Below are 57671 nucleotides of genomic sequence, written 5' to 3'. Positions count from 1 at the left end.
ACCGTCACCGAACAGGACCTGTCCGTGGCGGTACGCGGCGACAAGGGCGCCGTCTCCTATCACGACTCCGTGGGCGTGGGCATGTACCGCATCGACCTGCACCCGTCGACCGGCGGCGACAACTACATCGACGTCGCCTGCTCCCCGTTCGAGATCCCCCTCGGGGCGCTGATCCCGCAGCGGATGACCAACCTGCTGCCCGCCTGCAAGAACATCGGCACCACCCACATCACCAACGGCGCCTATCGCCTGCATCCGGTGGAGTGGAACGTCGGCGAGGCGGCCGGCGCGCTCGCCGCCTTCTGCCTGGACCGCGCCACCACGCCGCACGCCGTGGGCACGGACGCCGGGCTCCTGGCCGACTACCAGCAGCGGCTCGCCCGTGACGGCGTGGAGCTGCGCTGGCCCGACGTCACCGGTTACTGACGCCGTCATCGACGCCCGAAGGAGAAACCCCCCATGAAAGCACCCGGGAAGCTGGCGGCCCTCTCGCTGACCGCCCTGCTCACCATCACCGCCTGCGGCGACGGCGGCACCGCGCCGCCGGCCGCGCAGGGCCCGCAGCCGCTGCGCATGTCGATCTGGACCTCCAACGAGGCCCACCTGAAGCTGTTCAACGAGATCGCCGCCGAATACCGCAAGTCCCACCCGCAGGTCGGCGCGATCACCTTCGACCCCATCCCGTTCGAGAACTACACGACCACGCTGACCACGCAGATCGCCGGCGGTAACGCCCCCGACCTGGCGTGGATCATGGAGAACTCCGCCCCGGACTTCGTCGGCTCCGGCGCCCTCGTCCCGCTCAAGAGCAAGATCGAGAACGCGGCCGAGCTGGTCCCGGCCGCCACCCGGCTGTGGGAGCGCGACGGAGAGCTGTACGCCTACCCGTTCTCCACCTCGCCCTTCGGCGTCTTCGTCAACACCGACCTGGTCAAGGCCGCGGGCCAGAAGGCGCCGCGCGAGCTGATGAAGGCCGGCCAGTGGGACTGGGAGCACGCCAACGAGATCAACAAGGCCGTCGCGGCGAAGGGCAAGAACGGCCTGACCATCCTCAACTTCGACTACAAGGCCTGGGACAACCTCGCCACCGTCTGGCAGGGCTGGGGCGCCAAGGCGTGGAGCGACGACGGCGGCACCTGCCAGTTCAACGCGCCCGAGATGGTCGAGGCCATGACGTTCATGCACAAGGCGATCTTCACCGACAAGTCCATGCCGGGGCCGGGCAGCGCCGTCGACTTCTTCTCCGGCGACACCACGATGGCCGTCGCCCAGATCTCCCGCGCCGCCATGCTGGAGGACGCGACGTTCAAGTGGGACCTGGTGCCGCTGCCCGCCGGGCCGAAGGGCGAGTACGCGGTCATCGGCCAGGCCGGGATCGGCGTGCTGAAGAAGTCGCCTAGGGCCGAGCAGGCCACCGACTTCCTCGCCTACTTCGCCAACGCCGCCAACGCCGCCAAGCTCGCCGCGTACTTCCCGCCCGCGCGCGGCTCGCTGCTGACCGCCGACACCATGGCCAAGACCAGCCCCCTGCTGAACGGCGACCAGCTCCAGGAGGTGGTGATCAACGGCATCGAGAAGGGCGTGGTCAAGCCCAGCCACACCGGTCAGGCCGAGCTCGCGCAGACCGCCAGGGCCGCCCTCGACCCGCTGTGGAAGCCGGACGCCGACGTCAAGGCGGTGCTGGACGGCGTGTGCGCCAAGATCCAGCCACTGCTGGGCGGATGACGTGGCGGCGACGGACCTCGGCGAACGGGTGGCGGTACGCGCCGCCGCCCGGCCCCGCCCCTTCTGGACCATCCCCCGGCGTGACGCCCTCGTCGGCTATCTGCTGATCTCACCGCAGCTCGTGGGCAGCGTGCTGTTCGTCCTGCTGCCGCTCGGCCTGGTCGTCTACTACAGCCTCCAGGAGTGGAACGTGTTGGCGGGCACGTTCGAGTACGTCGGCGGCGAGAACTACGCCAAACTGCTCGCCGACCCGAACATGGGGCCGGTGCTCACCAGCACCGCGTTCTTCTCGGTCGGGCTGGTCGTGCTCAACCTCACCCTCGCCCTCACCCTGGCCATCCTGCTCGACCAGCGGCTGCGCGGCACCACGTTCTTCCGCACCCTGTTCTTCTCGCCGGTGCTGGTGTCACTGGTCGCCTGGACGATCGTCTGGCAGTTCCTGCTCCAGCAGGACGGCGGCGTCAACGGCCTGCTCGGCGTGGCGGGCGTCGAGGGCCCCAACTGGCTGCGCGGCGAGACCACCGCCCTGCTGTCGGTCGTCGTCGTCCAGGTCGTCAAGAACGTGGGCCTCAACATGGTCCTGTTCCTGGCGGCGCTCCAGGGCGTGCCCCGCCAGTTGTACGAGGCCGCGCAGCTCGACGGCGCCGGCGCCTGGACCCGCTTCCTGCGCATCACGGTGCCGCAGATCAGCCCGACGATCCTGCTCACCTCGATCATCACCGTGGTCGGGTCGCTGCAGGTGTTCGCCCAGATCGCCGTGCTCACCCAGGGCGGGCCCGGCATGTCCACCACGGTCCTCGTCTACTACCTGTACCAGCAGGCCTTCCAGTTCCGGCACCTCGGCTACGGCGCCACCCTGTCGGTCCTGCTGTTCCTGATCGTCGCGGTGCTGACGCTGCTGCAGTGGCGGCTGCGCCGGAAGTGGGTCTTCCATGAGTCGTAGCATGAGTCGCCGGGTCAAGCTCGCGCTGTACGCGCTGCTGTGCGTGTTGTGCGTGCCGTTCGTGTTCCCGACCTGGTGGATGGTCACCTCGTCGGTGAAGCCGATCAGCGACATCTTCGCCTTCCCGCCCGCGCTGGTGCCCTCCAGGTTCGACTTCTCCACCTACGGCCGGGTCTTCGAGCTGCAGCCGTTCGGGCAGCAGTATGTCAACAGCCTCTACATCGCGGTGGTGGTGACCGCCGGCACGATGGCGGTGGCCGCGATGGCCGGCTACGCCTTCGCCCGCATCCGCTTCCCCGGCCAGAACGCGCTCTTCCTGGTCGTGCTCGTCGGCCTGCTGATCCCCAGCGAGGTGACGATCGTCCCGCTGTTCCAGATGTTCCACACGGTGGGGCTGACCGACACGCACTGGCCGCTGATCCTGGTGCCGATCCTGGGCGCGCCCAGCGTGCTGGCGACGTTCATCATGCGGCAGTTCTTCATCACGCTGCCCGGGGAGCTGGAGGAGGCCGCCAGGGTCGACGGGCTCGGCCGCTTCGGCACCTTCTACCGGGTGGCGTTGCCGCTGGCCAAGCCCGCGCTCGGCGCCGTCGCCATCTTCACCTTCCTGCACTCGTGGAACCTCTACCTCGAACCCATCGTGTTCCTGTCCACCCCGTCGAAGTTCACCCTGCCCCAGGCGCTCACCCAGTTCGTCGACGCCTACGGCTCGCCCCTGTGGAACGTGCAGCTCTCGGCCGCCACGATGACCGCCCTGCCCATCCTGGTCGTCTTCGTCCTGGCCCAGCGGCAGTTCATCGAGGGGCTCGCGCACACCGGTCTGAAAGGCTGACCATGTTCTCCCGCCGCACCCTCCTTCGCGCCGCCGCCCTGCTCCCGGTGGCCACCCCAGTGATCGTGCCCGGCACCGCCGGCGCCGCCTCCTCCTTGCCCGATCTGGCGCCGTTGCCCGCCCTGGACCGCAGGTCGTTCGCCCCCCACGAGCAGCGCTTCGCGCCGTACCTGGCCACCCTCGCGCCCATGGTCAACGACATGGACGACAGCGGCTTCTTCGCCGGCGGCTGGTGGCGTTCGCCGGCGGCGCCGTACAACGCCCGCGTGCAGGAGCACGTGTTCACGCTGGCCTGGTTCTACGCCAACGCCCGCCCGTGGAACCCGTACGCCGGGAACGCCGGTCTGCTGGCCGCGCTCGACGCGGCGCTCGGCCACTACCTGTCGCTCCAGCACGCCGACGGCTCCTTCCCCGAGTACAACCGCAACGAGCACGGCCTGGCCCCCACCGGATTCGGCATCGGCTACCTCGCCAAGACCCTGCGGATCCTGCGCGCGACCGGGGCGCTGCCCGGCCGCCAGTCCCAGCTCGCCGCCGCCTTACGGACGGCGATGACGTGGTTCCTCAACCCCGCCAACCGCACCGCCTGGCAGGAGCCCCTCAGCTACGCCAACCAGACCGCCTCCGGGCTGGCCGGGGCCGCGCTCGCGCTCAGGCTCGACCCCGATCCCGCGCTCGCGAGGAGCCTGACCGAGGCGTTCGCCAGGATCGCCGCGACCGGCGTGAGCCCCGCCGGCTTCTTCTACGAAGAGCGCGGCCACGACATGAACTACAACTTCGAGGTCATGCTGCCGGAGCTGGCCGACGCCTACTACAGCAACCCGGACCCGCACCTGGTGGACATGGCCCGCAGGTTCACCGGCTTCCTGTCCTACAACCTGCTGCGCGAGCCGGACGGCTCCGGATACCTGGTCAACGTCGCGCCGTCCACCCGCACCAGCACGCGCTGGTACGACGAGGTCCGGCCCGATCCCGACAGGACCGCGCTCAACTGGACGTTCGTCCGCATGGTGCCGCTGCTGTCGGCGTTCCTGACCGCCCGCGAGGACCTGGCCGACGCCCGCGCCGCCTGGTCCGCCTCCGCCGACCCGGTGACGCCGCTCGCCAAGCAGGACACCTCGCCGCGCATCCTCACCCACGGCCTGCACGGCGAGCGCTTCCCCGACCGGCAGCAGCGGATCGCCGCCATCTCGGACCTGCCCTACCTGCGCTCGCAGGACTTCGTCGAACTGCGCAGGGACGCCGGCCAGGACTTCCTGTACGTCCGCAAGCCCGGCCTGTACCTGGGCGGCTACTTCGGCGACCGCGCCTCCCGGAGCCGTACCGGCCTGACCTTCCTGTGGCATCCCGAGGCCGGCACGATCATCTGCGTGCTCAACGACAACAACCACGCCTGCTGGTCCACCGTCTTCCCCGGCCAGGTGCCCGACTCCAACGGCCCCCTCCCGGCCACCTACTTCCACGGCGCCCCCGGCGGCAGCGTGTGGACCGGCGGCCAGGCCCCCGCCGCCTTCGGCATCCGCTACGGCAACGCGAACGTCAGCACGGACGTCCTGGTCACCCAGCGGACGATCCGGCGTACGGTCACGGCGAACGCGGCGGCCACCGAGCAGATCCCCCTCATCCTCCAGCCCGAGGACGTCGTCACCTTCACCGACGGCACGAGGGTCGTGTTCGGCGGCACGACCACCGCCACCGCCGACGGGTTCGACGTGCGCCGCGGCCGCATCACGATCCGCTTCCGCTGGGGCACCCCCTCGCAGGCGACGGTCGCGGCCGGCTCGGTGCGCTACTTCCGCGACGGCGCGCGCCGCTTCCACGCCCTCCGCATCCCTCACCAGGGCACCTTCGACCTCACGGTCACCCTGGGCTCAGCTTGATGCGATGAGCTCGGCCCAGCGGTAGCGGCGAGAGGTGAGGTGCCAGTGAACGAACCCCTGCAGATAGTGCAGCAGGTGCGGCCGCTGCGCTGAGGTGCCCAGCTCACGGATGCGATCGAAGCCGGCCACCGCCCGCTGGAAGACCTCCTCGTAGGAGTCCGTCAACGACATGCCGTGCTGGATGGCGTTGCGGTAGATGCGGCTGGTCGTGAACTCACCGCCCAGTATCTCCTTGTAGAAGGACATGAGGTCGTTGACGTCATTGACATAGTTTCCCCAGTGGCCCAGGGTCGCGCCCCAGTGCGGCATGTTGTCGTCGAAGCTCAGGCAGCGGTACGCCACGCTCATCGCCGTCGCGTAGTACTCGCCGAAGCCGGACCGGACGCGTACATATTCGGTGTCGACGTCGTCGCGGGCATCGGGGGTGAACGCGGACTCCAAGATGACCCCGAAGAGCGACTGATAATAGAACGTCTTGTAGAGGCCGAGGAAATTCGCCGAGCAGAACGGAGAGAACTCGTTGAACATGTGCTCGGTGTAGACCGACTGCGGATGCAGGGCGGAGCCGAGGATGACCCGAGCCTGCCGGGACCGGCCGACGCCCTTCAGCATGGCGGCCCGCACCGCCCGGAACGCGGCCTCCGGGCCCTGGTCGCAGGAGTCGTCGACGATCGTCGGCAGCAGAATGCTGCGGCTGAGCGCCATCCCCAGGTCGGCCTCATCGACCGGGATCATGAGCTGGCGATAGGTGCACATGCACTCGATGTAGGCCAGATCGCGCTGAATCCCGAACGTCGCGAGTTCGGCTCGCAGAGAGCAGGCCTCGGCACGCACCCGGGCGGGGTCGGAGCTCGGGCGATAGCCGTCGGTCAGCGCGGCGATCCGCCGCGGGTATCCGGCGCGGACGACCTCCTGCCGGAACCGCAGGAAGTCGTCCGGCTGCGACGTGGCGGCATCCGGGGACGGACCGGCGCCGGGGGACGGGCCCGCGCGCCGGGACGGACTGGTGCCCGGCGAGAAGCCGAGCCGGGCCGCGGAGGTGCCGAGACCGGTTGGCCCTGTCGGCACAACGGGGGTTCCCACACAGCAGCCTCTACCCGCCACCCGAAACGGCAACCCTCGGTAATCAGCAGGCCAAGTTTCGCTACGAAGAGTGCGCATTCCGGACCGAGGCGGCCTGGATGCGCTGTTTCATCTCCGCCTCGTACACGTGCCGGCGCCCGCCCATGAGCTGGTCGCGCACTTCGCGTTCGAGCTCGCGGAACGTCGCGTAGTAGCCGTCGTCGTACTCCTCGACGATCTGGAACGTCCAACGGCCGGGCAGGACGTCGCGGCCGGCCAGCTCGGCGGCCAGACGCCGGGCCAGGTCGTCGTGGCCGGCCTTGGCCAGCAGGTCCACGACCCTGTCGATGGTGGCGTGGGCGGAGCCGGTGAGCTGGTGGAAGGAGTAGAGGTGCCCGCGTGCGCGCTCGACGGTCTCCAGCGCCTCCGACAGCATGCCGGCCGCCTCCACCGCCTGGTCGTCGGCGCCGTCCGGGCGGCGGTGGTCCTGATCGGGTGTGTATGCCATGCCTCCGCGTTACCCTCTGGCACGGCCGGGATGCGCGTTCGATCATCGAGCGCTTGGCTGTTGGGAGAGGCGGGGTCCCCTCCTCTTCAGCGGGAGGAGCGGGACCGGTAGGTCGCGATCTTGGCCAGGTTGCCGCATCGTTCCATCGAGCACCAGCGGCGGCGCCGTGCCTGGGAGTCGTCCAGGAACAGCAGCGAGCAGCCGGGATTGGCGCACTCCTTGACGCGGTCGATGAGCGGCCCGGTGACCAGCGTCGCGGCGTCCCTGGCGACGGTGGCCAGCGCGGCGGGCGCGACGTGGGCGGCCTGCCGGCGCAGGGCGGGCCCGGAACTCGTGAGGACGACCAGGGGGGCGAGGTCGGGGAGCCTGCTCGCCGCGTTCACCTCCTCGACGTCGGACGGATCGGGTGCCGCACCGTCCATGACGGCCCGCACCATCCGGTTGAGCGCCTCGCGGAGGAGACGGGCGTGCGCCAGGTCGTGTGGCGTGACCTCGCCCGGCTCGGGATGCAGCCCGGCCTCGGCGATCCAGCGGCTGAGCGCGGCGGGGTCGGGCAGCCGCTCGAAGGCGGCGGCGTGGCGCCTGCCGAGTGTGGCGGCGAAGTCGAGGCACACGCGCCCGCCGATGAACGGGAACGCCATCGAGGGATCAGCGGAGCGGCTCATATCCGAAAACCTACCATTGACACCTGTTCATGCGGTGGTTCAAGATGACACCTGTTCAAGAGGTGTCAACGAAGGTGGTGCGGCATGCGCGCAGTGCGTATCGACGAGTTCGGCGGCCCCGAGGTCCTGGTGCAGGTCCAGGCCCCGGATCCGGAAGCGGGCTCCGGCGAGGTGCTCGTACGGGTCGAGGCGGCGGGGGTCAACCGGGCGGACGCCCTGCTCCGCGCGGGCTCCTACCACCGCGCGGGACGCCCGCCGCTGATCCCCGGCCTGGAGGCGGCCGGGACCGTGGCCGCGGTGGGCGAGGGCGTGACGGGCCTGCGGCCCGGCCAGCGGGTCATGGCGCTGGGTGCGGGCCTGTACGCCGAGCTCGCGGCGGTGCCCGCCGGGCGGGTCGCGGTCCTGCCCGACGGCATCGGCATGCTCGAGGCCGCCGCCCTGCCCGTCGCATGGCTGAGCGCCCGGTACTGCCTGCGCGACCTGGCCGGGCTGGCCAAGGAGGAGACGGTGGTGGTGCACGCCGCCGCGAGCGGGGTCGGCAGCGCCGCCGTGCAGATCGCCGCCGACCTCGGCGCCCGCGTGATCGCGGTGGTGAGCTCGGCGGACAAGGCCGCCTGGGTCGCGGGCCTGGGCGCGCACGACATAGTGGACACCTCGGTGGACGACGAAGAACAGCAGGTCGCCCGGCTGACCGGCGGACGCGGCGCCGACGTGGTGCTGGACACCGTCGGCGGGCCGGCGTTCGCACGTGGCCTGCGGCAGGTCGCCTACGCGGGCCGCGTGATCGCCCTCGCCAACGTCGCCCTGGAACCGAGCATCATCGACACCCGCGACTTCTATCCCAAGAACGCCACCATCCGCGGCTTCCAGCTCACCAACCTGATGGAACACGGCTACGATCCCCGCGACGACCTCCGCGAACTCGCCGAACGAACCGCCGCGGGCGCCTACCGGGTGCCGGTCGAGGCCGTGTTCCCCCTCCAGCGGGCGCGCGAGGCACACGAACTCCTCGAACGACGCGGCAACCGCGGCAAGATCGTCCTGTCCGTGACCAGCCCCGTGCCGTCCGACGGCCGTCAGACCGCCCGGGCGATGCAGATGCGGGCGTTCAGTCGCGGTCCCGCCTCGTAGAACATGTACTCCACACCGTCCTGGGTGCCGAACGACGGCGCCGCCACCCTGCCGTTGTCGGAGGCGATCGGGGAGTGGAAGACGCCCAGGTGCGTCTCCCTGTCGAACCCGTTGCCGACCTCGGTGATCCGCATCCTGCCGTCGCCGCCGTGATAGGCCACGTACGTGGTGCCGTTGCGCTTGACGAGGGTGGCGCCGGAGATGTCGGTCACGCCGTCGGGCTCGGGGTTCACCAGCGGGGTCGCGCTGAACTGCCAGCCGTCCCAGCCGTTGGGCGACCAGCCGTGGAAGATGCGGCGGCCGTTGCGCACCCCCATGAAGATCATCACGTACTTGTTGTTCCGGCCGGGCAGCCGGTGCTCGAAGACCCGGGCGTAGGAGGTCTCGGAGGTGCCGGGCACCAGCCGGGTGCTCAGGATCGGGGTCTCGTCGGTGAAGGTGATGCCGTCGGTGGAGCGGGCCACGCGCGTGGTGAAGTTCTCGCCGTGGAAGTAGCAGAAGAACTGCCGGGTGGCGGCGTCCCAGGTCACGTGGGGTGAGGACACGTGCGAGACCGTGGTGGTCGGCAGGCGGTTGTCGATGAGCGGGTTGCCCGGGTAGTCGTCGAAGGGGCCCGCCAGGGAGTTGGCGAAGGCCACGCAGATGCCGCCTGGGTCCTCGTGAGGGGCGTAGTAGAGGTAGTAGCGCGACCGGGGGTTGCTGAGCTTGTCGTACACCCCTCGGATGCAGGGGAAGATGAACTCGCCCGTCGGGTTGTGGCTGAGCGGCAGGGCCAGCGCGTCGCGCAGATACCGGTAGGCCGGCATCCCGCCCGGGCCCGCCGCCGCGTTCGCGGCCGGTCCGGGACCCAGGCCTGCGGCCACGCCCGCCGCCGCGCCCAGTAAAACGGTCCGCCGTCGGATCGGGGGGTGGGGAGTGTCCACGTCGGCTCCTTCACGCTGCGTCGTGGTGCGGATTCACACGCTCTCCTCCCGCGGACTGCCCCGTCAAGATGATAATACGAATTACCTAGGAGAGGCCCACGCCTGACAGCACGAAAGACGAGACCTCCGGCAAGCCGCTCAGCCGCCAGAGCCGGGTCATCCGGCGCGAAGGCCGGGGTGCCGGTCACGTTCGCGCCGGTGAATGCCAGGGCCGTCGCCAGGCCGACGACGGGCGCCCGAGCGGAGATGCGCATGGATGTCCTCCCAGGGGCGTGTCCGCTCGCGGACGGATTCCAGGTGATCGGGCGGCCTCAGCCGGCCCGCAGGAGGGTGTGCAAATCGGCGGTCTCGAGGACGTGGGCCCGTGCGGGAAAGACCTGACGGAGCAGGACGTCATGCGCTTCGGGGTCGGGATCGGCGACGCCGTCGGCCAGGACGTAGAGCCGGTAGTCGCGGTCGGCCGCGTCGAGGACGGTGGACAGGACGACGCCGCTGGTGCTGACACCCGCGATGACCAGAGAGGTGACGCCGCGTTCGCGCAGCCGTTGATCGAGGTCGGTGGTGGACAGTCCGCCGTGACGGACCTTGCGCACGATGATGTCCCCGTCCTGGGGAGTGAGACGTTCGTGGACGGCGGTGGCGACGTCCGCGTGGTGCAGGAGACGGTGCTGGGCGACCGGTGCGAACGACCGGTTGGCGGGCGGGATCGCGGCCCAGTCGGCCTCGGTGAAGCCGACCCGGACATAGGCCACGGTGCCGCCCGCGGCGCGGACGCCGGCGATGACCTTCTCCAGCCGTCCCAGCAGGGCCGCACCGTCGCCTTCCGGGAGCAGCGCGAGGATCGCCGGCTGACAGTCCATGACGAGCAGGGCGGTGCGGGCGGGGTCGAGCGCGGAAGCGGTGGTCATGCGAGTGTTTCCCTTTCCGGTGGCGCCTGGTCGGCGTTCTTGAGCTGGGGTGTGCGGTCGTGCCGGGGGAGGAGGAGCGAGGTCGCCAGGAGGAGGAGCCCGGCGATCGCGATGGCGGTGCGGGGGCTGGTGAGGCCGGCCAGCAGGCCCCACGCGCCGGTCATGGCCGCGATGGTGGCCTTACCGGTGATCGACCAGGCGGACAGCGTGCGGACGACCCGGTCGGACGGGAGCAGTTCGAGCCGATAGGTGGCGAACACCGGGTTGAACACGCCCATGCAGGTGATCAGCCCGAGTTCGATGGCGATGACGAGGAGGAGCCCGGTGGGGCCGGGGCCGACGAAGGCCAACCCGAGTGACCAGCACGCGCGCAGCGTCCCGGCGGTGAGCATGACCTTGTGCCGGCCGAACCGTGCGAGGAGCGGGCGGGCCAGCCGCGAGCCGATGAGGCCGCCGACGCAGGGAAGGCCGAAGGCGAGGCCGTACTGCCAGGGTGCGAACCCGAGTTCGCCGAGCATGAGGACGGCGAGCAATGGCGAGGCCGCCATGATCAGGCCGCCGACCAGGACGGTGTTGAAGAACAGCGGGCGCAGCGCCGGGCTGGCGAGGATGTACCGCCATCCCTCCAGCAGGTCGCCGGGTCCCGGCCGGGACGGGGCGGCGGTTCGCGCGGGACGTGGCTCCCGCCCGCCGATGGCGCGGATCCCCGCGGCCGAGAGGAGGAAGCTGACCGCGTTGGCCGCCACGCTCACCACCGGGCCCACCAGCCCGATCGCGGCGGTGCCCAGCGGCGGCCCGAGCGCGGTGGCGGTCCAGGTCGTGGCCTCGAACCGCCCGTTCGCGACGAGCAGGTCCCCGGACCGGACGAGCGCCTTCAGACACGCTCCGCTCGCGGCGGTGAACGCGATGTCGGCCGCGCCGACGACCACGGCCACGACCAGGAGCTGAGCGAAGCTCAGCCGGCCGAGCAGGTAGGCGGCGGGAACGCTCATCAGCGCCGCGAACCGGATCAGGTCCATCGCGATCATCACCGGCCGTTTGCGCCGGAACTCCACCCACGGCCCGAGCGGCACCGCGACCACCGCCCCGACCGCGAGCCCGGCGGCGGCCAGCACCGACACCTCGGCGGGCCCGGCGTCGAGAGCGAGAATCGCGATCAGGGCGAACGCGTCGAACGCGAGCCACGTGCCGAACGCGCTGACCGCGTACGCGGCCCAGAACCACCTGAACCGCCGCCCCAGCGACCTTCCCAACGCGCACCCCGCCATCTCCAGGAAACAACCATCCGTTGATTCATGGATCCAAACGCGCGCCTGGTGGGCGGGTCAAACAACCGATCGACCGAAAACGCACAACCAAGGGTTGTGAGCTAAGGTCGGCTGGTGTGGATCTCGATGCCGTACGCACGTTCGTCGCCGTCGTGGACGCCGGCCAGTTCCAGGACGCCGCCGCGGACCTGTCGATCACCCAGCAGGCCGTCTCCAAGCGCATCGCCGGGCTGGAGAAGGCCCTCGCCGTGCGGCTGTTCACCCGCACGGCGCGCGGGGCCCGGCTCACCATCGACGGGCAGGCGTTCCTGCCCCACGCGCGCGAGCTGCTGCGCGTCGCCGAGCGCGCGGTCGCGTCCGTGCTCCCCGGCAGCCGCCCGCTGCGCGTCGACGTGATCGCCTCCCGCAGCGCGGCGTCGGGCCTGATGCGCGGCTTCCACCGCGCGCACCCCGAGGTCGAGCTCGACGTGGTGATGCTGTTCGACGTCGAGACGGCCGTCGCCGCCCTTCGGTCCGGTGCGATCGACGCGTCCTTCCGCGCCGTCGCCGTGCCCGGCCGGCCCCTTCCCGAGGACATCGAGTCCGTCTGGGTGCTCGACGAGGCGCTCCAGCTCCTCACCGGCCCCGCCCATGCGCTGGCCGGCGCCCGGTCGGTGACCGTCGCCCAGCTCACCGGGCACCGGATCTGGATGCCCGGCATCGTCCCCGGCACCGAGTGGGCCGCCTACTATGACGACCTCGTCGCCGAGTTCGGCCTCACCATCGAGGCGACCGGCCCCAACTTCGGCTCCGACGCGCTCCTCGACACCATCGCCGACACCCCGGCCCTGGCCACGTTCATGGGTGGGCAGACCCGCCTGGTCTGGCCCGCCGGCCACGGTCTGCGCCGCATCCCGGTGACCGGCCCGACGCCCGTCTACCCGCACTCGCTCCTGTGGCGCCGCGACAACCCCCACCCGGGGCTGGCCACCCTCCGCGCCCACCTCGCCGCCGTGGCGGACGGCCACGACGCCGCCGGGACCTGGGCGCCGGGCTGGGCGATCCGGCGCTGAACGCCGCCGCGCCCGCGCACATCGTGCCCGGATCGCCCCGCTCGACCGGCGACGCGCCGCCGCGCGTCACAGCGGCCGAACCGCCTCGCCGGCAGGTACGTTCGTCATGCTCGACATCCTCACCATCGGCAAGGACCTGTCATGCAAGCCATCACCGTCCAAGACCGCGCCGCCGGTGTGGCCGGACTCTCCCTGACGGAACAGCCGTACCCGCACGCCGCCGAGAACGACGTCATCGTCCGGGTGCACGCCGCGGGGTTCACCCGGGGAGAGCTCGACTGGCCGGGAACGTGGTCCGATCGCGCGGGCCGCGACCGGACGCCGAGCGTGCCCGGGCACGAGATGTCGGGTGTCGTCGCCGAGCTGGGGTTCGGGACCACCGGCCTGACCGTCGGCCAGCGGGTGTTCGGCTACACCGACCCCGCACGCAACGGCACCCTGGCCGAGTACGTGGCGGTGGAGGCGCGCAATCTCGCGCCCCTGCCGGCGGACGTCGACCACACGGTGGCCGCCGCGCTGCCGATCGCGGGGCTCAGCGCGTGGCAGGCCCTGTTCGACCACGGCCGCCTCGCGGCCGGCCAGACCGTGCTGATCCACGGCGCCGCGGGCTCCGTCGGCTCCATCGCCGTGCAGCTCGCGCGTGAGGCCGGAGCCCGGGTGATCGGCACCGGCCGGGCCGCCGCCAGGGACACGGCACTCGAGCTCGGCGCGGACGCCTTCCTGGACCTGCAGGCAGATTCCCTGGACGATGCCGGCCAGGTCGACCTGGTGCTCGACGTGATCGGCGGTGACATCCTGGACCGCTCGGCCGCGCTGGTGCGCCCCGGTGGCACCCTCGTCACCATCGCCTCCCCGCCCACGGTCCGGCCCCGCGACGGGCGGGCGATCTTCTTCATCATCGAACCCGACCGCGCCCAGCTCGTGGACCTGGCGCAACGGGTCCGCGACGGACGGCTCCGCCCGATCATCGGGGCCGTACGCACACTCGCCGAGGCGCCCTCCGCATTCGCCCGGCCGGCCTCCGGCAAGACGATCATCCGGGTCACCGAAGGCGGATAGCCGGCGACACCACTGGGCTCGCCACCTCAACGGACCATCACCAAGGCTTGAACGCGCGCTTGGTTAACCTCCCGCGGGCCCGGACAGCGTACCCAGGCGACTCCGATCGGCCTGGCCGATCGAAGGGGCGCGCCCTTGGACGAAGGGTCCGAGTAGGACAGGAGACAGCTCATGATCCGAGTGCGACTGGCCGGCGGCTTCCTGGCCGCCGTCGCGGGGGTTTCGGCCACCGCATGTGCTCCCATGGCCGAGCAGGGAACCGGTACGGCAGCGGTCGCCGGCAGGGCCCCGGTCGCCGTGGCCGTCACGCGGCCACCGTCGGAGACGGTGTCGCCGCTGTTCGAACAGGCACTTCCCAACGTCAAGGGCAAGACGTTCACCTCGGTGCTCGTGGACTTCCCACCGAGCGCACGCGCGGTGCCGCATCGGCACGGCGACGCCTTCGTCTACGCCTACGTGCTCGAGGGCACGATGCGCAGCCGGCTCAGCGGCGAGCCGGTGCGCGTCTACCGCCAAGGCCAATTCTGGGTCGAGCCGCCGGGAGCCCACCACGTGCTCACGGAGAACACCAGCCCGACGAAATCGGCGAAGCTGCTGGTCGTCTTCATCTCCGACACAGGAGAGAAGATCAAGGTCGATGATCCGTCAAGCCAGGGCAACTGAACGTCACAAGCCGCCGCCGTCGCGATGGCGTTCTCCGGCATCGCCCGGTGCGCACCAGTCACCTTATGACGGACTTATGACGGCAAAAGTTCAGACTGAGCCTGTTTTGACTTCTCACCCCCCGGAGTCATCATGCTCAGCAGAATCCTCATCGTCCTCACCCTGTTATGCGGCGGCCTGACCGTCACCGCGGTCGAGGCCATCGAGGCCATCGAGGCCATGGCCACCCGGGCAGCGCCGGAGCTGGACTGGCGGACGGCGCTCGAGAGATCGGACACCCCGCCAGGCTCGCCACCGGTCACAACGGTCCGGTCGGCACCCGAGGTGGGCAGCACCTCGGCACCCAGGCCGACACGCACCCGGCTACCCGCCGCGACGTCGGCCGAGGTGACACTGGAGGCGAGACCGCAGCGCGTCGGACCGCTGGAGGTGAGCGGGGCCGCCGGCACGACCGCGCGGGTGGAGGTGCTGGGAGAGCAGGCGAGCCGGTCGGGGCTGGTGTTCCGGATCTCCGCGGCCACCAAGGTCTCCGTCGACTTCGCGGGCTTCGCCGAGCGCTTTGGCGCGGGGTACGCCGACCGGCTCAAGCTCGTCCGGCTCCCGGAATGCGCCCTGACCGCCGACTGCGAACGCCGGCGCGCCCCCTCGCTCAAGGACGGCGGCGACCGCCCGGTGGTGCCGTCGGTGAAGAGCGGAACCAGGCTGAGCGCGGAGGTCCCCGCCGGACTGTTCGCCGTCACGGCCGGCCCCGAAGGCGAGGAGGGCTCGTTCAAGGCGACGCCGCTGACGCTCTCGGGCGACTGGCAGGTCGTCACCGGATCGGGGAACTTCACCTACAACTACGACGTGCCGCTGCAGAAGGCGCCCGCGGGGCCGACCCCGGCGCTGCGCCTCGGCTACTCCTCCGGCGCGGTCGACGGCATGGTGTCGGGCAAGAACACCCAGAGCGGCCCGATCGGGCTGGGCTGGGGAGACTTCGCCGACTCCTTCATCGAGCGCCGGTACAACTCCTGCCGCGCCGACGGCCAGGGCTCCGATGACCTGTGCTGGAAGTCCGACAACGCCACCATCTCGCTCAACGGCCGGTCCGGAGAGCTGGTGCCGCTGCCCGGGACGCCGACGAAGCAGTGGCGGCTCAAGGACGATCCGCGATGGCGGATCGAGCAGCTCACCGGCGCGAAGAACGGCGACGACGACGGCGAGCACTGGAAGGTGACGACCCCCGACGGGGTGCAGTATTTCTTCGGCCGCGGCGTCAACCCCGACGTCGGGGTGGAGACCCACTCGGTGTGGACGGTGCCGGTGTTCGGCGACGACGCGGGCGAGCCGTGCAACACCGAGACCCCGCTGCCGTGGTGCGTACAGGCGTGGCGGTGGAACCTGGACCTGGTCATCGACCCGCATGACAACGTGCAGCAGTACGAGTACCGCAAGGAGATCAACCACTACGCCGCGCTGAACGGCTGGCCCGGCTTCGAGCACACGGAGTACGTGCGCGGCGGCGCCCTGGAGATGCTCAAGTACGGCAAGCGGCGCGCTCAGAACGAGACCGAGCCGTCGGCGCGGGTCACCTTCGACATCGACTACCGGTGCGTCGACCTGGCGGCGGGCTGCCGGCAGCCGACCCCGGCCACGGCCGCGAACTATCCCGACACCCCGGTCGACCTGATGTGCTTCACCGACGTGTGCGCCGAGCACGCCCCGACGTTCTTCACCGCGCTGCGGTACGTGTCGCTGACCACCCAGGTCGAGGTGGGCGGCGACGAGTTCGCCGACGTGGACCGGATCATGCTCTCGCACGCCTTCCCGGACCCGGACCCGAACCGGACCGGCGACCAGAAGCTGTACCTGACCGCGATCCAGCGCAAGGGCATGTCCGCGGAAGAGCGGATCACGATGCCGCCGGTGACCTTCTGGCCGACGCTGCTGAACAACCGGGTCGACACCGCGGGCGGATTGTCGGCGATGCCGCACCACCGGGTCGGCGTGGTCACCAACGAGACCGGCGGCCAGGTGATCGTCACCTACGGCCGGCCGCACCCGTGCCCGGACCCGATCCCCAATCCGCCGAACTGGCATCTGAACACCCGCAACTGCTTCCCGCACTGGCATGCCCCGGACGGCGGGGCCGCGGGGTTCGCGGTGTTCCACAAGTACGTGGTGACCCAGGTGGAGCAGCGTGACACCGTCGGCGGCGGCCCTCCGATGATCACCTCCTACAGGTACGGTGACCAGGTCCGCGCGGGCTTCCCCAACGGGGCCTGGCATCATGACCGGGACGAGTTCGTCTCCAACGCCAACCAGACCTGGTCGGAGTGGCGCGGCTACGCCGACATGCAGGTCACCCAGGGCGCCGGACGTACCCAATATCGGCTCTTCCGTGGCATGAACGGCGACAGGCTGGCCGGGGACCCGTTCCCGGGCCCGGGCTCGCGCGTGGCCAGGACCTCCAGCCTGGACGGCACCGTCACCAACGTCAACGACGAGAACTGGCTGGCCGGGGGCGTGCTCGACCAGCAGGAGCTGCGCGGCGACGGCAGCGTCGAGCACGGCACCGTGACCGGCTACCACGCGCAGCGCACCGTCGACGCCGCCGGGCCCGATCCGCTGGACGACGCCTGGTTCGTCATGCCGAGCGACCGGGTGGAGCGGCGGCGCGACCCCGCCGGCGGCAGCCTGGTGCGCAGCCGTTCCCAGACCGTCTACAACGCGCTGCTGGGCACGCCGGACAAGGTGATCGAGCACGGCTGGCTGGCCTCGGCCGGTGACGAGAGGTGCACGGTGACCGTGCCCACGGTGAACACCGGCCCGTGGCTGCTGGACCTGCCCGCGTCGGTCACCCGGTACGGCAACGCCACGTGCGACGGGGCCGAGCTGGCCAGGGAGGAGTACGCCTACGACGGCGGAGCGTTCGGCGCGGCCCCGGCGCGCGGCGATCGGACCGGTTCCCGAGTCAAGATCACCGCGACGCCGACCTGGGCGACGACCACCACCACGTACGACAGGCTGGGACGGCCGCTGAAGGTCACCGATCCCAACGGGCACACCACCACGACCGCCCACACCCCGGCGATCCGCTACCCGGCGACCACGACGGTCACCAACCACCTGGGGCACCAGACGAGCACGACCTGGTTCCGCCCCCGGCAGGCGCCCGAGGCGACCATCGACGCGCGGGGCAAGCGGACCGGCTTCGCCTACGACGCGCTGGGCCGTACGCGCACCGTGCACCGGCCGACGGAGCAGGGCGGGCCCGCGTCGTACGAATTCAGCTACGAACTCGACCCCGACAAGGCCGGGCCAGGCGTGGTCCGGACCCGCAGGCTCCAGGACACCACCAGGTACGTGGACTCCTGGGTGCTGCACGACGCCTGGCTGCGACCGCGCCAGGCCCACATGCTGTCCCCCGAATCGGGCAAGGTGATCGTCACCGACACCAGATACGAAGGACGCGGCCTGGTCGCCGCCACCTCCCAGCCGCAGGCCATGACCGGCACGGCCGGAACCGGGCTGTTCCCCGTCCCGGCGGCCGGTTGGGCGAACGACGAGACGACCGCCTATGACGAGGTCCGCCGCCCCATCTGGCAGATCTCCTGGACCGCGGGCACAGCCCGGCGATCGGTCGTCACCGACTACACCCACGACTCGGTGACGACGACCCCGCACCCCCTGGCGGGGGGAGTCGTCCGTACGGTCAGCGACGCCCACGGGCGGGTGATCAGAATGGAGGAGGGCGACGGCGGCGCCTGGCGCCCCACCCGCTACGGCTACGACATGGCCGACCGGCTGACTACCGTCACCGATGCGGCGGGCAACACCATCACCAACACCTACGACCTCGCCGGGCGCAAGATCGCCATGAACGATCCCGACATGGGCGCCTGGACCTACGGATTCGACGCGGTCGGCAACCAGACCCGGGCGACCACCGCCGCCGGCGTGCAGGTGCACACCCTCTACGACGCGCTGAGCCGCCCGAAGGAGCGCCGCAAGGACTCCCCGGCGGGCACCCTGCTGGCCAGGTGGGAGTATGACGCGACCGGGGAGACGGGCCTGCTGAACAGGACCACCCGCGTGGAGGGCGGCGGCTCGTACGTGGTCGACGTCACCGGCTACGACGGCCGGGCCCGGCCCACCGGCCAGACCTGGACCTTCCCCGACGCGAGCTACACCGTCGGCTACGGCTACGACGCCGCCGACCACCCCACCCGGATCACCTACCCGGCCGTCGGCGGGCTGCCCGCCGAGACCGTGAACACAACCTACAACGACGTCGGCCTCGCCACTTCCATGGTCGGCGCCGCCGAGTACGTCTGGGCCGCCCTGTACGACGACCGGGCCCGCTCGGTGTGGAACCTGTCGGGATCCCGGACCGTGCCCTTCAGCCAGGTGACGGAGTACGACGCCGACCAGCGCGTCAAGGCGATCAAGGCGGGCGGCGGCGGCACCGCGCTGCAGGACCTGCGGTTCACCTACGACGACACCTTCGGCGACGTCGTCGACCGGCACACGACCCTGAACGGGCAGTCCTGGCGCGAGTGCTTCGACCACGACGACCGCCGGCGCCTCACCCGCGCCTTCACCACGACGGGCACCTGCGCGGCCGGCACACCCGGCACGGGCGCCAACGCCTACGACCACACCTACACCCTCAGCGTCGACGGCAACCTCACCCGGCGGGTCGAGAACGGCACGCGGGTCGTCGACTACACCTATCCGGCGGCGGGCGGGACGCGTCCGCACGCGCCCACCGCAGTCGGCGGCGACACCTACACATGGAACGCCAACGGCGACCTGACCGGCCGTACCGTCTCAGGCCAGACCGAGACGCTCACCTGGAGCCCCGAACGGCTTCTCCTCGCCGCCGGAACCTCCAGCTTCGTCTACGACGCCGACGGCAAGCGCCTGCAGCGCAAGACCGCCGCGGGCACGACCCGCTACATCGACGGCCACGAGATCACCGGATCGACGGCGGTCCGCACCTACAGCTTCAACGACACCCCCGTCGCGATCCGCACGACCACCGGCGTGGAGTTCCTGGCGACCGACAATCAGGGGTCGGTCCAGCTCACCGTGCCCACCGGCTCCGTGACGCCCAGCCACGTCAGGTCCTACCAGCCGTACGGCAAGCCGCGCGGCACCGACAGGACCGGCACCGACCGCGGCTGGATCGGCCAGTTCGAGGACGGCTCCACCGGCCTCAACTACCTCAACGCCCGCTACTACGACCCCGGGATGGGACGGTTCGTCTCCCCTGACCCGCTCTTCGACGTCGCCCGGCCACAGACCATCAACCCCTACGCCTACGGGCTCAACAACCCCACGGCCTTCTCCGACCCCAGCGGCCTGATTCCCGACGCGTGCACGCTGGGGGAGATCAAGTGCACGTTCAACGGCAAGGGCTGGATCAACGTCGAGCCCGTGCAATCCACCCCCGACCCGCCCCCGGCGTCCCAGGACATGTGCGCTCCGGGCAGCTCCGGGAACACCCATCCCGCATGCGGGCCCAGGCCGGAGGGCGGCACCATCGCCGGCGGCGAGGACCTCACGGTCGAGGACCTCGCCGAGCGGGTGAACGACGGCACCGACACCGCGCTCGACGTCACCGAACTCGGCCTGCAGTTGTGCACCGACTCCCTCGGCTGCGCCAGGATCACCGGGTTCGTCGAGGCGACCAGCGACATCGGGTTCGCCACCGGCGCCATCGGCGTCGTCATCGACTGCGAGTCGCAGGGCTGGTCCAGCCAGGCGTGCATCAAGGGCGCGATCCTGGAGGGCGGCCAGCTCATTCCGGGGGTGGGGGTCGTCTTCCTCACCCTGGACGTGCTGGACCAGTTCGGGCTCGTGGATCCCGTCATCGACTTCCTCCAGGAGATCTTCACGAGTGACGGCCGCAGCCCCGTGCGGACCTGCGACTCCGGATCCAGACCGGAATACGGCTGCACGCACCTGCCCAGCGGCGGGCAGGGCGAGCACACCGGATCGGCCGGGGTGCCGCCGCCCTGCGAGGGCTGCGCGGCTCCACAGGCGGGCCCATGCCCGCTGAGGGGGTGCGACCACAACAGTTACAACCTGGATGACTGATGACTGATGGGGGGACGTTCGACCCGAACGTCCCCCCATCATCCGGAGTGATCCCCGCTTTTCCTGGGCCGAAGGACCGGAGCCGTCAGTGGGGATCCGGTCTGGGGATGTGGATGCCGGCGGCGCGGAGCCTGGCCTCGAAAAGCGCGGACAGCCGCGCCGCGGCCGGCGACTGCTCCTCGCCGTGGTGGGCGATCAGCGTGTACCGGGTCGCGGCCTCGGTGCGGGCCTGCAGGCCGGTCACGGTCTTCAGCAGCGCGGGGTTGGCGAGGTAGTGGTCGGCCGCGGCGGTGGCGAGCTCGGCGATGCGAGGGTCGTCCGGGTCCCAGGTCACGGCTTCGGCCGTGCGCTTGGTCAGGGCGACGAGCCGGGTGTCCTGCAGGGCGTCCTCGAAATGGGTGAGATAGTCGTCGAAGCCCTCCGGGACCAGAGCCCTGGCCAGCACCCAGCCCTCCCTGGTGGCCGCCACCTCGTCCGCGGGGAATCCGAGGCCGAGCATCCGCTCCAGCAGCGCCACGGCGCGATCGGACAGCAGGGCCCGGTCACCGTCGGCGAGCCGGTGCAGGGTGTCACGCCGCGCGGTCAGCACCTCGATCCGCTCGGTGAGCTGCCGCTCGACGTCGGCGAGCGCGGCGGCGAACAGCGGGGCGTCGGCGTCGAGCAGAGGCCCGATCTCGGCCAGCGGCACCCCGGCGGCGGCCAGCGTCCGGACCTGCACCAGCCGCAGCAGATCGGCAGATCCGTAGCGCCGGTACCCGGAGCTGTCGCGTTCCGGCTCCTCGACCAGGCCGAGCTTGTGGTAATGCCGCACCGTCTTCACCGTGACGCCGACGAATACCGCCGCCTGCCCGATCGTGACACCGTTTCTCATCTGCTCAGCCTGCCTTGTGCTCAGCCCGCCGGCTGAGCCGGGTCGGCCTGCCCACCGTGGAACACCTCGTTGACGAGCCTCTGCTGGGCGTTCTGGAACGCCGCCGCGATGGACAGGTCGGCGTCGTCCACGCAGTTCAGCGCCGCGACCAGGGTCCTACCGCCGTCGGGCGTGCTGTACATCAGCGCCGCGTGGCCCACGGCGGCGCCGTTGTGGGAGATGAGGGTGCCGCCGCCGGCCGTCGTCACCACGAACACGCCCAGACCGTAGTCCATGTCCGGGATGCCCGTCGGGTGCGGGGTGCACATCTCGGCCAGCAGCGGGGCCGGCAGGAGCCTGCCGCCCATCAGCGCGGAGATGAACGTGTGCAGGTCTTGAGTGGTCGAGATCATGTCGCCGCCGCTGGAGACCCAGGAGGGGTTCTGGCGGGTGATGTCGACCGTCTTCTGCTCGCCGGCGTCCTCGTAGCGGTAGTAGGCGTGGGCGTGCGGCTCGGGGAGCACCGGCGAGGCGTCCGGCACCACGGTGCCCGTCAGCCCGAGCGGCTCCAGGATCAGCCGCCGCATCTCCTCGGCGACCGAACGGCCGGTGACCTTCTCGATCAGTAGCCTGGCCAGCACGTAGTTGGTGTTGGAATAGCTCCAGCCCGTCCCCGGCTCGAACCGCGCCGGCTTGGACAACGCCAGCTCCACCAGCTCCTGCGGCCGGTAGATCCTGAACCGGTCGTCCACCCACTGCCTGCCCGTGGTGCTGTAGGGGATGGCGATCCCCCGCACGATCGTCCCGTCGGCGTTGACCTCGCCGGTGAAGTTGAACACCCCGCTGGTGTGCCGCAGCAGCATCCGCACCGTGATCCGCTCGTCCAGCCCGAACTCGGGCAGGTAGTGCGCCGCCGGGGTGTCCAGCCCGATCCTGCCCTCGGCCACCAGTTGCAGCACCAGGGTCGCGGTGAAGGTCTTGGTGACGCTGCCGATCCGGACATGCCCGTTCGCCGGCGGCTTCCCGGCCCGGCCCAGCTCGGCCGCCCCGGCGCTGCCGGTCCACTCGCCCCGCTCATCGTGCACGCGCAGCGACACCCCGACGAAACCGGAATCGACGATCTCCTCGAGCGCCTTCTGCAGCTCCGGGCGATCCTGTCCGGCAGCGGCCCCGCCGTCCGCGTCGAGGGCGGCGGTGATCTTGCGGGCCATCTCGGCCGTGGTGGCGCTGGGCTTGTCGGGGTGGACGGCGGCTTCGACGGCGAGCCGGATCGTCCTGCGGAAGTTGTCGGCCTCTGCCGGAGCCTGCCCGCCGAGCAGCTTCATGGCCGCGGTCAGGGCCGGCAGCACGCGGTCGGCGAGCTCGGCGACGGTCTTGCCCGTCAGCTCGATGTCCTTGGCGTTCGCGGCGAGCACGTGCCCGACCAGACCGGTCGCCGACGTCAGGGCGACGGTGGCATTCGTGGCGGTCTTGTGGGGCGAGCCGGTGGTGGCGGCCATCAACGACACGGCGCCGTACGCGGCGGTCCGCAGGGTGCTCTTGTCCTGGTCGGAAAGGGTGATGAGCATGGTGGTCTGCTCCCTTGGGTCTGTTGTGTCCGGTCGGCGTCGTGCCGCTGCGGCGAGCTTCCACCCTGACCCAAGGTCAACCTCAACCGTGATCTAGCTCACAGGGGGCCGTCGACCCCCGCCAAACATGAGTGTCATAGAAGGTCCCATTAGCCCGAATTGTTAATTGAGGGCGCCTTGCCGAACATCGCACTTCTCGACATTATTTCCTTGCCGTTAAATGGCCGATTTGGCGTGCTTCAGATCATCTAGCGGGGTATCTCCTGAACTGTACTCGCAGGCACGGCAGCAAAGAAAAGGTTAAGGGGCGTCGAATGATTCCTCGCACAAAGAAACACAATAAACTTTCTCATGCATTTATCCTGGCGCTGGCGGTCATCGCGTCGGCGACCGGGTCGGCCCTGGGCTCGCCGCACCAGGCGGCGGCGAACGATGTCGGGGCCCTTGAATGCCCCGCACCGGCCCAGCAGGGGTTCGGCGCGGATCACGCGTTGAGGCCCACCGATCCGAACAGGCATCCCCTCGACGAATCCCATCCCGATCAGATCAGGCTGGACATCAGGTGCTGCCAGACTCCTGACAGCACCAAGCACAAGAAAGCCCTCGTGATCTGCGGCAACAGGAACATCGTCTTTGGCCTTCCCTAACGGACGTCACCGCGGTGGCCGCCGGCCGGCGACAACGCCGGGGGGATGCCGCCGCCGTCGGTGGGTTTCGAGCCCGGCTCGGCACGGTCGACCGGGCTCGGCCCCGTTCGGCCGTCCTTGAACGCGGCGTCTGTGCGGATGGGGAAGCTCACAGCTGGTTCCTGATGGGTTCCGGCGTGTCCGGGACGGGCTGGGCGAGGTAGGCCGCCACCTCGGCGGGGGTCAGGAGGCGCGCCTCGCGGAGCAGGTCGAGCGACACCCGCCAGGAAGCCCACGCCTCCTCCGGCCGTCCCAGGTCGTGCAGGGCGTGGCCGAGCCACCAACTGGACACGGCGACGTAGAGCGTGAAGCCCGCCTCACGTTGGAGCTCGATGGCGTGGCGGTATTCCGCCACGGCCTCGACGAGCATGCCGTTGGCCCGGTAGGCGTCGCCGAGGGTGTCGTGGGCGACGCCGAGGCTCCCGGTGTCGGCCGATTTCTCGCTCATGATCACGACATGCCGCCCTTCCTCGACGGCTTCCTCGAATCTCCCCTGACGGTAGTAGACGTGCACCCGGTTGTTGCGGACGTAGGACTCGTGGTCCTCGCGACCGGTACGTTCGATGATCGCGAGCGCGCATTCCAGCGCGGCCAGGGCCTTGTCGTAGCGGCCCATCATGGCGTGGACGGTTCCGAGGTCGTTGTACAGCCCCGCCTTCCGGTCCGGCTGCCCGGCCCGGTCCCAGCAGGCCAGCCCCTCCTCCAGGTGGTCCAGGGACTCCTGGACGTGTCCGAGTTGGTGCTGGACGGAGGCGAGCCCCTGGTGCAGGAACGCCATGCCGGCCCAGTCCTCCAGCTCGGCGGCATTGCGCAGCGCCTTCTCGCTGACCTCGATGAGCTCGGAGAACCAGCCCCGCCGGTCGAACAGCCACTGGGTGATGGTCGTGAGCACGGCCGCCGTCTGATCGGTGGCGTCACCGGCCGCCTGACGGACCGCGGCCAGCAGGTTCTCCCGTTCGCGCTCGACCCATGCGTTCGCGGCCGCCATAGTGGCGATCTCCTCCCCGGGCTGCTCGACGGAGACGTGCGAGAAGTCGACGGAGCCGGCGTCCATCATGCTGTTGGCCTGGTTCGCCGTGGCCAGGTAGTGATGCAGTGCGCGGCGGATCGCGCCTGCCCGCTCCCGCGCGGGGAGTTCCTGCTCCCGGGCGTAGAGGCGGACCAGGTCGTGGAACTGGTACCGGTCGTGCCCCGCGAATTCGAGCAGACGGGCGTCCAGGAGGCGGTCCAGGGCGGCCTCCGTACGGTGTCGCGGCCAGCCGGCCAGGGCGGCGGTGGCGGCGGGGGTGTGCGTGGGCAGTTCGAGCAGGCCGAGCAGGGCCAGGAGGTGGGCGGCGTCCCGCCCGGCCGGCTCCTCGCGCAGGTGCTGGTGGCTGACCGCGATACCGGCGCGTACGGCCAGGTCGGCGTACTCCAGCAGATCCAGGCGGCGGGTGGCGTCGGCGAGCCGTACCGCCAGGTCGGACAGTGCCCGGGTGGGGTGGGCCGCCAGCCGGGCGCCCGCGATGCGGAGCGCGAGCGGGAAGCCGCCGCAGAGCCGTACGATCTCCGCCGCCGCCTCGGGCTCGGCGCGTACCCGGTCACCGCCGACGACGCGGGTGAGCAGCGCCGCCGCGTCGGCGTCGGCGAGCGTACCGAGGTGGAGGTGGTGGGTGTTGTCCAGGACGGCGAGCGGGTCGCGGCTGGTGACGAGGACCCGGCAGCCCGCCCCGCCCGGGATGAGCGGACGGACCTGACGTACGTCACGGGCGTTGTCGAGGATGACCAGCAGGTTGCCGGTCGCGGTGAGCGAGCGGTAGCGGGCGGCGGCCTCGCTGAGGTCGGCGGGTACGGCGGCGCCGTCGAGGCCCAGCGAGCGCAGCAGGTGGCGGAGGGCTTCGAGGGACGTCAACGGAGCGAGCCCGGCGGTGGAGCCGTGCAGGTTGACGTAGATGACGCCGTCGGTGAAGCGGCCGCTGACAGCGTGCGCGACATGGACGGCGAGCGCCGACTTGCCGATGCCGCCGGGACCGTCGATCACGGTGATCGTGGGCCCGCCGTCCGTGACGAGGGCGGCTCGCAGCCGCTCGATCTCGGCGGCCCGGGCGGTGAACGCCTGCGTGCCGGCGGGCAGCTCGGCCGGCACGACCGGCTCGGTCAGCTCGACCGCCTGCGCTGGGACCCCGAGGTCGAGCTCCGGGTCGCGGGCGAGGATGGCCTGGTGGAGGCGGCGCAGCTCGTTGCTGGGGTCGATGCCCAGCTCCTCCACCATGACCCGGCGGGTGCCCTGGTAGACGGCCAGCGCCTCGGACGATCGCGCGTCGCGGTACAGGGCGAGCATGAGCTGGGCGGCGGGCCGTTCGCGCAGCGGGTGCGCCGCGACGTGCCCGGCGAGTTCGACGGTCACGGCGTGGTGGTCCCCGGCGGCGAGCCGTACATCGACGTGATCTTCCACGACGGCGAGCCGTTCCTCCGCCAGGCGCCCCGCCTCGAGCCTCGCCCAAGGCACGTCCACCTCGGCCAGCGCCGGCCCTCGCCACAGCCCGAGCGCCTGGCGGAACAGCGCGTCAGCGTCCGCCGTCTCGTTCCGGGAACGGGCGGCACGCGCCTGCCGAGCCAGCCGGGTGAACAGGTGGGCGTCGACGCGGTCACGGTCGAGGGTGAGCCGGTAGGCGCCGGGGGCGGTCTCGATGATGTCCTCTTCACCGTGGGGAGCGAGCGCCTCCCGGAGCTTGGAGATCACGATGTGGAGCTGCTTGGCCGCGGTCGCCGCCGAACTGTCCGCCCACACGTCGGCGAGGATGCGGTCGGCGTGGACGGCCTGGCCGGTGTCCAGGGCGAGCCGGGCCAGCACCCCGATCCGCCGCCGCCCGGCCAGCTTGACCACGTGTGCACCCGCTGTGATCTTCCACGGACCAAGGAATCCGATCTTCAGCCCCATACGGAGTGCCCCCCTTCGTCACCAGATCTAGATGAGTCATGACGCCTTGATGGGGCGGAGGCGCGGTTCAGGCCGTTCTGCACCTGACTTGGCTCCCGGCTGGGACGCCGGCCCAGGGCCCGTGGCCGCGGGCGGGCCGAGCGGCACGCTCAGGTGAGGCCGCCGAGCAGCCTGACGGCGTTGTAGTACTTCATCGCGATGTCGGTGCAGTCGTGGATCTTCGACCGCGACTGCTCCGCGCACACCCTCAGCATGTCCGTCCTGAAGGCCTGGTCCACCTTCTTGCGGTAGGTGTTCCGCCAGGACGCGGAGCCGACCAGATGCTTGACGTTCCCGTACCCGAAGTCGTGCCGCGCGCAGGCGTTCTTGAAGTTGAACCCGCTGGGCTTGTCCGGGCTCGAGTCGCAGTAGTCGGTCCCCCAGTTGAACTTCATGTTCTTGATGTGGCCCTTCTTGTCGCGGTTCTCCCGCGCGCGAAGCCACGTGTCATAGCCGGCAGCGGTATCGGCCGTGAGTCTGAGCGCCGTGATGAGCTTCACGTTCTTGCTCGCCTTGGGAGGCTCGGCGTTCGCCGTGGCGGGAAAGGCGAACACGGCGGTGGCCGCGACAGCCGCCGCGGAGAAGGCAAAAGGCTTTTGCATGGCGACTCCATGTGGGGGGAGGATTCCGCACCGGTTACCGGGCCAGAAAGATGGTCGCCATCCTGGCTGCCGTACCGCAAGAAACTCGGTGGAAGACGGCGTGGAAACATACCGACGACATACCGGAGAAGAAGGGCCAGCCCAAGCCCGGTCGCCTGCGAGGCTGTGGCAGGGGGCGCCGGCTTCGTCAGGCGGTCGTCTGGTCTCCGTCGGAGCTCACGGCCGGCGCATCGGATGTCGGTGGCGAGCAGGAACTCGCTGCCCGTGCCCTTCCCCTGACGGAGGCGATGGTCGCCAGGGGAAGGGAGCCGAGCCGGGTGAGCAGCGGTGAGTGCTCGGTCAGGGTGAAGCGCGTCGGTGAGTCCATGATTCCGACGCTGACGATCGGTGGCTGACGGCAGGCCAGGTGAGGCCGAGGTCGCGTGGCGCAGCGACGGCCCGGGGTGAGCGACGCGGAGGGCCGTCAGCCGGCGTGGCCGGGTGTGGCCGGAATGCCCTGCGAGCCGGTCTGGCCGCGTTCCAGCAGCCGGTGCAGCTCGGCGACCGGCTGGACCCCGGAGATGGGCGGCCGGTCGTCGATCACGAGGCTGGGGACGCCGGTGACGCCGAGCTCGGCCGCGCGACGCCGGTCCGCCCGTACCTGGTCGGCGTAGTCGTCACCGGCCAGCAGGGCGCGCACCTCCCCGGTGTCCAGCCCGGCCTCGCCGCCCAGGCGCTGCAGGACCTGCGGGTCGGCCACGTTGAGCCCTTCGGTGTGGTAGGCGTGCAGCAGCAGTTCCATCATCCGGTCGGCCCCGCCGTGGTCGGCGGCCAGTTTGCCCAGCCGGTGCGCGTCGAAGGTGCTCACCGGGCGGGCCAGGTGCAGATTGAGCTCCAGGCCCTCGGCGCCGCCCAGCGATCGGATCCGGGCGATCCGGGCAGAGGCCTGCTCGCCCCACCATCCGGCCATGGCTTCGGCAGCGGTCGGGCCGGGGATCCGGCCTTCCTCCGGGGCGAGCTCGTAACTGCGCCAGGTGATCTCCACGCTGTCGCGGTCGGCGAGGTTCGCCAACGCGGCCGTCAGGCGTCTCTTGCCGATGTAGCACCACGGGCACAGCACGTCGGCGTATATCTCCAGCTTCACGAACGCTCATCCTGCAACGTCAACCGCGGTTGAGGTCAACCGCCCGCGCGGCGGACCGAGGGCCCCTGACACACGGCACGGCCCGGCCGCGCGACGAAACCGGGCCGCGCCGGCAAAGAGCACCGCCCCTCTGCCGGGCCGTTCCGGCGACAGGGCCTACGAGCGGGACGGCAGCGCGTCCCCGACGTTGTCGAGGACGAGCACGATGAACTGAGGGCTCTCAAGGAGCGGGGCCGGATCCACGTGCGCGAGGGCGGGCGAGGCGAGGGCGACGAGCGGCAATGCGGCCGCAGGCAGGAGCAGGCTGAGACGCCGGAGCAGGCAGGGCATGGGAGGCCTTCCCGTTGAGGACGTTGCTGCTGGGTTGATCCCCGATCACGTCATCACCGCACGTTACAAGTGGTTACTCTGCGCTGGTCGGCGGCTGATCTTCACGCTTCCGGCGGTGGCGCCGCCCGCGCCCCTGGAGTATTTGGCGTTCCAGGTGTCGTTGCCCACGGTCTCCCCGCCGTACCACCGCTTGCGCCGCAGCTTGAGCGTGACCTGGCCGGAGCAGTCATTCGCGCGGTGCCCGCACCGACGACGCTTCGCCCGGTGCCGGTCCTTTTCGGGGTTCCCGGGAACAGGACGCACTTCGCGGCACTGCCGGATTCGACGCTGGCAGAAGCCACCGCCGCCGGCTGGACCGCCGCGACCAGCCCGGAGGTCAAAAAGGGGTACGACCGCCGTGGCGGCCAACCGCGTACGAATCGCCGCCGATATATCCCCGGTATGGCCGGCCGTCCTGGCGGTCGTTTGTCAGGGGGACGAATTCCCTCGTTGTTCAGCGGCGACGGCCGTTGCTGAACAACGCCGCCTCCCTTACAACAGGTGCTCAGGACGGCAGGACACCGGCAGACCGGAACGGCCGGAGGGCGCTGACAGGCCACCCGGCAGCGCTCGCATGCCGTCAACGACGTCACCCCGTTGACCCATTCGGAAGGCATCGACATGCTCAGACGCCGCATCACCGTGGCCTTGTCCGCTCTGGCCCTGGCCGCCTTACCTGCCCCGCGCGCCTCGGCCGCCGCCATGCCCGGCTTCCAGCTACCGTTCCCCTGCGGCCAGGAGTGGCAGCTCAACGCCTGGGCGCATGCCCCGGCGCTCGACATGGTCAAGGAGCCCGACCAGCAGGGCACCAACGGCGCGCAGCTCGTCGCGCCCGCCGACGGCGTGGTGAACCAGGCGTTCTACCACGCCAACGCCGGCAACATGGTGCAGATCAACCACGGCGGCGGCTGGTTCACCACGTACATCCACCTGCAGGACGACTCGGTCGCCGTGGGCCAGCGGGTGGAGCAGGGAGAGCCGATCGGCCAGGTGGGCGCCACCGGCCCGACCTCGAACGGGCATCCCCATCTGCACTACGAGCAAGGGTTCGACGCCAACGGGGACGGGCGGGCCACCTGGGGCGCCGACGGCACCGAGCGGGTCCGGCCGTTCTTCAACGGCGTCGAGTACGGCCAGGCCGACGGCATGGAATGGAACAACGTCCGAAGCGCGAACGGGTGCGCCACGGCTCCCACGGAGGACGGGACCGTGCAGTTCGCCGACCTGGACGGTGACGGGCGTGACGAGATCATCCGGATCTGGACCGACGGGAACGTGACCGCCTACCGTAACCGTGGCTGGGATGCGGCGAAGGTGTACGACGGCCCCGACAGCAAGCTGGTGGCGCAGGGGTTCACCGAGGCGTTGCGGACGAAGTTCGCCGATCTGGACGGTGATGGCCGGGCGGAGATCGTCCGGATCTGGGCCGACGGGGATGTGACCGCCTACCGTAATCGCGGCTGGGATGCGGCGAAGGTGTACGACGGCCCCGACAGCAAGCTGGTCGCGGAGGGGTTCGCCGATTCCGCCGGCACCCGGTTCGCCGACCTCGACGGCGACGGGCGGGCCGAGATCGTCCGCATCTGGGCCGACGGGAACGTGACGGCGTACCGGAATCGAGGGTGGGACGCGGCCAAGGTCTATGACGGGCCGGACAGCAAGCTGGTGGCGCAGGGGTTCACCAACGTGCCGCGCGTCCGGTTCGCCGACCTGGACGGTGACGGCCGGGCGGAGATCGTCCGGATCTGGGCCGACGGAAGCGTGACGGCGTACCGGAATCGTGGCTGGGACGCGGCGAAGGTCTACGACGGCCCCGACAGCAGGACCGTCGCCGAAGGGTTCACGGATGCCCTGCGGACCAAGTTCGGTGACCTGGACGGTGACGGGCGGGCGGAGATCGTCCGGATCTGGGCCGACGGGAACGTGACCGCGTACCGCAACCGGGGCTGGGACGCGGCCAAGGTCTACGACGGCCCCGACAGCAGGACCGTCGCCCAGGGCTTCACCATCTAGCCGGGCGGCGGACAGGTGCCGGGATCCGGCGTCGTCCTGCTCACCTGCCACCGCCAGGCTCGATCGACCGGATGACGGCGTCGGGGACGATCAGGTCGGCCTTCGGCCTGGTGGTGGCGATCAGGTCGGCGTTGCGCTGGTCGACCTCCTCCACCCAGCTCACCGCATGGTCCGGCGGCTTGCCGAAGCGTATGTGCCGGGTGATCAGCCGGTGCCGGCGCTCGGCGTGGTCCAGGTCGCAGTACCAGACCTCGTCCAGCCAGGGACGGACGCGACCCCAGTCGCCCTCGTCGAGCAGCAGGTAGTTGCCCTCGGTGATGATCAGGCGGGCGGCACGGGGGACCGGGATGCTGCCGGCGACGGGCTGCTCCAGGTCGCGTTCGAAGGCGGGGGCGTAGACCGTGTCCTCCTCGTCCTCACGCAGGCGGCGGAGGAGGGCGGCGTAGCCGGCGGCGTCGAAGGTGTCGGGAGCCCCCTTGCGGTCGCGGCGGCCGAGCCGGTCGAGCTCGATGTCGGCCAGGTGGAAGCCGTCCATCGGGACGTGGGCCACCCAGTCGGCCGCCAGGCCGGGGGGCGGCTCCTGACGGAGCAGGCGGGTGAGGGCCACCGCGAGCGTGGTCTTGCCCGCGCCTGGGCCGCCGGTGATGCCCAGCAGGGCCCGCCGGCCGTCCCGGGCATGGGCGCGGGCGCGGTCGAGGAGGTCGTCCAGGGTCCCGGGAGAGGTCATCGGGCCCGGCTGGTGTGGAGGTGGCCGGCGATGAAGGCGCGGGCGTGCCGGGCGAGGTCGTCGCCGTCGTCCCACAGGTTGCGCCAGATCGCCAGGTCGTTGGAGAGCCCTTCCATCACCACGGCCGAGGAGAACGACTCGAAGGTGATCGGTCCTTGGTAGCGGATGTCGCCCAGGGCGTGGAAGAAGGCGGTGAAGTCCAGGTGGCCGGAGCCGAGGTAGCCGCGGTGGTTCTCCCCGATGTGGACGTAGCCGAGCCGGTCGCCGACCTCGCGCACCGGCCGTACGAGGTCGTCCTCCTCGATGTTCATGTGGTAGGTGTCGAGGTGGATCAGGACGTTGTCCTGGCCGATGTCGTCGGCGAGGCGCAGCGCGTCCCGGGCGGTGTTGATCACGTTGGTCTCGTACCGGTTGCAGATCTCCAGGCCGAGCGTCATGCCGTGGCCGTCCGCCTCCTGGGCGAGACGGCGCAGCACCGCGACCACGTTCCGGCGCCCCGCCTCGGTGAGCGGGCGGCCGTACTTGCCCAGCGCGCTGTAGAGCGCGCCGGTGAAGTGGGTGCCGCCGAGAGCGCGGGTGACGGTCAGGGAGTCGTGCAGCAGCTTCTCGCCGCGCTCGACCACGGCCGGGTCGTCGCTGGAGACGTCGGCGTCGAAGGCGAGGCCGCGCGAGCAGGCCACGCCCAGCCCCGCCGTACGCAGGGCCGCGCGCGCCGCCGCGACGTCGAGGTTCACCGAGTCGTGCAGCGAGATCTCCAGCAGGTCGAAGCCGGCCGCCTTGGTCTTGTCGATCGCGTACGCCAGTGAGGCCGGGCCGGTGTCCCCGACCCAGACGAGGGCGTGCACGCCGATGGGGTTGGTGGTCATCTGAATGGGCTGCCTTTCTGGATGTCAGTTGCCGAGCGCGCCGGTGATCAGGGCGACGATCTCCTCGCCGGTGGTCTCGGACGTACGCCGCCCGCCCACGCACTGTCCGGCCCGCATCACCCACACCTGCTGGCTGAGCCGCATGACCTGGGCGAAGTTGTGGCTGATGAGCAGGACCGCGTGCCCTTCGTCGCGCAGGCCGAGGATCAGCTCCTCGACCCGGGCGGTCTCCTGCACGCCGAGCGCGGCCGTGGGCTCGTCCATGATCACGAGCTTGGAGCTGAACCCGGCGGCGCGGCAGATGGCCACGGCCTGGCGCTGGCCGCCCGAGAGACGGCGTACCCGCGACTTCACCGCGGGCACGTTGACGGCGAGCGTGGAGACCATCTCGCGGGCGCGGGCCTGCATGGCGCGCCGGTCGAGCAGCGCGATCGGGCCGAGCCTGCGGACGATCTCGCGGTTGAGGAACAGGTTCTGCCACACGGTGAGGTCTTCCACCAGCGCGAGGTTCTGGTGCACGGTCTCGATCCCGGCCTCGCGGGCGTCCTCGGGGGAGCGGAAGTCGGTCTCGGCGCCGTCGAACACGATGCGCCCGCTCTGCGGCCGGTGGATGCCGGAGACGCAGCGGACGAGGGTGGACTTGCCGGCGCCGTTGTCTCCGACCAGCGCGGTGATCTCGCCGCGGCGCAGGGTGAGGGAGACGTCGGCCAGCGCGCGTACGCTGCCGAAGGCCAGGGAGACCTCGTGGGTCTCGAGCAGGGGAGTGTCGTTCTCGGTCATCGCTGGAACCTTGTGAGCAGGGCGGCCAGCACCACGACGACGCCGACGGCCAGCGGTTGGTAGAACTGGGAGACCCCGAGCAGGGTCAGCCCGTTGACCAGCGCGATCAGCAGCAGCGCGCCGATGACCGGGCCGATGATGGTGCCCCGCCCGCCGAACAGGCTCACCCCGCCGAGCACGACCGCCGCCACGGAGTTGAGGAGGAAGGAGGTGTTGGAGGCGGGTTCGGCCGCGCCGACGCGGGCGACCAGGAGCAGCGCGCCCAGCCCGGCCAGCATGCCGCTGATGGTGTAGACGGCGATCTTGATCCGCCGGGTGCTGATGCCCATCGCGTTGGCCGACTCCGGTGAGCCGCCGGTGGCGAGCACATGGGTGCCGAACCTGGTGTGGAACAGCACGACGTGCGCCACGAGCGCGACCGCGATCGCGATCAGGAACGAGTAGCCGAAGATCCCCACTTTTCCGGTGGACAGGGTGAGCAGCGCCGGGTCGATGATCGTGACCGGCTTGCCGTCGGAGAGGATCAGCGCCAGGCCGGAGGCGGCCGAGAGCATGCCCAGAGTCACGATGAAGTCCGCGATCTTCCCCCAGGCGGTGATCAGGCCGTTGACCAGGCCCGCCACCGCCGCGGCGAGCACGCCCGCCACGCACGAGAGCGCCAGCCCCCACTGCGCCGTGTACGCCTGCCCGAAGACCACCGCGCCCAGCGTCATCGCCGAGGCGATCGACAGGTCGATGCCGGCGGTGGCGATCACGAACGTCTGGCCCACGGCCAGCACGATCAGGATCGCGGCGGCCAGCAGCATGGAGGTGATGTTGCCGGGGCTGAGGAAGGTCGGGTTGAGCGCCTGGAACACGATCACCAGGGCGACCAGTCCGACGAGGGCCGCCCACTCCGCCCAGAACCCGGCGTCTTTCAGCTTCGCGGCCCAGCTCTCTCCGTCGCGGGCCGCGAGCGTTGCGTTTGCCATGTGTGTCACTCCTCGTCCCGCCGCCGATGGCCGGGCGGGACGGCGTAGGCGCTACTTGATGAGGGACGTGAACGGGTCGTCATAGCTGCCGAACGGCTTGGGCGTGGCCGCCAGCGCTTTGTCCGCGTTCTCCTTGGTGACCAACTCGACCGGGGCCTTGACGTTGGCGGGCAGTGTCTTGCCGGTCGCCGCCGCCTGGCACGCCTCCACGCCCATCAGCCCGATCGCGTACGGGTACTGGGCGACGGTGCCGTCCAGGGTGCCGGCCTTGACCGCGTTGAGCGCGTCCTTGATGCCGTCCACGCTGATGACCTTGACCTTGCCGGTCTTACCGGCGTTGGCGACGGCGCGCGCCACGCCCAGCCCCATGTCGTCGTTGGCGACGAAGAACCCGGCCAGGCCGGGGCGTGCCTGCAGCACGTCGGTGGCCGCGGTGAGCGCGGTCTGCCGCTCCCAGTTGGCCGCGACGGTCTGCGCCACCTTGACCCCGGACCCGAGGCCCTGCTGGAAGCCGTCGATCCGGGCGCCGCTGGTCACGTCGCCCGCGATGCCGCCGATGGCCGCGACTTCGCCGCCGCCCGGCAGCAACTCGGTCATGCGCCGCCCGGCCATCTTGCCGGCCTCGACGTTGTCGGTCCCGATGTACGTCGCGAGCTTGACGTCGGCGCTCTTGGCCGCCGCCGCGTCGATCGGGCTGTCGATGTTGACGACGGTCTTGTTCTGGGCGGAGAGCTGGGCCAGGCCCTGGATCAGGTTGGTGCCGGAGATCGGGTTGATCACGTAACAGGAGAAGTCCTGCCCGGCCAGGCCGTTGAGCTTGTCCGCCTGGCCGGTCGTGTCCGTGATGGCGTTGGCCGCTTGGACCGTGACGGGCACCTTGGCCGTGGCGGCCTGGTCGTCCATGCCCTGTTTCATCGTCTGGAAGAACGGGTTGTCCAGTCCCTTGATCACAGCGGCGATCTTGGGCGTCGCGGTGGTGCTCGCCCCTCCGCCCGCCGGGGTGGTGCCGGTGGTCTCACCGGAACCGCAGGCAGCCAGCGCGAGCGCGCCCGCAGCGAGAACCGCGCTGAGGGCCGCGGTGCGGCGACCTCTGGTGTTGGCCATCATCGGATGTCCCTTTCAGGCGTCGATGACATGACCGTAACCAGTGTTTCTGATAGATGACAACCCTTCTTTCGACTTTTTATGTCGAAACATGGCTAAGTTACGTCTAGTGGGAGACATAGCTAGAGTGACCCGTATGGATGTACCGAGCCCGCCCGGCCCGCGTCTGGGGGCCAGCTCAGGCGAGATCCTCAGCCTGTTCCGCGACGCGCCCGACGGCTTGACGAAGGCCGACGTGATGCGCCACACCGGCCTGTCGCGAACCACGGTCAACCAGCGGCTCGACGGCCTGCTGGCGGCCGGCCTGCTGATGCCGGCCGAGGAGGAGGCGCGCACGCGCGGCCGCCCGGCGGGCCAGTTCGTGGTCAACCGCGATCGCGGGGTGCTGCTGGTGGCCGACATCGGCGCGACCGGCCTGCGGACCGCCCTGTGCGACCTGGCCGGCGAGGTGCGGGCCGAGCGCGAGACCCGCGCCGAGGTGACGGCGGGCCCTCAGGCCATTCTCGCCATCGTGGACGACCTGTTCACCGAGGTGCTCGCCGCGACCGGGCGCAAGCCCGACGAGGTGCTCGGCATCGGGCTCGACGTGCCGGGCCCGGTGGACTTCGAGACCGGGCGGGTCGTCAGCCCGCCGATCATGACCGGCTGGGACCGCTTCGACATCCCCGGCTGGTTCCGCTCCCGCTTCGACTGCCCCGTCCTGGTGGACAAGGACGTCAACGCCATGGCGTACGGCGAGCAGCGGCTGCGCTACCCGGACGTGCCCCATTTGCTCATGCTCAAGATCGGCACCGGCGTCGGCACCGGCCTCATCGCCAGCGGCAAGGTGCACCGCGGCGCCGACGGCGCGGCCGGTGACGTCGGCCATATCCAGGTCACAGTGGACGACGTGGCCGAACCGCCCATCTGCCGGTGCGGCAACGCGGGCTGCGTCGAGGCGTACGCCGGGGGCTGGGCCCTGGTGCGCGACCTGCGCGCGGCGGGCCGCGACGTGACCACCGTGGACGACGCCGTACGCCTGATCCGCAGCGGCGACCTCGTCGCGGTGCGGCTCGCCCGGCGCGCGGCCCGCATCCTCGGCGGCGCGATCGCCGACACGGTCAACCTGTTCAACCCGCGCGTCATCGTCATCGGCGGGCAGCTCGCCCACACCGACGAGCAACTCTTCGCCGGCATCCGCGAGATCGTCTACCGGCGCTCGCTCCCGCTGGCCACCCGCAACCTGCAGATCGTGCGCAGCGACATCGACCCGCACGCGGGTGTGCTCGGCCTGGCGCAGCTCCTGGTCGACGGCATCTACACCCCCGCGCGGGTCCAGCAACTCGTGGACGAAGCGGTGGCCTAGCCTCCGCGCCTCGCGGGTTCGGCGGCGGCCGTGCCGCTCAGGCGCGGTGTGGCGCCGCGCCCGAGGACTCGCGGAGCACCAGCTCGGTGGGCAGGCGGATCGCCTCGCCCGCGCGCTGTGATCGTACAGCGAGCTGCTCGATCAGCAGCTCGACCGTGAGCCGGCCGGCGTGCGAGCCGGGCCCGGCCAGGGTGCTCAACGAGGGATGGACGAAGTCGGCGGCGAAGATGTCGTCGAACCCGATCACGCTCATGTCGGCCGGGACCCGCACACCGCGCTGGGCCAGCCGCCGGATGATGCCGATCGCCAGGAGGTCGTTGTGAGCGACGACCGCCGTCACCTCGGTACGCAGTGCTCCGTCGGCGGCGGCCCCGCCGCCGGCGACGTTGGGGGCGTACGGGCCGATCCGGTGCGCCGTCAGACCGCGCGCTTCGGCCCCGGAGCTCAGCGCCGCCCAGCGCGCCGCCCCCATCCAGGAGCTGGGCGGCCCGGCGCAGTAGGTGAAGCCCTGGTGCCCGAGCGAGGCCAGGTGTTCCAGGATCTGGTGACAGCCGGCGACGGTGTCGAACGTGACGCTGGTCAACCCGGGCAGCTCCCGGTTGAACAGGACGATCTGGTGCAGTCCGGCGAGGTCGCGCAGAACCTCGTCGTCGAGCCGGCTGGAGGCCAGCACGAACCCGTCCACGCCGGCGGCCAGGTCGCGAATCCGGTTCTCCTCGATGCGCCGGGACTCCTCGGCGTTGACGATCACCAGAGTGGCGTCGGACGCCTTCGCGCGCTGCTCCGCGCCGCGGATCAGCTCGAAGAAGTGGGGATTGGTGATGTCGGAGAGCACCATGGCGATGGTGCGGTGGCGTAGCCCCGAAAGAGCGCGGTTCTGCGGTCTGTGCCGGTAGCCGAGCTGCGCGGCGGCGGCGACCACCCGCTGCCGTGTCGCTTCGTTGACCCGGCCGGGCTTGTTGAACGCCCGGGAGACCGTCGACGCGGCCACGCCGGCGGCCTGCGCGACGTCAAAGATGGTGGGCTCCACGAACGCATCTACCCACGGGAATGGAAATTCTGGCAACCCCTTGCAGAAATTGTCGTGACCTACCTACTTTGCGATCATGCCAGCCACACGATGACGTGTCGGACGGGACGAGCGAGGGGTGTCGCAGCCCGGACAAAGAGGTCGAGATGTGCAGCACGACGAGCGCGATATCGCGGGGCCGGGCCAGACGATGGTCCGCGGCTGTGACGACCGGCACCCTGCTGGCCGCGTTGCTGACGTCGGTGGGGGTGACGCCGGCGCAGGCGTCATCGACCGGCTTCACCATCTTCAACGGTCGCACGACCGCTCCGATCCTGATCGACCCGTCCTATGGCGGCGAGCACGCCGACCGGGACTACACGCAGGTACGCCGCGCGGTCCAAGACCTGCGTCAGGACGTCGCCATGGTGACCGGGGCGATCGATCCCGGTGAGGTGCAGAGCCTGTTCGTCGACGACGAGCCGGCCAAGGAGGCGCGGCTGGCGAAGGCCGACCGGAGCAGGCTGCCGGCCCTGCTGACCGAGGCCGCGGGGCAGCGGACCGCGATCATCGTCGGCCAGCTCGGCCGGAGCCGGCTGATCGACGAGATCGTCGGAGCCGGCAAGTTCGACGAGGCCGCCGGGATCAGGGGCAGGTGGGAGGCGTACGCGGCCAAGACCATCAAGAACCCGTTACCCGGGGTCGGCCGGGCACTGGTGATCGCGGGCAGCGACGCCCGCGGGACGATCTACGGGATCTACTCGATCTCCGAGGAGATCGGCGTCTCCCCGTGGTACTGGTACAGCGACGTGCCCGTCAGGCGGCGCGACGACATCGAGGTCGAAGGCAAGGCCCGGGTCGACGACGGGCCGGACGTCAAGTATCGCGGGATCTTCGTCAACGACGAGGAACGCACCGTCGCGTGGGCGAAGAAGAAGTTCCCCACCGGCAAGGGCACGCCTGAGGTCAACTACTACCGGCACGTCTACGAGCTGATGCTGCGGCTCAGGCTGAACACGCTGTGGCCGGCGATGCACCTGGCCTCGAGGGCGTTCAACGCGGTCACCGACACCGGGACGTACGACGACGGGACACCGGTCAACGCCCGCGAGGCGGCCGCGTACGGCGTGGTGGCCTCCTCCTCGCACGCGGAGCTGATGCTGCGCAACAACGAGGGCGAGTGGCGGCAGTGGTACGACCGCAACAAGGACGCGCTCGACATCAAGGGCGCCGACGCCGTGGCGGCCTTCGACTACTCGATCAACAAGCCCGCGATCCTGGAGTACTGGCGCCGGCGTGTGGTCGCCAACGCCGACTTCGAGAACATCCTCGCTCTCGGCATCCGCGGCGTGCACGACAGCGATCCGGTGTTCACGCCCGGCAACCCGTACGGGTTCAAGGACAAGATCGAGATGCTGGCCGACGTCATCCGCGAGCAGCGCAAGCTGATCACGGAGGTCTACGGCAGGCCCGACGCCGTGCCGCAGGTGTTCATCCCCTACAAGGAGATGAACGATCTGTACAACGCCGGGCTGAAGAACCACATCCCCGACGACGTGAACCTGATGTGGGCCGAGGACAACCAGGGCTACCTGCGCCAGGTGCCCACCCGGGCCGAGGCCGCGAGGTCCGGCGGGAACGGCGTCTATTACCACATCTCCTACTGGGGCGAGCCGAAGAGCTACCTGTGGCTGAACTCGACGCCGATGTCCTTGATGGTGCAGCAGCTACGCCGGGCGTGGAACTCCGGTGCGGGGCGCTACTGGATCCTCAACGTCGGGGACATCAAGCCCGGCGAGATCAAGCTCGACCTGTTCGCCAAGCTCGCCTGGGACGTCCAGGGCTACGACGACACGAACATCGGGAGCAGGTTCCTCACCGAGCACGTGCAGCGGGACTTCCGGCTGAGGGGCGACAGCGCCGCCGTGGTCACCGACGCGCTGGAGAGGTTCGACGCGCTCGAGAACACCAAGCGCGCCGAATTCTGGGGGGAGATCAACTCCTCGAACGCGAGCTCGGGAAGGATCCACAACGGCCAGGTCTTCCCGTTCAGCGCCACCTCGGACGGGGATGAGCTCCAGCGCTACATCAACGAGTCCAACGAACTGGTGGCGATTCTCGAGGGCGTCTCCGCCAAGCTCGACCGGCGCTCCCGCTCCGCCTTCTACCAGCAGGTGCTCCACCGGGTCCGGTCCTACCGCAACATGGCGGAACAGATCGGCTACTACTGGAAGAACCAGCTCGCCGCCGCCCAAGGCCGCTACGCCAGCGCGGGAAGCTACGAACTGCTCTCCAAGCAGGCCCGCGAGCGCATCTTCGCCGACGAGGACCACTGGAACACGATCAGCGACGGCAAGTGGGACGACGCCATCGGCCACAGCCATCCCGAAGGCTTCCCGAACGAGGGCGCCGTCATGCTCACCAACGGCCGGTACGCCCGGGTGGCCACCCCGGTCGACGCGGTGGGCGCCGCCGCCGAGGGGAGCAAGGAGCCTGGACGCGGGACGCTGACGTTCGACTCGGCCGCGCCCGACGACAGGCGGTTCTTCGACGTGTTCTCCCGGGCCGACGTGGCCAGACCGCAGAAGTGGGTCGCCGAGACGGACGCCCGGTGGATCACCCTTTCCCGGCGCTCGGGCACGACCGCGACAGAGCAACGCGTCACGGTGACGGTCGCCAAGAACCATCCGGCCACGACGGGGACGATCCGGGTCTTCAACGCCGCCGGCGGCGCCAAGGCCGGCGACCCGGTCGCGACGTTCACGGTCGACGCGGCGCGGGCGGCCGTGGATCTGCGCCGCGTCGCCGAGCGTGCGCACCTGGAGGCCAACGGGTACGTGGCCCTCGAGGCCGAGCACTTCTCCGAGAACCTGCCCGGCGCCGACGGGAGCCGGTGGGCCCCCCTTGAGGGCGTGGGCCGGCGCGGGGCCTCGATGGGCGGTTTCCCGGAGATCGCGCCCCGGGTCGACTCCGGCTTCGAGACGACCGCCCGCCTGAAATACCGGGTCCACTTCACCTCCACCGGGAAGTTCACCGGGACCTTCTACCGGATTCCGACGCTGAACGAAGGCACCGAGGACAACGGCACGCCGCGAACCGCGCGCACGGCGATCGGGCTCGACGGCCAGACCCCCGGCCTGCTGCGCGGCAACTCCGTCGCCGGCACGAGCACCAGCGCCTGGGGATTCAACATCATGCACGGCATCGAACCCCTGAACTTCACCATCGATGTGACCACACCCGGGTGGCACGACCTCGTGGTCTACCGCTCGGACGCGGCGATCCTCTTCGACCGGATCATCATCGAGACCCGCGCCGGCGCGGCCGGTGACGGCCTGGTCGGGCCGCCCGAGAGCCCGAACAACATCGCCGCACCCCAGAGGGCCACCGTGGCGCCTCCTCCCGGCACGATGCCCGAGCTCCGCCGGCTGCCCGCGATCCGGACGTCGGTGGGGGAGACGAGCACGGTCGAGGGCGTGCGGGACGTGACGGCCGCGGAGTCCGACAACGAGACCGCCGTGTCGGTCGCGGTGCAGGGCGGTCAGGTACGGGTCACCGGGCGCCGCGCCGGAACGGCCGAGCTCTCCATCACCGCCGGTGGTGAGGCGTGGGTGGCGCCCGTCACGGTGGGCAGGGCCCCGGGGGCGCCGGTCGGCGCCTATCTGGAACGGGACGGTTCGGTCGTCCTCGACGCGGCCGACGCGCTGGAGAAGAGCGCCTCCGCCAACGCGGTCGCGAGCAACAACGGGACCCACGGCTGGGCGCCGGCTCGTAACGGTCTCCAGGTCGTCCCGCCGGCCGACGCCGGCGCGAAGGCGCAGTGGCTGGCGACCTCGGCGGCCCAGGCCGAGGCGCTGTTCAAGGCCGGCCCGACGGAGAAGGTCAACGGAGGCTCCGCGGCGGGAGCACCACCGCGCCTGGACTTCACCGTCGACGTCCAGACCGGTGGCACGTACTACCTGTTCGCCAACACGAGCAACCCGAACGCCGACGCCGACTCCTACCACGTGCTCGTCGACGGGCAGTGGAGATACCAGTCGGGCAAGTCCGGGCCGGAGACCGGGTTCGAGACCTGGTACGGCAGCACGAGCGTCGCCGGGGCCGCACTGGCGCTCGAACCCGGCGAGCACACGATCTCGCTGGCGCCTCGTGAGGCCGGGCTGGTGCTCAACCAGATCGCCCTGACCACGGACGCCACACCCGGCTTCACCGGCTTCCAGACCCCCAGCGACCGGAAGGCGAGCGCTTCCTGACGCTCTGACCTCGACCAGAGCACCACCGACTCCTGCCCCACCACCGACCGAGACGGCCGGACGTGCCGGCTATTCAGCGTTGCTATGTACTGGTAGTCAGTGCTACTTTATACCAGTAGTAAGCACCACCGAGTAGCTGAAGGAAATTCATGATGAGAACGGGCAACAGCGGCTTCTCCGCGGCAGGGTTGCGCAGACTGCGCGAGGTGCTGACCCGGCATGTCGAGTCCGGGAGGATCCCCGGGCTGGTCGCGCTGGTCAGCCGGGGCGAGGAGACGCATGTCGAGGCGATCGGCACGATGCGCCACGACGGTGGGCCGCCGATGCGCCGCGACACCATCTTCCGGATGGCCTCGACGACCAAGCCGGTCGCCGTGGCGGCGACGATGGTCCTGCTGGACGAGTGCCGGCTGCGGCTGGACGACCCGGTGGATCCGTGGCTGCCCGAACTCGCCGACCGGAAGGTGCTGAAGCGGCCCGACGGCCCGCTGGACGACACCGTGCCGGCGCGGCGGCCGATCACCGTACGAGACCTGCTCACCTCCACGTGCGGGCTCGGGCTGGACATGACGGCGCGGACCGCCCCGATGATGAGCGCGTTCTTCGAGCAGGGGGTGTACGGCCAGGCGGACGGCTGGTTGCTGCCCGAACCGGGACCGGATGAGTGGATGCGCCGCCTGGGCACGCTGCCGCTGATGCGCCAGCCCGGCGAGCGGTGGCTGTACAACGTCAGCGACGACGTGCTCGGCGTGCTGGTGGCCCGGGTCGCCGGCCGGCCGTTCGAGACGTTCCTGCGCGAACGCATCTTCGACCCCCTCGGCATGACCGACACCGGTTTCCACGTGCCCGCCGGCAAGATCGACCGGCTGCCGCCCCTGTACGCCCCCGATGGGCAGACCGGACGGTTCACCGTGGAGGACGAGGCCGAAGGGGGACACCACAGCCGGCCTCCGGCGTTCGCCTCGGGCGGCGGCGGACTCGACTCGACCGCCGACGACTATCACGCCTACTTCCGGATGCTGCTCGACCACGGGAGGCACGGGTCCCGGCGGATCCTGTCCCGGCCCGCCGTCGAGCTGATGACCACCAACCGTCTCCCGCCCGAGCAACTGGCCGCCCGGGAAGCCTGGGCCCGCGACGCGGCCCATATGGGGTACGGCCTGGCGCAGCACGGCGGCTGGGGCTTCGGCATGGCGGCGCGCACCTATCGCGGCGACTACGCGCCCGTCGGCCAGTTCGGCTGGGACGGCGGAGCCGGCACCACCGTCTACGCCGACCCCGAAAACCGGCTCGTCGGCATCCTGCTCACCCAGACCGGGATGTCCACCCCCGATTCGGCGAACGCCATCAACGACTTCTGGACCACCCTCTACCAGGCACTCGACGACTGACCGCCTGCCGTGGCCGGGGTCAGGTGGCCGGGACCCTGCCGGGCTCCTGCCGCCCGGAGGGGGTCAGTCCGGCCGCGTTGATCGTGAAGGTGTTCCCGTCCGTGGGGAAGAGGATGGTTCGCCGGGTGGAGGAGATGACGTCGTCGTCGCGATGGGTGGCGACGAGCGGCAGGGCGGGGTGGCGGTCGGCGAGGGCTTCGACGGCGACCAGCCGCCCGTCCGACGGGATCACCCACCCCTATCGCTACCCTCGGTAACTGATCGTCACTCAACCGCCTCACCCAGGCCGGCGGAAGCGACCAACCGGCCCGGAGCTCCGCCGGCGACGATCAGGCCTCGCCGAGGTCGGTGCAGTACGTGATCGTCGCGTCGTCCGCCGCCACCGCGTCGCGCGCCTCCGCCTGCCGGACACGATGGATGATCTCGTCGGGCCCGCTCGACGCCAGGACGGCCATGACCCCCGGCCAGTCGGTGAGCCCGAACCGGTCCACGACGCGGCTGGCGCCATTGCTGAGCAGGACGGCGCCGGTCAGCTCGGAGATCGGACGGCTTCCGGTGATCGCCTCGTCCGCCGCCCCCGGGTCGTCCTTGGCCACCCAGAAGCCGCCCGCCTGGTTCCGGTTGGCGCGCAATGCCTGGAGGATTCGGCGGTACTCCTCGCCACCCTTGGCGACGGCCTCGAGCGCGGGCTCGTACGACCGGCTGATGATCACCTCCCGCGGATCGGAGACGACGAGCGGCGCGCCGTCCGCTCGGTCGAGCACGAGGGACGAGTCGCCGAGCACCAGATACTCGAGGAGGCCGCCGGACAGGCGCAGCATGGCCACCGTCGCCGACGGGCTGATGGGGTCGGCGACGTCGCAGGTGTCCCGGTGATCGTCCGTCACCCGCTCGATGGCCTCGGCGAGCAGTGCCGGAAGACCGCGGTCCCGCGCGAGCGGCAAGAGGCTGAGGAGGCCGCCTCCCAGGCGGCCGGCGTACCAGGCCACACCGTGGGAGCAGATCGATTCGGCGCCGGGGATGCCGGCGCCGTCGATCAGCACGGCCGCCATCGGCACGGCGCCGGTGAAGTCCTCGTTCACGCGACCAGTCCGTGCCGCGGCGCTCGCCATCGTCACCCGCATACCCTGCCGCCGCCTTCCGCCGATCAAGGCGTCGATCATATGACCGGGCCGGCCTTTTCGATGCCACCGCGTCGACCGGATGCCGCAGTCTCGATCGGCGAAATGTCAGGTAAATGCCCTGTTGCTGACCTGTGCGCGCGATAGGCGGTCATTGACACTGATCACAGCGACGGCCGCGTCCTCACCCTGGGCGAGGGATCAGCTCGTACTGACGCTGATGGCTCGGGGAACGGAGGTGAGACTTCACCGTAGTGGCTTGCTCTTTTGGATTTCCGACAGCCAGAAAAATAAGGAGCATCAACATGAAGCCCGCAAGAATGTTCGTCGCCACGCTCGCATTGGCCGGAATGGCATGGTCGGCCAACATGGCGACCGCCAACGCCGCGACGGGATCCTTGATCCTGCACTTCCCCGGTGGCCCCGACGCCGCTCTCATCAACCCCAGGCCGGGATGCATCTCTCCCGAACCCGTCTTCACCAGCATCACCAACAGGACCGACGTTTCGATCGCCGTCTATCAGGAGCCCGCCTGCGGGGGCACCGTCGTCCGGGTGGTCAGGCCCGGGGCTGGTCCGGTGGACATCGGGCAGGGGCGTAGCGTGCGCGTTCCGTCCTGAGGTCAGGGGGCCACTGCCGATCCCGGGACGTGGCCCCCTGCGCCGAACGCTTCGGCTATTTCGTAAATGAGCGGAAGCGTCCGAGCACCTGATTAGGCTGCCGTGCCATGATGGGCACCTCGACTGATCGCCACCGTCCTGTCGCCCGCCTCACGGCGGGCCTCGCCTGTACGCTTCTGATCTTGACGGCCACGGCCTGCGCCGCGGCGGACGATCCGAGCAACGCCCAGGTCGGCTCCTGCCTCGAAGCGCTCGGTAAGGGCGGCAAGACCCTCCGGGAGGACTTCCACATCGTCGGGTGCACCACCCCGCAGGCGACCTACAAGGTGATCAAGAAGGCGAACCGCTGCGACGACGTCACCAACGGCTACGTCGTGATGTCCAGCCGCCGGACCCGCAGCCAGCTCTGCCTGACGCTCAACGCGAAGAAGGGTGACTGCTTCTACCAGGAGATCGGCTTTCCCACCGGCAAGGCGTCCAAGGTGACCTGCGGGCCCTCGGCCACCTACCGGGTCACCAAGGTGTCGGAGGGTGCCGCCGACGCCTCGGTCTGCGGCAAGGACGTTCCCAACTGGACCAAGACGCCTGACGTGCTGCCGCGCGCCATCGTCTACCGCCACCCCGCGCTCACGCTCTGCGCCGACCGGCCATGACCTCGGCCCGCCCGGCCAACGGGGACGAGTCGCTCGGCTTCGAGTCGGCTCTGGACATCATCGGCGGCCTCATGGCCTGGTGCACCGCCCGGGAGCGGGCCGCGCCGGCCGACGCGTCGTGGCGTGCGCTGCGCGGCCGCTACCGCGGGGAGTTCATCGGCCTCGACCCGGCCGATCACGCGGCCGTGGCCCGGGCCGTCAGGGCGCACGGCGCGCGGCTGGCGGCGCTGGGCGGTTCGATCGAGGTCGTCGCCCGGCCCTCGCCCGACGCCTACCGGCTCTCCTCGGGTGAGCACGCCCGCGTGTTCGCGGAGACGATCGTCCCGGAGGCGCTGGACGTCGCGGCGCCCAGCCCGGCGCCGGTCGTCGTGATCGTCGCGGGGGAGCAGGGCTCCGGCAGGACGACGCGGGCCCGCCAGGTGGTGCGGGACCGGCCCGCGCCCGGCGGCTGGGAGGTGATCGATCCCGAGGCGTTCCTCGCCTACCACCCCTATAGCTGGGATCTCGTGCTCCACGACGACGCCGCCGCCGGCGACCGGGTGATGGCCGACGCCCTGGGGTGGTGCGCCCTGGCCGTCGAACGGGCCATCGCCCGCCGGGCGGACGTCGTGCTCGAGGCCGGCGCGGACCGGGACGGTGAGGTGGACGCGTACGCGGCGGTCTTCCGGGACGCGGGCTACCGGGTCGAGGTGGAGGTGACGGCGGTTCCCGAGGCGGTCGCGAGGCTCCGCCTGTTGGTCCGCTACCACTGCCGCCACGGGAACTGGGAGGTGCTGGAGCCGCCCTCGCCGGTACGGTGACCGCTCACGTCGTGCGATACAGCGCAGCCCTGGCCCGGAACCAGGTCACGGTGTCCAGCGACGGCGGCCGGGTGCCCGCGTCGCCCAGATGGGCGAGGAACTCCGCGGACGGGGCCAGCGCGTGCTCGCGCAGGTAGTAGGCGACGGCTTCCGACCAGATCCAGACGCCGTCCGTACGGAAGCTCCAGGGAACGACGCCGCGGCGGGAGCGGTTCACGGCGTCGTCGCGGAGGACCGGATTGTCGCGGACGGTCGCCGCCGACGTGAGGTAGCCGAGAAGACGGTCACGCCGGGCCGGGTCGGTCACGAGCGGATGATCGGTGTGGAAAAGGGGGCCCGCCTCGCCGCCCACGGCGTCGTACACGCTCGCCCGATGGAAGGTGTGCGGCGGGACGGGGGACCACAGCAGCGACGACCGCGCCCGGGCGGCCCGCTGGTAGGCCGGTGGGCCCGATGCGGCGGTGTAGACCTCGACCTGCGGATCGGCCTCGCCCTGCTCGCTCAGCGCGATCTGCGCGCCGAGCGCGAGCAGGCTTGGATCGGTGCCCGCGGCGACCTCCGCGAGGTAGACGCGCTTGGCGCGCGGCCCCGGCGGACCACTGGGCGGGAACCGCCAGGCCCGCCACAGCGCACGAACCCCCGGCCGGTCGGCGACCAAGCCGATCAGGGCCAGATCCCGCTCGTCGCGCAGGCCGTCCGCGAGCGCCAGATCCCGCGCGTCGGTGAGGTCCAGGCAGCGGCCGATCCGCTCCCGGTGGGCGCGCAGCACGGGCAGCGGCGCCGGCGCGAACACCCACTCCGGAGCGGGGTCGCCGCTCTGCCGCCGCACCCCGGCGAGCCGGGCGTGATCGGCACCCGTGCCGCTCAGCAGGCCCGCCAGCAGGTCGGCGTCAGGGCCGGTCAGGGGGACGTCGCGCTCGACGACGGCCATGGCCATCGACGCGGCCAAGCCACGCAGGTCCTCGGCCACGAGCCGGTCCTTGGCCTCGGCGATCAGGCCGTCGGGGACCCGCCCGGCCAGCCGCAGCAGCAGCGTGTGACAGTCGGCGACCAGGCTCGGGAACCGGTAGGAAGGCTGGCTCATCGCGGCTCCTGCCTCCCCTGACGAGCGGTGGGATCCATGCTAGTGAGGCGGTCGTACAGCTCCGCCACGTCCGTGAAAGCGCCGAACAGCCCCGGTGACGCCACCTCGACACCGCGGACGATCTCGTAGATCGAATGGTCCTCCGTCGGCAGCATCCAGCCGAGCAGCGCGCGGGTGAACTGCTCCTCGGTGACGCCCTCGGGCCGGATCCAGCGGAAGATGGAGTGCAGGCGCGTGGCGGTGCCGGAGATCCCGGCGACGACAGGGAAACCCGCCTCGGCGGAGACCGTCGTGTACCAGGGGTGGTCGGTGTGCATGCCGTACCGCGCCGTGCCCAGCACCCAGCTCATCGGCTCCCGCGCGTCGTGCCCGGGATCGTCGTCCGGCCGGGCGAGCAGGTCCGACCAGGGGTCCTCGGCGGCCGGGTCGTCCTGGACGTTGCGGACCCCGGCCGACGGGGCCGGCTCCGGAGGCGCGCCGGACGGCTGCGGTGGCTCGGGCGGGCGGCGCGCGGCGGCCAGTTCCAGCGCGTGCAGCGGCATGTCGCGGTCCAGGAAGTCCTGCGGCGTCCGCTGGAAGGCGTCGAGCTCCTCGACCGTACGTGACCACCTCGCGGCCTGGCTCTCCTTGAACTCCGCCACGGTGGCGGCCGCGTCCGGCGAATGCGTGCCCATGGTGGCGATCTTGAAGATCTCCCTGGAGTTGGCCAGCGGACGCTCCAGGAGGGGGCGCAACCGGGCGGCGTCGAGGCCGGCGCGGGTGGCCGTCTCCGTCCAGTCGGGCCGTGTGCGCAGCTCGTACAGGGTCTCCTTGAGGGTGAGAGCGTCCTGGCTGAAGAACGCGGCGTTGTAGAGCGCCGTCATCAGCATGCGCAGGTTGCCGTCCCGGCGCAGGCCGGTCAGCGAGATCCGGTCGCGGCCGACCTGGCCGGGGCTGGTGGGGTCGTCCTTGAAGAACGCCTGCTCGGTGCGGGCCGCCGGCGTTCCCGGATGGAGCTCCTGATGGAGTGCGGTGAGAACGTCGTACAGCCTGGCCACCGTGCGCTCGGCGGCGGTGCGGGCGGCGGGATCGTGGTACAGCGCCTCTCCGAGCCGGCGCTCGAACGACAGCGAGGTCTCCGCCGGGCCGGGAGGGGTCAGCCACGGCGCCGCCATGGCCTCGACCGCGTCGGCCTCGCGGGCCAGGTGGTCATAGGTCGCGGCGCCGGCGGGGTGCTGGTCGCGCTGCCGGTCCAGCGTGGCGCGCAACCGCTCGACCCGGTGGGTGAAGTCCGTCCGTTCGGCCGGGGTCCACGGACGCTCCCGCTCGGCCCGCAGGGCCTGCTGGGCGCCCGTCCGCCCGAGCCACGCGCCGTCGGGTCCGCGCCGGTTGGAGAAGATCGTCTCACCGGTACGCAGCCGGATGTGCAACGCGTTGACGATCGCCGGCGGGTCGTCGGACTCCAGCAGGCCCACGGTCTTCTCCGACCCGGCGAACCGGCTGTCGTGCGCCGCCGCCGGCACGAACCGACCGGCGCCCTGGGTGACCTTCTCGCTCAGATAGCGGGTGAGGACCGAGAGCCGGCTCTGCGCCCCGGCGGCCGCCACGAACTCGGTCTCCACCCGGTAACCGCGCTCCTGGAAGCTCCTGATGAACTCGCCCGCCTCCCGGGGGTCGCCCAGGGTGGCCTCCACGATCACGTTGTAGCCCTTCGCCATGACGTGCTCGAACGCCATCGCCTGCCACTGCTTCGCGATCGGCTGGATGAGGTTGTTCGTCGCCACGTCGTTCCAGGCCAGCAGCCGCTCGTACGCGGGGTGGAAGTCCTTGAACTCGTCGACGATCAGCCGGATGGCGCCCCCGTGGTCCTGGTATTCCTCGTGGAGGCCGCGGATCGTGGTGGACTTGCCCGCGCCCGGCTGGCCTCCGACGACGATCATCGTCGGAGTGGGGGAGCGCCTGGCGTCGGACAGCTTCTCCCGGACGATCCGGAACTCGAAGATGTCCCGTAACTGCTCGCCGGTGAGCCGGTGGTCGACGGGGGGCTCGGGCGGGGTCTGCGCCGGTCGCGGCGACGGGTTCGCGGGCGGGGGAGGGGCGCCGCTGAGTGCCTGGACGAGCTCCGCCTGGGAGGGCACGAGCTCGCCGCCGCGGCGCGGGGTTCCCGATGCCGATGACTGGGGCTCGGGGACGGCCTGCGCTGTACGGGCATTCAGGTCGCCAAGCGCTCCGGGGGAGACGGGGGTCGCGGTGGTGGGCGCAGGCGAGGTGCCAATGGGCTGACCCCCGCCGGCCACTTGCGACGCAACCGCGCCAGACCCCAAAGCGACCCCGCCACCGGCCCCAATACCGGCCCCGCCTGCGGCCCCGGCTGCGGCCCCGGCCCCTGCCCCGGCCCCGGCTGCGGGCCCGGGCCCGCTTGCGGTTCCGGCCCCGCCTGTGGCCCCGGCCCCGCCTCCCGCGCCGGCCCAGGTCCCCGCCCCCGCCCCGGCGGTGGTCGGGGCCGTGCTGGTGGGAGCGTTTGCCGGGGTGGTGGGGGAGCCGGTCGTGACCGGGGTTCCCGGAGCCGCAGGAGCGGCGTTGGTCGTTGGTCCGGCTGTGACGGGTGGAACGTTCGCCGCCAGACCGGGAGCAGCGGCGGCGGGTGCGGTCGTCGCGCTCGCCGCTCCTGGACCTGCTGGCGCTTCCGGGCCGCTGACGGCTCCCGGAACGGTCGGCGTCGTGGGCGCGGGGACGCCTGTGCCGGGGTTCGGCGGCGCGTTCGTGGCCAGGTCGGTCGCGGTGACAGGTGTGGCCGAGGCAGCCCCGGTGGTCGGGCCGCCGCTGGAGCCGGAGCCGGAGCCCAAGTCGGTGTCGGTGCCGGTGCGGGCTGCGTCCGTGGCGGCGGCCGTTGTGTGGGCGGTCGCCAGGGCGGCGTGAGGATTGGCGATCGCGCCGAGGACGTCGACGCTGAACGGGCTGATCGTGTTCGTACGACCGGCACCCGCCGCCATCCCGCCCAGCACCCCCTCCACCGAGGGCAACTTCCATGTGCCGTACACCAGCCCGTTGGCCACCACCCCCGCCGGCACCGACACCGCCCCGTTGGTGAGAGCGCCCCCCAGGGCACGGCCCGGATAGCGGCGCAGGGCGTTGAGGATGCCGGGCGCGTCCCGGGCCGCCGCGTTCAGGGCCTTGATCCCCGGCACATCGCTCACGAACCTGGACATCGGCCCGGCGAGCCTGGAAGCGAGCACGGCGCCGCCGGCATCGCCGAGCATGGTGGCCAGCGTCCGCTTGCCGTCCCACCCCTCGCGCGTGCCCAGGTCCCGCTGACGGCCCTGGGCGTAGCCGTCGATCACCAGGCCCTCGGCGACCTCCTCCGGCACCTCCCGCAGCGCGTGGCTGGTGACCGCCCTGGCCAGCAGCCCCTGGCCCTGTCCCAGGCCGCTCAGCCGGGCCGTGTTCACCGCCGCCGCCCTGGGGGCGGCCGTCCCGGCGAAGCGCGCGCCGGCCGCGCCGTTCAGCCGTTCGAAGATCTGGTCGAGGAACCTGCGCAGCTCCCTGGCGTACGGCCCGAGCAACGGGGTGGTGGCGCCCGCGCTGAAGAACGTGGCCAGTGCCGCCACGGTGGCCGCCGACAGCGTCACCCAGAAGCCGGCGTTGATGGACAGCTTGGCGTACTGCGTCTCCCGGGCGTAGTTGTCGTGCTGCACCGCGTACGCGTGCGCGACCTGCGCCAGCGCCCCCAGCCCCGACTCGCCGGAGCCGAACCGCTCGACGTCCGTACCGAAGGCTTCGGCCGCCGGCCCCTGCCAGCCTTCGAGGATCCTGGCCCCCGCGGGCCCGCACGCCTGCGCGGCCGTCGCCGAGCACCGCGCCAGGTCCTCGAAGGCCACCGCCAGCGCCGCCTGGCCGCTCTCGCTGCCTTCGGGCCACAGTTGCCCGGACGAGATCAGCGCGATCAGGATGTCGGCCGGCGGCGGCAGGCTCTCGCCCCACGCCTTGGTCACGTCGGTGCCGAACCCGTCACTGCCGATCGTGTCGCCCTGGCTCGCGGGCGTGCCGGTGACGGGGGAGCCGAGGTTGCGGCCCGGACCGGTCTCTATGGCCATGCGCGCCCCGGCTCACCCCCGCGCCGATGGGCTGTGGTCAAGCTGTCAGACCCTCCTGTCGAACGACGCGGCCTCCGCCTCCGCCGAACCGTCCACGCTCTGACGTACCGCTGCGCCGCTGTCGGACATCCGGGCCGCCTGGGCGCGCGCCCAGGCGATCGCCAGATGGGGGCCGTCGCCCTCCGTGTACGCCCTGCGGAACTCCCTGCCCGCCGAGTCGTCCCCCCACGGAGCCGCGGCGTGCAGCCGTTCGATGCGGGCCACGGCCTCGGCGACCGCGTCGTCGAAGCCGGCGGCCATGGCGTCCCAGCGCGCCAATCCATCCTCGACCAGCCGGCGGTCGATCCTGAGCGTCACGACGCGTCCCCGCCGCCGCGCACGCGCTCGAGACGGATCGGCCCCACGGCATGGGCCCGCGGCGCGTCCGCTTCCAGGGGAGACGACGCCCCCACCCCCTCGCCACGACATGAACGGATCCTGCCGCGAACCTAACCGCGAAGGGTACGAAGGCCGGAACGTTTCACAAATCTTGGAAATGTCCTCCGCCGCGCCCCGCCCCGGTTCGGCGGGGGCGGGGGCCTTCCCCGGCCTCCGCCACATTCCTTGAAAAATCTGCAGGCTTTCCCGGTCGCCGGCGGAGGACAGTTCGAAGACAGGGCGACGACATGTCGATTATGCATGATTGTCGATATCACGGTTTGGCGAGCCACCAGCAAACCAGTCTTCCCGGAGTGAAAGGAAGAAGTATGCGCATTCGCATGGCAAAGCACATGGCCGCCGGGGTCGCCGGTCTCGCTCTGGCGCTTTCTCCAGCGATTCCCGTTTTCGCGGAGCAGAGCAGCGCACAGTCGGAGAGCGCCGTACAGATTCCCCAGCGGAACGAATGGTCGGGCCGCTTCCCCAGCTTCTCGCAATGCGCCCAGGCGGGCCGGGACTACGTCCGCAACAACGGCGCGATCGGATACACGTGCAAGAAGATCGTCGGCGAGAGCTGGGACCTGTGGGTCCAGTACATCGACGACCCCTCGACGTGACTTCCGGCGACGACAGATCGACAGGACCACGTAAAGCCGAGACCAGGAGGTAGCAGTGCGTAGGACGAAGAAGATCGCGGCGACGCTCGCCATCGCGGGCGCGCTCGTCGGCGGCGGCCTGACCTTGGGCACGCCCGCATGGGCGGCCGGCACACCGGCGGTGGCGGCGAGCGCGACCGCCGACGATATCTGGTGGATCTACAACTTCTATCCGGACTCGTCGACCTGCGAGGGACAGCGCAGGTGGGGCGCCTCACAGGGCTGGTGGACGTTCGACCGCTCGGCCTGCGCGACCAACGGCCGCGAGTGGGCGCTCTTCATTCGCGGGAACCTGGCACCGAGCAGTGGTCAGGACGCTCCGGACCTGCCCAAGGGCTGGCGATCAGCGTGATTTCGTGACGGTGGCCGGCTCGGCGGGTGCGGCTGCGGACGCGGCCGCACCGCCTGGCGACGAACAGGTGACGAAAGGGCGACCCAGATCACCGGTTCACGGACGTCGGTAACTCATCCAGTGGTGGGGCTGGGCAGAGCCGCGTGCTTGTACGGCGTCGGCTCCATGCCCGGTTGTACGACGACGACGGTGCCGGACGACTCGGCGTGGAAGGCCGATTCCACGGCGGCCGCCACGTCATCGGCCGTCAGCATCAGGATCCCGGCCTGGAGCATCAGGTCCTTGACCGGCGCGACCAGGGGCGTGTCGGTGAAGCCGGGGCAGACGGCGCCGATCTTGACACCCTCCGCGCCCAGCGGGTCCACCAGGGCCCGGACGAGGCCGACCGTGGCGTGCTTGCTCATCGAGTAGATCGGGTCGATACCGAAGCCGACGAGCCCGGCCAGGGACGAGGTGACCACGATCGATCCGCCGCCCGAGCGCTTGAGCAGCGGCAGGGCGGCCGCGACGCCGTAGACGACGGCATCGACGTTGACCCCCATCACCGTCCGGTACCGCTCGGCGTCGAAGGCCGCCATGCTGATGCCGCCGTTGGTCCCGGCGTTGAGGTGGACGAGGTCGAGGCGGCCGTACCGCTCGTCGGCGAGCGCGACGGCCCGCAGCGAGGTCTCCTGCGCGCTGAGGTCGCCCACCACCCAGCCGCCGCCGACCTCCTTGGCGACTCGCTCGACGCTCTCGGCGTCGCGATCGACGAGGACGCAGGCGACCCCGCTCGCGGACAGACGCCGGGCGACGGCGGCCCCGATGCCGCTCGCCGCTCCGGTGATCAGGGCAACTGTGCTCATTGGTGCTCCTGGAGAAAGGGCCGCCAAAGGGAAAGGCCGCGGTGGGGACGTGCACGAACGGTGGAGCGGCGCATGCGCCTGTCGATCAGCGGCGGTGAGAAGCTCGGACCCGAATTCCTTCGACAATAGTGTGCGTCATCGACCTTCAGCCAGGGAGCGCCGAGTCCGCCTCAAGGTGGCCGTAGCGGTGCCGGGCAGGCCCGGCCGTGGCGGTGTGCCCACCGGCCGCGTGAGCGTTCACCTCATCGGGTGGCGGCCTCGGTCAGGAAGACGTCGAGCACCCCGTCGCCGATCTGGGGCTGGGTCGAGCCCCAGCGGTTGCGCGGCGGGGTGACCCGGACGGCGCGGGCCTGCCGCTGCAGGTCACGCGACTCGGAGAGCAGCGCGGCGGCCTTGGCGTCGTCCCCGGCCAGCCGGGCGTCGAGCGAGTCGAGCATGGTCACCATCGCTCTGCCCCACAGCTCGGTGGCGTCCAGCCAGGACGCGGCGTCAACGGCGAAGCCCCGCTGCACCGATCCGCCCCGGATGGTGGCCGGCGCGGCGGCGATGGCGTTCGCGTACGGGCGCAGCGCCGTGATCGCGGCGGCGCGCCGCCCGGCGTCCCAGGCCTGCCAGAACCCGGCCACCCGCGTGGCGAGCTCGGGCGCCTGGGGCTGCCAGGGCGTGCCGCCGAACGTCGGCGCCATGTGCTCCAGGTCGCCGAAGACCAGCAGGGCCGCCGTGGCCGCCCGGTCGCCGCCGGCGAGGTAGGCCATCGCGCGCGGCCAGCTCTTCCTCGCGTCGTACGCCTGATCGTTCCAGGTGAAGTCGGCGGCGCCGAAGACCGCGACCTTGCTCGCGTACGGCTGGTTCATCGGATTGGCCACGATGCCGGACAGATGCGCGGCCAGCCCCCTCTCACGCTTGTCGTACGGCGCCAGCAGCAGCCGGCCGCTGGTGTTGCCGTAGTCGTTGACCGGGTAGTTGTCCCAGACGAAGACCTTGCGCCCGAACAGCTCCGCCGCCTTCTCGGCCTGCGCGTTGGTGATCTCGGGGGGCACGGTGTCGGTGCCGGTCCACATCACCTCGATCGCGGGATCGAGGGATGCCCGGATGGTCTGCTTGTACGTGGTGTCGGTCAGGTCGCCGTACTCGGTGGGCACCATCTGCAGCGGCTGCGCGCCCTCGTGGCCGGCGATGAAGTCGCGCTGCAGGTCGTTGAGCAGATCGACCTGGGCCCTGGCCGCGGCGGTGCGCCCGGCGGGGCCGTACGCGGTCTCGTCCGCGGCGCAGTTCCAGCGGGTGTGGCTGATGTCGTCCAGTGGGATGGAGAAGGCCCGGGCGCCCAGGTCGTGCAGCGCCTGCAGCTTCTGCTCGAGCACGGCGCGGTCCGCCGGGTCGGAGTAGCAGATCGACACGCCGGGGGAGAGGGCGAAGGTGAAGCGGACATGGTTCGCGCCGGCCCGCGCCACCAGTTCGCCCAGCTCGGCGAGCTTGTCCGCCGGGTACGGCTCACGCCACTTGTCACGATGGTACGGGTCGTCCTTGGGGGCGTAGATGTAGGTGTTGGCCTTGACGTCGCCGTGGAAGTCCATCTGGTCGAGGCGTTCGGCGTGCGTCCACGGCGCGCCGTAGAAGCCTTCGATGGTGCCGCGCAGCGGCATCGACGGGAAGTCGCGGACCTGGACCCCGGCCACCTTCCAGCCGCCGCCGGACCTGACGAACAACTGGCGCAGCGTCTGCACGGCGTAGAACTGGCCGGCGGCGTCCCTGCCGCCGAGCGCGATCTGGTCGGGTCTGCCGCCGGTGACCCGCAGCGCGTACCCCTCGGCCCGGTCGGGGACGGCGGTGTCGCCGAGCGCCCGCGCGATGTCCGGCCGTGCCGCGGGACCGAGACGCACCTTGAGCAGGCCGGACGCGCTCGCGGGGATCCTGCCGGGGGCGACGATGTCCACCCGGCCGGCGCCGTGCGCCCTGAGCTCGCGTACGAGGCGGTCGCGGGCGGCGGGGTCGGTCCGGCCGTCGGCGATCACGAGCGTCCGGCGGGTGACCACGGCCGCCGCACCGCCGCCGGTGAGCGACTGCGGTGTCGGCGACACCGTGGGCAGGGAGGAACGCGCGGCGTACGCGGGCATGAGCGTCATGGCGCTCAGGGTCACGGTCAGCGCGAGGCCTGCCGTGAAGGTGATCCTGCGTCCGCTCACGAGACTCCCCGCCTGCCCGTACCGGCAAGGTGATCACGATGTCACCTCATGATCCGTACCTTAATTTCGGGTTCTCCGCTGTCAAGGGCCGGAGTAAAGGCGGTCCTCCCACCGGGGTCAGTTCCGCCGCAGCGTCTGGGACATCCGCTGGCCGGGGTTGCGCGGGTCCTCCGAACGCACCACCAAGCCGTCGCCGTCCTCGCTGAGTGTGAAGGTGGCCGCGCCCCACTCGAACTCGCAGTTCTGGCCGTTGGAGCCGTAGATCCAGCGGATCTCGCCCTCATAGGTCGGCGACTGCCCGGACAGGTGCACCTCCGCGCTGCCCGCGGGGTAGGTGCAACCGCTGTTGGGCTCCACCCAGTCGGACCCGTACCGGGTGCCCTCGTAGAAACCGCCGCCCAGGTCCCGGAAGTCCAGGTATCCACCCCAATTGCCGGACAGGTCCGGGGGCGGCTTCGGGGTGACGGTCAGCTGCTCCCGGTCAGAGCGGTCGCCGTCCCGGCCCGTGACGGTCAAGGTGTACGTCTGCGGGTGGGCGGGCGCCTGGCCGCGCAGCGTCACCTCGCCGCTTCCGCCGGCGGTGGCCGTGGCGACGAGGGTGTCCCCGAGCGTGAGCCGTACGGTCTCGCCGGCGTCGAACCCCGTCGCGACCACCTCGAACGCCGCTTCGGCCACCACCGACGAGGGCACGCGGGTGAACCGGATCTGGGGCGCGGGGCGGTCGCGGACGGTGAGCGTGGCGCTGCCGCGCCGGCCGGGGTCCTTCCCCTGGGCCGTGATCGTGTATTCACCGGCCGCGATGCCGTCGGGGACGGCGTCGGACAGCACCGCGACGCCCTTGTCGCCGGCGGTCCGGACGCCGAGATCGCCGCCGCCACCTGGCCCGGCCCAGGAGAACGTGACCTTCTCACCGGGCTCGAAGCCCGTGGCGCGCGCGTCGACCGAGTCGCCGCTCTCGATGCTGTGGTCCGAGAGGGTCAGCCGGGGGACCCCGGGACGCGGTGTGACGCGGTCACGGGGGTCAGAGGGGTCGCGGGGGTCGCGTCCCTGGTCCCGCGTGCCGCCCTGCCCCGGGTCGTCGCGGACGGCGCCCTGCCCCGGGCCGGCCTGGCTCTGCCGGACGGTGCCGGCCGGCGGGCGGCCGGTGACGGGGAGCCGCGGCTGGGCCGCGACCGGGGTGATGACCGTGGGCGGCGGTTGGGCGGCGCCGGGGTCGGCGAGGTGGACACCGATGATGGCGGTCGCCGTCACCACCGCCGTGGTGACGGCCGCCAGCGCCGCGGTCTGCGCGCTGAAGACGGATCCGCCCTTGCCCAGGAACGTGATCGCCCCCACGGCGCCGAGCCCGCCCCCGCCGAGCCCCAGGAGCAGACCGGTGGCGCGCTTGCGCGTCTTCTCCTCGTCCTCGAAGTAGGCCACGTCGTCGGCCGCGCCGGCGTTCGTGGCCGCCGTCAGGCCGAGGGCGAGGACCTGGCCCCAGGCGCCCCAGCGCAGGGAGCGGCCGAGCAGCGGCGCCGCGGCGCGGGCCAGGGTCCGCGCGGGGTCGTG

46 protein-coding genes (1 of these 46 running past the window's edge) are annotated in these 57671 nt (G+C 71.1%); 20 read left to right on the top strand and 26 right to left on the bottom strand.

What is annotated here, in order from left to right; translation table 11 throughout:
* The 5 genes in view from AB0I15_RS37145 to AB0I15_RS37125 are tightly spaced (at most 33 nt apart) and all read left to right on the top strand, a layout consistent with a single transcriptional unit that may run on beyond the window.
* Nucleotides 1-426: the 3' portion of an FAD-dependent oxidoreductase gene (locus AB0I15_RS37145; protein ID WP_358106318.1), read on the top strand. The gene continues 1176 nt to the left of window position 1, outside the view; the window shows 426 of its 1602 coding nt (coding positions 1177-1602); the start codon falls outside the window, past its left edge; it ends in the stop codon at nt 424-426.
* Between the two features lie 33 nt (nt 427-459).
* Nucleotides 460-1725, top strand: coding sequence for an extracellular solute-binding protein (locus AB0I15_RS37140; protein WP_358106315.1), 1266 nt, complete (start codon nt 460-462; stop codon nt 1723-1725).
* Nucleotide 1726: 1 nt separating this feature from the next.
* On the top strand, nt 1727-2668 hold the full coding sequence (locus AB0I15_RS37135) for a sugar ABC transporter permease (RefSeq protein ID WP_358106312.1): 942 nt from the start codon (nt 1727-1729) through the stop codon (nt 2666-2668).
* Nucleotide 2669: 1 nt separating this feature from the next.
* The gene (locus AB0I15_RS37130) at nt 2670-3500 is read left to right on the top strand and encodes a carbohydrate ABC transporter permease (protein ID WP_358106309.1); all 831 of its coding nucleotides are present in this window, start codon (nt 2670-2672) and stop codon (nt 3498-3500) included.
* 2 nt (nt 3501-3502) lie between these two features.
* A complete protein-coding gene (locus tag AB0I15_RS37125) occupies nt 3503-5380 on the top strand; it encodes a hypothetical protein (RefSeq protein ID WP_358106306.1) in 1878 nt (625 codons plus the stop codon).
* Here AB0I15_RS37125 and AB0I15_RS37120 read toward each other — a convergent pair.
* The 3 genes from AB0I15_RS37120 to AB0I15_RS37110 form a co-directional block, all read right to left on the bottom strand.
* Nucleotides 5372-6448, bottom strand: coding sequence for a hypothetical protein (locus AB0I15_RS37120; protein WP_358106303.1), 1077 nt, complete (start codon nt 6446-6448; stop codon nt 5372-5374). The two genes, AB0I15_RS37125 and AB0I15_RS37120, sit on opposite strands and share 9 nt — an antisense overlap.
* 76 nt (nt 6449-6524) lie before the next feature.
* Nucleotides 6525-6950: a hypothetical protein gene (locus AB0I15_RS37115; protein ID WP_358106300.1), complete on the bottom strand. Its 426-nt coding sequence runs from the start codon at nt 6948-6950 to the stop codon at nt 6525-6527.
* A gap of 86 nt (nt 6951-7036) precedes the next feature.
* The gene (locus AB0I15_RS37110) at nt 7037-7615 is read right to left on the bottom strand and encodes an ABATE domain-containing protein (protein ID WP_358106297.1); all 579 of its coding nucleotides are present in this window, start codon (nt 7613-7615) and stop codon (nt 7037-7039) included.
* An 84-nt stretch (nt 7616-7699) separates the two neighbouring features.
* Here AB0I15_RS37110 and AB0I15_RS37105 point away from each other — a divergent pair, with 84 nt between their 5' ends.
* Complete coding sequence (locus AB0I15_RS37105) at nt 7700-8746, top strand: zinc-binding dehydrogenase (RefSeq protein WP_358106294.1); 1047 nt, start codon at nt 7700-7702, stop codon at nt 8744-8746.
* Here the strand turns inward: AB0I15_RS37105 and AB0I15_RS37100 are convergent.
* The 3 genes from AB0I15_RS37100 to AB0I15_RS37090 form a co-directional block, all read right to left on the bottom strand.
* The gene (locus tag AB0I15_RS37100; RefSeq protein WP_358106291.1) at nt 8692-9669 is read right to left on the bottom strand and encodes a hypothetical protein; all 978 of its coding nucleotides are present in this window, start codon (nt 9667-9669) and stop codon (nt 8692-8694) included. The two genes, AB0I15_RS37105 and AB0I15_RS37100, sit on opposite strands and share 55 nt — an antisense overlap.
* A gap of 311 nt (nt 9670-9980) precedes the next feature.
* The gene (locus tag AB0I15_RS37095; protein ID WP_358106288.1) at nt 9981-10577 is read right to left on the bottom strand and encodes a cysteine hydrolase; all 597 of its coding nucleotides are present in this window, start codon (nt 10575-10577) and stop codon (nt 9981-9983) included.
* Nucleotides 10574-11830, bottom strand: a complete 1257-nt coding sequence (locus AB0I15_RS37090) for an MFS transporter (RefSeq protein ID WP_358106285.1) — start codon at nt 11828-11830, stop codon at nt 10574-10576. The genes AB0I15_RS37095 and AB0I15_RS37090 overlap by 4 nt, the downstream gene beginning before the upstream one ends.
* Before the next feature lie 131 nt (nt 11831-11961).
* Here AB0I15_RS37090 and AB0I15_RS37085 point away from each other — a divergent pair, with 131 nt between their 5' ends.
* The 4 genes from AB0I15_RS37085 to AB0I15_RS37070 all read left to right on the top strand — a co-directional run bounded on the left by AB0I15_RS37085 (nt 11962) and on the right by AB0I15_RS37070 (nt 20703).
* Entirely contained in the window at nt 11962-12897 is a 936-nt protein-coding gene (locus AB0I15_RS37085) for a LysR family transcriptional regulator (protein WP_358106282.1), read from the top strand.
* Between the two features lie 141 nt (nt 12898-13038).
* Entirely contained in the window at nt 13039-13956 is a 918-nt protein-coding gene (locus AB0I15_RS37080; RefSeq protein ID WP_358106279.1) for an NADP-dependent oxidoreductase, read from the top strand.
* A gap of 171 nt (nt 13957-14127) precedes the next feature.
* Nucleotides 14128-14619, top strand: a complete 492-nt coding sequence (locus AB0I15_RS37075) for a cupin domain-containing protein (protein ID WP_358106276.1) — start codon at nt 14128-14130, stop codon at nt 14617-14619.
* Between the two features lie 132 nt (nt 14620-14751).
* Nucleotides 14752-20703, top strand: coding sequence for an RHS repeat-associated core domain-containing protein (locus tag AB0I15_RS37070; protein WP_358106273.1), 5952 nt, complete (start codon nt 14752-14754; stop codon nt 20701-20703).
* 85 nt (nt 20704-20788) lie between these two features.
* Here the strand turns inward: AB0I15_RS37070 and AB0I15_RS37065 are convergent, their stop codons facing one another.
* Together AB0I15_RS37065 and AB0I15_RS37060 are read right to left on the bottom strand one after the other, a co-directional pair.
* Nucleotides 20789-21574, bottom strand: coding sequence for a MerR family transcriptional regulator (locus AB0I15_RS37065; RefSeq protein WP_358106270.1), 786 nt, complete (start codon nt 21572-21574; stop codon nt 20789-20791).
* A 20-nt stretch (nt 21575-21594) separates the two neighbouring features.
* The gene (locus AB0I15_RS37060; RefSeq protein ID WP_358106267.1) at nt 21595-23121 is read right to left on the bottom strand and encodes a serine hydrolase domain-containing protein; all 1527 of its coding nucleotides are present in this window, start codon (nt 23119-23121) and stop codon (nt 21595-21597) included.
* A gap of 314 nt (nt 23122-23435) precedes the next feature.
* Here AB0I15_RS37060 and AB0I15_RS37055 point away from each other — a divergent pair, with 314 nt between their 5' ends.
* Nucleotides 23436-23768 carry a hypothetical protein gene (locus tag AB0I15_RS37055; protein WP_358106264.1) on the top strand — a complete coding sequence of 111 codons (333 nt, stop codon included), beginning with the start codon at nt 23436-23438 and terminating at the stop codon, nt 23766-23768.
* Nucleotides 23769-23916: 148 nt separating this feature from the next.
* On the opposite strand, the gene AB0I15_RS37050 is transcribed toward AB0I15_RS37055, so the two are convergent.
* The 4 genes from AB0I15_RS37050 to AB0I15_RS37035 form a co-directional block, all read right to left on the bottom strand.
* Nucleotides 23917-26673, bottom strand: coding sequence for a BTAD domain-containing putative transcriptional regulator (locus tag AB0I15_RS37050; protein ID WP_358106261.1), 2757 nt, complete (start codon nt 26671-26673; stop codon nt 23917-23919).
* 203 nt (nt 26674-26876) lie between these two features.
* Nucleotides 26877-27368 carry a phospholipase A2 gene (locus tag AB0I15_RS37045; RefSeq protein ID WP_358106258.1) on the bottom strand — a complete coding sequence of 164 codons (492 nt, stop codon included), beginning with the start codon at nt 27366-27368 and terminating at the stop codon, nt 26877-26879.
* A 463-nt stretch (nt 27369-27831) separates the two neighbouring features.
* Nucleotides 27832-28491, bottom strand: coding sequence for a DsbA family oxidoreductase (locus AB0I15_RS37040; protein WP_358106255.1), 660 nt, complete (start codon nt 28489-28491; stop codon nt 27832-27834).
* 156 nt (nt 28492-28647) lie between these two features.
* Nucleotides 28648-28821, bottom strand: coding sequence for a hypothetical protein (locus AB0I15_RS37035; protein ID WP_358106252.1), 174 nt, complete (start codon nt 28819-28821; stop codon nt 28648-28650).
* A gap of 660 nt (nt 28822-29481) precedes the next feature.
* Here AB0I15_RS37035 and AB0I15_RS37030 point away from each other — a divergent pair.
* Nucleotides 29482-30873, top strand: coding sequence for a VCBS repeat domain-containing M23 family metallopeptidase (locus tag AB0I15_RS37030; RefSeq protein ID WP_358106249.1), 1392 nt, complete (start codon nt 29482-29484; stop codon nt 30871-30873).
* A 40-nt stretch (nt 30874-30913) separates the two neighbouring features.
* Here AB0I15_RS37030 and AB0I15_RS37025 read toward each other — a convergent pair whose 3' ends face one another.
* The 5 genes from AB0I15_RS37025 to AB0I15_RS37005 are packed head-to-tail and all read right to left on the bottom strand — an operon-like array spanning nt 30914 to nt 35324.
* Nucleotides 30914-31600, bottom strand: coding sequence for a nucleoside/nucleotide kinase family protein (locus AB0I15_RS37025; RefSeq protein ID WP_358106246.1), 687 nt, complete (start codon nt 31598-31600; stop codon nt 30914-30916).
* Nucleotides 31597-32466: a sugar phosphate isomerase/epimerase gene (locus AB0I15_RS37020; RefSeq protein ID WP_358106243.1), complete on the bottom strand. Its 870-nt coding sequence runs from the start codon at nt 32464-32466 to the stop codon at nt 31597-31599. Before AB0I15_RS37020 ends, AB0I15_RS37025 begins: the two co-directional genes overlap by 4 nt.
* A gap of 24 nt (nt 32467-32490) precedes the next feature.
* Nucleotides 32491-33246 carry an ATP-binding cassette domain-containing protein gene (locus AB0I15_RS37015; protein ID WP_358106240.1) on the bottom strand — a complete coding sequence of 252 codons (756 nt, stop codon included), beginning with the start codon at nt 33244-33246 and terminating at the stop codon, nt 32491-32493.
* Nucleotides 33243-34217 carry an ABC transporter permease gene (locus AB0I15_RS37010; RefSeq protein ID WP_358106237.1) on the bottom strand — a complete coding sequence of 325 codons (975 nt, stop codon included), beginning with the start codon at nt 34215-34217 and terminating at the stop codon, nt 33243-33245. Before AB0I15_RS37010 ends, AB0I15_RS37015 begins: the two co-directional genes overlap by 4 nt.
* A gap of 51 nt (nt 34218-34268) precedes the next feature.
* On the bottom strand, nt 34269-35324 hold the full coding sequence (locus tag AB0I15_RS37005) for a substrate-binding domain-containing protein (RefSeq protein ID WP_358106234.1): 1056 nt from the start codon (nt 35322-35324) through the stop codon (nt 34269-34271).
* Between the two features lie 133 nt (nt 35325-35457).
* On the opposite strand from AB0I15_RS37005, the gene AB0I15_RS37000 reads away from it, so the two are divergent.
* On the top strand, nt 35458-36666 hold the full coding sequence (locus AB0I15_RS37000; protein ID WP_358106231.1) for an ROK family protein: 1209 nt from the start codon (nt 35458-35460) through the stop codon (nt 36664-36666).
* A gap of 37 nt (nt 36667-36703) precedes the next feature.
* On the opposite strand, the gene AB0I15_RS36995 is transcribed toward AB0I15_RS37000, so the two are convergent.
* Nucleotides 36704-37696, bottom strand: a complete 993-nt coding sequence (locus tag AB0I15_RS36995) for a LacI family DNA-binding transcriptional regulator (protein WP_358106228.1) — start codon at nt 37694-37696, stop codon at nt 36704-36706.
* Between the two features lie 203 nt (nt 37697-37899).
* Between AB0I15_RS36995 and AB0I15_RS36990 the strand changes: the two genes are divergently transcribed.
* Together AB0I15_RS36990 and AB0I15_RS36985 are read left to right on the top strand one after the other, a co-directional pair.
* Nucleotides 37900-41928 carry a glycosyl hydrolase 115 family protein gene (locus AB0I15_RS36990; protein WP_358106225.1) on the top strand — a complete coding sequence of 1343 codons (4029 nt, stop codon included), beginning with the start codon at nt 37900-37902 and terminating at the stop codon, nt 41926-41928.
* A gap of 149 nt (nt 41929-42077) precedes the next feature.
* Complete coding sequence (locus AB0I15_RS36985) at nt 42078-43319, top strand: serine hydrolase domain-containing protein (protein WP_358106222.1); 1242 nt, start codon at nt 42078-42080, stop codon at nt 43317-43319.
* 19 nt (nt 43320-43338) lie between these two features.
* On the opposite strand, the gene AB0I15_RS36980 is transcribed toward AB0I15_RS36985, so the two are convergent.
* The gene (locus AB0I15_RS36980; RefSeq protein ID WP_358106219.1) at nt 43339-43551 is read right to left on the bottom strand and encodes a hypothetical protein; all 213 of its coding nucleotides are present in this window, start codon (nt 43549-43551) and stop codon (nt 43339-43341) included.
* 97 nt (nt 43552-43648) lie between these two features.
* Nucleotides 43649-44401 (bottom strand): integrase, encoded by a 753-nt coding sequence (locus tag AB0I15_RS36975; protein WP_358106216.1) that lies wholly within the window; start codon nt 44399-44401, stop codon nt 43649-43651.
* 344 nt (nt 44402-44745) lie between these two features.
* Between AB0I15_RS36975 and AB0I15_RS36970 the strand changes: the two genes are divergently transcribed.
* From AB0I15_RS36970 to AB0I15_RS36960, 3 genes are all read left to right on the top strand, one after another.
* Nucleotides 44746-45060, top strand: coding sequence for a hypothetical protein (locus AB0I15_RS36970; protein ID WP_358106213.1), 315 nt, complete (start codon nt 44746-44748; stop codon nt 45058-45060).
* Between the two features lie 182 nt (nt 45061-45242).
* A complete protein-coding gene (locus tag AB0I15_RS36965; protein ID WP_358106210.1) occupies nt 45243-45713 on the top strand; it encodes a hypothetical protein in 471 nt (156 codons plus the stop codon).
* Nucleotides 45710-46513 (top strand): zeta toxin family protein, encoded by an 804-nt coding sequence (locus AB0I15_RS36960; protein WP_358106207.1) that lies wholly within the window; start codon nt 45710-45712, stop codon nt 46511-46513. Before AB0I15_RS36965 ends, AB0I15_RS36960 begins: the two co-directional genes overlap by 4 nt.
* Before the next feature lie 4 nt (nt 46514-46517).
* Here the strand turns inward: AB0I15_RS36960 and AB0I15_RS36955 are convergent, their stop codons facing one another.
* From AB0I15_RS36955 to AB0I15_RS36945, 3 genes are read right to left on the bottom strand one after another with little or no spacing between them, the layout of a single operon-like run.
* A complete protein-coding gene (locus tag AB0I15_RS36955) occupies nt 46518-47597 on the bottom strand; it encodes a hypothetical protein (RefSeq protein WP_358106204.1) in 1080 nt (359 codons plus the stop codon).
* Nucleotides 47594-51670, bottom strand: a complete 4077-nt coding sequence (locus AB0I15_RS36950) for a zeta toxin family protein (protein WP_358106201.1) — start codon at nt 51668-51670, stop codon at nt 47594-47596. Before AB0I15_RS36950 ends, AB0I15_RS36955 begins: the two co-directional genes overlap by 4 nt.
* Nucleotides 51671-51715: 45 nt before the next feature.
* Nucleotides 51716-52027, bottom strand: a complete 312-nt coding sequence (locus AB0I15_RS36945) for a hypothetical protein (protein ID WP_358106198.1) — start codon at nt 52025-52027, stop codon at nt 51716-51718.
* 401 nt (nt 52028-52428) lie between these two features.
* On the opposite strand from AB0I15_RS36945, the gene AB0I15_RS36940 reads away from it, so the two are divergent.
* Both AB0I15_RS36940 and AB0I15_RS36935 read left to right on the top strand, forming a co-directional pair.
* The gene (locus AB0I15_RS36940; RefSeq protein ID WP_358106195.1) at nt 52429-52704 is read left to right on the top strand and encodes a hypothetical protein; all 276 of its coding nucleotides are present in this window, start codon (nt 52429-52431) and stop codon (nt 52702-52704) included.
* Between the two features lie 55 nt (nt 52705-52759).
* A complete protein-coding gene (locus tag AB0I15_RS36935; RefSeq protein ID WP_358106192.1) occupies nt 52760-53095 on the top strand; it encodes a hypothetical protein in 336 nt (111 codons plus the stop codon).
* A gap of 113 nt (nt 53096-53208) precedes the next feature.
* Here the strand turns inward: AB0I15_RS36935 and AB0I15_RS36930 are convergent, their stop codons facing one another.
* The 3 genes from AB0I15_RS36930 to AB0I15_RS36920 form a co-directional block, all read right to left on the bottom strand.
* Nucleotides 53209-53940: an SDR family oxidoreductase gene (locus AB0I15_RS36930; protein WP_358106189.1), complete on the bottom strand. Its 732-nt coding sequence runs from the start codon at nt 53938-53940 to the stop codon at nt 53209-53211.
* A 242-nt stretch (nt 53941-54182) separates the two neighbouring features.
* On the bottom strand, nt 54183-56123 hold the full coding sequence (locus tag AB0I15_RS36925) for a beta-N-acetylglucosaminidase domain-containing protein (protein ID WP_358106186.1): 1941 nt from the start codon (nt 56121-56123) through the stop codon (nt 54183-54185).
* Nucleotides 56124-56240: 117 nt separating this feature from the next.
* Nucleotides 56241-57671 (bottom strand): hypothetical protein (locus tag AB0I15_RS36920; protein ID WP_358106183.1); only part of this gene is annotated, 1431 nt, incomplete at its 5' end.

Source organism: Nonomuraea sp. NPDC050643, from assembly GCF_040654715.1.
Taxonomy (GTDB): Bacteria; Actinomycetota; Actinomycetes; order Streptosporangiales; family Streptosporangiaceae; genus Nonomuraea.
Note: the sequence above shows the minus strand (reverse complement) of the source record. Positions and strands in the feature narration are given on the sequence as shown.

Excerpts from the sequence above, each read along its gene's own strand:
- AB0I15_RS37065 (WP_358106270.1), bottom strand. The coding sequence starts at position 21,574 with ATGAGAAACGGTGTCACGATCGGGCAGGCGGCGGTATTCGTCGGCGTC.
- AB0I15_RS36960 (WP_358106207.1), top strand. The coding sequence starts at position 45,710 with ATGACCTCGGCCCGCCCGGCCAACGGGGACGAGTCGCTCGGCTTCGAG.
- AB0I15_RS37010 (WP_358106237.1), bottom strand. The coding sequence starts at position 34,217 with ATGGCAAACGCAACGCTCGCGGCCCGCGACGGAGAGAGCTGGGCCGCG.
- AB0I15_RS36930 (WP_358106189.1), bottom strand. The coding sequence starts at position 53,940 with ATGAGCACAGTTGCCCTGATCACCGGAGCGGCGAGCGGCATCGGGGCC.
- AB0I15_RS37095 (WP_358106288.1), bottom strand. The coding sequence starts at position 10,577 with ATGACCACCGCTTCCGCGCTCGACCCCGCCCGCACCGCCCTGCTCGTC.
- AB0I15_RS37105 (WP_358106294.1), top strand. The coding sequence starts at position 7,700 with ATGCGCGCAGTGCGTATCGACGAGTTCGGCGGCCCCGAGGTCCTGGTG.
- AB0I15_RS37070 (WP_358106273.1), top strand. The coding sequence starts at position 14,752 with ATGCTCAGCAGAATCCTCATCGTCCTCACCCTGTTATGCGGCGGCCTG.
- AB0I15_RS37035 (WP_358106252.1), bottom strand. The coding sequence starts at position 28,821 with ATGCCCTGCCTGCTCCGGCGTCTCAGCCTGCTCCTGCCTGCGGCCGCA.
- AB0I15_RS36955 (WP_358106204.1), bottom strand. The coding sequence starts at position 47,597 with ATGAGCCAGCCTTCCTACCGGTTCCCGAGCCTGGTCGCCGACTGTCAC.
- AB0I15_RS36970 (WP_358106213.1), top strand. The coding sequence starts at position 44,746 with ATGAAGCCCGCAAGAATGTTCGTCGCCACGCTCGCATTGGCCGGAATG.
- AB0I15_RS37005 (WP_358106234.1), bottom strand. The coding sequence starts at position 35,324 with ATGATGGCCAACACCAGAGGTCGCCGCACCGCGGCCCTCAGCGCGGTT.
- AB0I15_RS37125 (WP_358106306.1), top strand. The coding sequence starts at position 3,503 with ATGTTCTCCCGCCGCACCCTCCTTCGCGCCGCCGCCCTGCTCCCGGTG.
- AB0I15_RS36940 (WP_358106195.1), top strand. The coding sequence starts at position 52,429 with ATGGCAAAGCACATGGCCGCCGGGGTCGCCGGTCTCGCTCTGGCGCTT.
- AB0I15_RS37075 (WP_358106276.1), top strand. The coding sequence starts at position 14,128 with ATGATCCGAGTGCGACTGGCCGGCGGCTTCCTGGCCGCCGTCGCGGGG.
- AB0I15_RS36985 (WP_358106222.1), top strand. The coding sequence starts at position 42,078 with ATGATGAGAACGGGCAACAGCGGCTTCTCCGCGGCAGGGTTGCGCAGA.
- AB0I15_RS37140 (WP_358106315.1), top strand. The coding sequence starts at position 460 with ATGAAAGCACCCGGGAAGCTGGCGGCCCTCTCGCTGACCGCCCTGCTC.
- AB0I15_RS37000 (WP_358106231.1), top strand. The coding sequence starts at position 35,458 with ATGGATGTACCGAGCCCGCCCGGCCCGCGTCTGGGGGCCAGCTCAGGC.
- AB0I15_RS37020 (WP_358106243.1), bottom strand. The coding sequence starts at position 32,466 with ATGACCACCAACCCCATCGGCGTGCACGCCCTCGTCTGGGTCGGGGAC.
- AB0I15_RS36950 (WP_358106201.1), bottom strand. The coding sequence starts at position 51,670 with ATGGCCATAGAGACCGGTCCGGGCCGCAACCTCGGCTCCCCCGTCACC.
- AB0I15_RS37110 (WP_358106297.1), bottom strand. The coding sequence starts at position 7,615 with ATGAGCCGCTCCGCTGATCCCTCGATGGCGTTCCCGTTCATCGGCGGG.
- AB0I15_RS37015 (WP_358106240.1), bottom strand. The coding sequence starts at position 33,246 with ATGACCGAGAACGACACTCCCCTGCTCGAGACCCACGAGGTCTCCCTG.
- AB0I15_RS37025 (WP_358106246.1), bottom strand. The coding sequence starts at position 31,600 with ATGACCTCTCCCGGGACCCTGGACGACCTCCTCGACCGCGCCCGCGCC.
- AB0I15_RS37030 (WP_358106249.1), top strand. The coding sequence starts at position 29,482 with ATGCTCAGACGCCGCATCACCGTGGCCTTGTCCGCTCTGGCCCTGGCC.
- AB0I15_RS37080 (WP_358106279.1), top strand. The coding sequence starts at position 13,039 with ATGCAAGCCATCACCGTCCAAGACCGCGCCGCCGGTGTGGCCGGACTC.
- AB0I15_RS37115 (WP_358106300.1), bottom strand. The coding sequence starts at position 6,950 with ATGGCATACACACCCGATCAGGACCACCGCCGCCCGGACGGCGCCGAC.
- AB0I15_RS37055 (WP_358106264.1), top strand. The coding sequence starts at position 23,436 with ATGATTCCTCGCACAAAGAAACACAATAAACTTTCTCATGCATTTATC.
- AB0I15_RS37045 (WP_358106258.1), bottom strand. The coding sequence starts at position 27,368 with ATGCAAAAGCCTTTTGCCTTCTCCGCGGCGGCTGTCGCGGCCACCGCC.
- AB0I15_RS37060 (WP_358106267.1), bottom strand. The coding sequence starts at position 23,121 with ATGCTCATCACCCTTTCCGACCAGGACAAGAGCACCCTGCGGACCGCC.
- AB0I15_RS37130 (WP_358106309.1), top strand. The coding sequence starts at position 2,670 with ATGAGTCGCCGGGTCAAGCTCGCGCTGTACGCGCTGCTGTGCGTGTTG.